The organism is Paraliobacillus sediminis (genome assembly GCF_003426055.1).
Genome location: NZ_QJSI01000001.1, coordinates 288,356 through 346,026 on the forward strand (window position 1 = coordinate 288,356; position 57,671 = coordinate 346,026).

Annotated in this window: 51 protein-coding genes and 1 pseudogene (1 of these 52 cut by a window edge); 39 read left to right on the forward strand and 13 right to left on the reverse strand. The window is 36.7% G+C overall.

The window, feature by feature from the left end; all coding sequences use genetic code 11:
• The first annotated feature begins 217 nt into the window (after positions 1-217).
• From D2K60_RS01275 to D2K60_RS01330, 12 genes are all read left to right on the forward strand, one after another.
• Positions 218-766, forward strand: coding sequence for an NAD(P)H-dependent oxidoreductase (locus tag D2K60_RS01275; RefSeq protein ID WP_117168188.1), 549 nt, complete (start codon positions 218-220; stop codon positions 764-766).
• A 202-nt stretch (positions 767-968) separates the two neighbouring features.
• On the forward strand, positions 969-2,135 hold the full coding sequence (locus D2K60_RS01280; protein ID WP_117168189.1) for a TraB/GumN family protein: 1,167 nt from the start codon (positions 969-971) through the stop codon (positions 2,133-2,135).
• A 91-nt stretch (positions 2,136-2,226) separates the two neighbouring features.
• Positions 2,227-2,757, forward strand: a complete 531-nt coding sequence (locus D2K60_RS01285; protein WP_240335209.1) for a hypothetical protein — start codon at positions 2,227-2,229, stop codon at positions 2,755-2,757.
• Between the two features lie 73 nt (positions 2,758-2,830).
• On the forward strand, positions 2,831-4,129 hold the full coding sequence (locus D2K60_RS01290; RefSeq protein ID WP_117168191.1) for an APC family permease: 1,299 nt from the start codon (positions 2,831-2,833) through the stop codon (positions 4,127-4,129).
• Positions 4,130-4,205: 76 nt separating this feature from the next.
• Positions 4,206-5,018, forward strand: coding sequence for an ATP-grasp domain-containing protein (locus D2K60_RS01295; RefSeq protein ID WP_117168192.1), 813 nt, complete (start codon positions 4,206-4,208; stop codon positions 5,016-5,018).
• Positions 5,019-5,294: 276 nt separating this feature from the next.
• The gene (locus D2K60_RS01300; protein WP_117168193.1) at positions 5,295-6,407 is read left to right on the forward strand and encodes an ABC transporter ATP-binding protein; all 1,113 of its coding nucleotides are present in this window, start codon (positions 5,295-5,297) and stop codon (positions 6,405-6,407) included.
• Entirely contained in the window at positions 6,404-7,342 is a 939-nt protein-coding gene (locus D2K60_RS01305; RefSeq protein ID WP_117168194.1) for a carbohydrate ABC transporter permease, read from the forward strand. Before D2K60_RS01300 ends, D2K60_RS01305 begins: the two co-directional genes overlap by 4 nt.
• On the forward strand, positions 7,339-8,157 hold the full coding sequence (locus D2K60_RS01310) for a carbohydrate ABC transporter permease (RefSeq protein ID WP_117168195.1): 819 nt from the start codon (positions 7,339-7,341) through the stop codon (positions 8,155-8,157). The genes D2K60_RS01305 and D2K60_RS01310 overlap by 4 nt, the downstream gene beginning before the upstream one ends.
• Before the next feature lie 74 nt (positions 8,158-8,231).
• Positions 8,232-9,614, forward strand: coding sequence for an ABC transporter substrate-binding protein (locus tag D2K60_RS01315; RefSeq protein WP_117168196.1), 1,383 nt, complete (start codon positions 8,232-8,234; stop codon positions 9,612-9,614).
• Positions 9,615-9,692: 78 nt separating this feature from the next.
• Positions 9,693-10,454: a glycerophosphodiester phosphodiesterase gene (locus D2K60_RS01320; RefSeq protein ID WP_117168197.1), complete on the forward strand. Its 762-nt coding sequence runs from the start codon at positions 9,693-9,695 to the stop codon at positions 10,452-10,454.
• Positions 10,447-11,289, forward strand: a complete 843-nt coding sequence (locus D2K60_RS01325; protein WP_162880665.1) for a glycerophosphodiester phosphodiesterase — start codon at positions 10,447-10,449, stop codon at positions 11,287-11,289. The genes D2K60_RS01320 and D2K60_RS01325 overlap by 8 nt, the downstream gene beginning before the upstream one ends.
• A gap of 105 nt (positions 11,290-11,394) precedes the next feature.
• A complete protein-coding gene (locus D2K60_RS01330; protein ID WP_117168199.1) occupies positions 11,395-12,858 on the forward strand; it encodes a cryptochrome/photolyase family protein in 1,464 nt (487 codons plus the stop codon).
• 222 nt (positions 12,859-13,080) lie between these two features.
• Here D2K60_RS01330 and D2K60_RS21065 read toward each other — a convergent pair whose 3' ends face one another.
• Positions 13,081-14,199, reverse strand: coding sequence for a pectate lyase (locus D2K60_RS21065; RefSeq protein WP_338048324.1), 1,119 nt, complete (start codon positions 14,197-14,199; stop codon positions 13,081-13,083).
• Between the two features lie 202 nt (positions 14,200-14,401).
• Between D2K60_RS21065 and D2K60_RS01340 the strand changes: the two genes are divergently transcribed.
• The 6 genes and pseudogenes from D2K60_RS01340 to D2K60_RS01370 all read left to right on the forward strand — a co-directional run bounded on the left by D2K60_RS01340 (position 14,402) and on the right by D2K60_RS01370 (position 22,026).
• Entirely contained in the window at positions 14,402-15,376 is a 975-nt protein-coding gene (locus tag D2K60_RS01340) for an AraC family transcriptional regulator (protein WP_117168201.1), read from the forward strand.
• Positions 15,377-15,500: 124 nt separating this feature from the next.
• A complete protein-coding gene (gene rhaB / locus D2K60_RS01345; RefSeq protein ID WP_117168202.1) occupies positions 15,501-16,919 on the forward strand; it encodes a rhamnulokinase in 1,419 nt (472 codons plus the stop codon).
• The gene (gene rhaA / locus D2K60_RS01350) at positions 16,916-18,169 is read left to right on the forward strand and encodes an L-rhamnose isomerase (protein WP_117168203.1); all 1,254 of its coding nucleotides are present in this window, start codon (positions 16,916-16,918) and stop codon (positions 18,167-18,169) included. The genes rhaB and rhaA overlap by 4 nt, the downstream gene beginning before the upstream one ends.
• Before the next feature lie 245 nt (positions 18,170-18,414).
• A pseudogene (locus D2K60_RS01355) lies at positions 18,415-19,560 on the forward strand (iron-containing alcohol dehydrogenase).
• Between the two features lie 738 nt (positions 19,561-20,298).
• Positions 20,299-21,138 carry a rhamnulose-1-phosphate aldolase gene (gene rhaD, locus D2K60_RS01365; RefSeq protein ID WP_117168204.1) on the forward strand — a complete coding sequence of 280 codons (840 nt, stop codon included), beginning with the start codon at positions 20,299-20,301 and terminating at the stop codon, positions 21,136-21,138.
• A gap of 123 nt (positions 21,139-21,261) precedes the next feature.
• Positions 21,262-22,026, forward strand: coding sequence for a DeoR/GlpR family DNA-binding transcription regulator (locus D2K60_RS01370; protein ID WP_117168205.1), 765 nt, complete (start codon positions 21,262-21,264; stop codon positions 22,024-22,026).
• A gap of 19 nt (positions 22,027-22,045) precedes the next feature.
• Here the strand turns inward: D2K60_RS01370 and D2K60_RS01375 are convergent, their stop codons facing one another.
• Both D2K60_RS01375 and D2K60_RS01380 read right to left on the reverse strand, forming a co-directional pair.
• A complete protein-coding gene (locus tag D2K60_RS01375) occupies positions 22,046-23,557 on the reverse strand; it encodes an aminotransferase class V-fold PLP-dependent enzyme (RefSeq protein ID WP_117168206.1) in 1,512 nt (503 codons plus the stop codon).
• A gap of 112 nt (positions 23,558-23,669) precedes the next feature.
• Positions 23,670-24,146 (reverse strand): DsrE/DsrF/DrsH-like family protein, encoded by a 477-nt coding sequence (locus D2K60_RS01380; RefSeq protein WP_117168207.1) that lies wholly within the window; start codon positions 24,144-24,146, stop codon positions 23,670-23,672.
• 169 nt (positions 24,147-24,315) lie between these two features.
• On the opposite strand from D2K60_RS01380, the gene D2K60_RS01385 reads away from it, so the two are divergent.
• On the forward strand, positions 24,316-24,921 hold the full coding sequence (locus D2K60_RS01385; RefSeq protein ID WP_117169066.1) for a YpjP family protein: 606 nt from the start codon (positions 24,316-24,318) through the stop codon (positions 24,919-24,921).
• 32 nt (positions 24,922-24,953) lie between these two features.
• On the opposite strand, the gene D2K60_RS01390 is transcribed toward D2K60_RS01385, so the two are convergent.
• The gene (locus D2K60_RS01390; protein ID WP_117168208.1) at positions 24,954-25,973 is read right to left on the reverse strand and encodes an LLM class flavin-dependent oxidoreductase; all 1,020 of its coding nucleotides are present in this window, start codon (positions 25,971-25,973) and stop codon (positions 24,954-24,956) included.
• 174 nt (positions 25,974-26,147) lie between these two features.
• On the opposite strand from D2K60_RS01390, the gene D2K60_RS01395 reads away from it, so the two are divergent.
• Positions 26,148-27,845 (forward strand): bifunctional diguanylate cyclase/phosphodiesterase, encoded by a 1,698-nt coding sequence (locus tag D2K60_RS01395; protein WP_240335210.1) that lies wholly within the window; start codon positions 26,148-26,150, stop codon positions 27,843-27,845.
• Between the two features lie 626 nt (positions 27,846-28,471).
• On the opposite strand, the gene D2K60_RS01400 is transcribed toward D2K60_RS01395, so the two are convergent.
• Positions 28,472-29,770, reverse strand: coding sequence for an MFS transporter (locus tag D2K60_RS01400; RefSeq protein ID WP_117168209.1), 1,299 nt, complete (start codon positions 29,768-29,770; stop codon positions 28,472-28,474).
• Between the two features lie 217 nt (positions 29,771-29,987).
• Here D2K60_RS01400 and D2K60_RS01405 point away from each other — a divergent pair, with 217 nt between their 5' ends.
• From D2K60_RS01405 to treR, 5 genes are all read left to right on the forward strand, one after another.
• Entirely contained in the window at positions 29,988-30,335 is a 348-nt protein-coding gene (locus tag D2K60_RS01405) for a hypothetical protein (RefSeq protein ID WP_117168210.1), read from the forward strand.
• Positions 30,336-30,558: 223 nt separating this feature from the next.
• Positions 30,559-31,248, forward strand: coding sequence for an iron-sulfur cluster repair di-iron protein (gene ric / locus D2K60_RS01410; protein WP_117168211.1), 690 nt, complete (start codon positions 30,559-30,561; stop codon positions 31,246-31,248).
• A 303-nt stretch (positions 31,249-31,551) separates the two neighbouring features.
• Positions 31,552-32,997 carry a PTS system trehalose-specific EIIBC component gene (treP, locus tag D2K60_RS01415; protein ID WP_117168212.1) on the forward strand — a complete coding sequence of 482 codons (1,446 nt, stop codon included), beginning with the start codon at positions 31,552-31,554 and terminating at the stop codon, positions 32,995-32,997.
• 73 nt (positions 32,998-33,070) lie between these two features.
• On the forward strand, positions 33,071-34,753 hold the full coding sequence (gene treC / locus D2K60_RS01420; RefSeq protein ID WP_117168213.1) for an alpha,alpha-phosphotrehalase: 1,683 nt from the start codon (positions 33,071-33,073) through the stop codon (positions 34,751-34,753).
• A 21-nt stretch (positions 34,754-34,774) separates the two neighbouring features.
• Entirely contained in the window at positions 34,775-35,488 is a 714-nt protein-coding gene (gene treR / locus D2K60_RS01425) for a trehalose operon repressor (protein ID WP_117168214.1), read from the forward strand.
• Positions 35,489-35,550: 62 nt separating this feature from the next.
• On the opposite strand, the gene D2K60_RS01430 is transcribed toward treR, so the two are convergent.
• Positions 35,551-36,636: a mechanosensitive ion channel family protein gene (locus tag D2K60_RS01430; RefSeq protein WP_117168215.1), complete on the reverse strand. Its 1,086-nt coding sequence runs from the start codon at positions 36,634-36,636 to the stop codon at positions 35,551-35,553.
• 136 nt (positions 36,637-36,772) lie between these two features.
• Between D2K60_RS01430 and D2K60_RS01435 the strand changes: the two genes are divergently transcribed.
• A complete protein-coding gene (locus D2K60_RS01435) occupies positions 36,773-37,186 on the forward strand; it encodes a NusG domain II-containing protein (protein WP_117168216.1) in 414 nt (137 codons plus the stop codon).
• A 645-nt stretch (positions 37,187-37,831) separates the two neighbouring features.
• Here the strand turns inward: D2K60_RS01435 and trhA are convergent.
• Positions 37,832-38,479, reverse strand: a complete 648-nt coding sequence (gene trhA / locus D2K60_RS01440) for a PAQR family membrane homeostasis protein TrhA (RefSeq protein ID WP_117168217.1) — start codon at positions 38,477-38,479, stop codon at positions 37,832-37,834.
• A 142-nt stretch (positions 38,480-38,621) separates the two neighbouring features.
• On the opposite strand from trhA, the gene D2K60_RS01445 reads away from it, so the two are divergent.
• From D2K60_RS01445 to D2K60_RS01485, 9 genes are all read left to right on the forward strand, one after another.
• Positions 38,622-39,212 (forward strand): DUF1836 domain-containing protein, encoded by a 591-nt coding sequence (locus tag D2K60_RS01445; RefSeq protein ID WP_117168218.1) that lies wholly within the window; start codon positions 38,622-38,624, stop codon positions 39,210-39,212.
• 166 nt (positions 39,213-39,378) lie between these two features.
• Complete coding sequence (gene map, locus D2K60_RS01450) at positions 39,379-40,119, forward strand: type I methionyl aminopeptidase (RefSeq protein ID WP_117168219.1); 741 nt, start codon at positions 39,379-39,381, stop codon at positions 40,117-40,119.
• A gap of 515 nt (positions 40,120-40,634) precedes the next feature.
• On the forward strand, positions 40,635-41,666 hold the full coding sequence (locus D2K60_RS01455) for an XdhC family protein (RefSeq protein ID WP_117168220.1): 1,032 nt from the start codon (positions 40,635-40,637) through the stop codon (positions 41,664-41,666).
• The gene (locus tag D2K60_RS01460; protein WP_117168221.1) at positions 41,663-42,283 is read left to right on the forward strand and encodes a nucleotidyltransferase family protein; all 621 of its coding nucleotides are present in this window, start codon (positions 41,663-41,665) and stop codon (positions 42,281-42,283) included. Before D2K60_RS01455 ends, D2K60_RS01460 begins: the two co-directional genes overlap by 4 nt.
• A complete protein-coding gene (locus tag D2K60_RS01465; protein ID WP_117168222.1) occupies positions 42,259-43,182 on the forward strand; it encodes an FAD binding domain-containing protein in 924 nt (307 codons plus the stop codon). Before D2K60_RS01460 ends, D2K60_RS01465 begins: the two co-directional genes overlap by 25 nt.
• The gene (gene pucD / locus D2K60_RS01470; protein WP_117168223.1) at positions 43,182-45,461 is read left to right on the forward strand and encodes a xanthine dehydrogenase subunit D; all 2,280 of its coding nucleotides are present in this window, start codon (positions 43,182-43,184) and stop codon (positions 45,459-45,461) included. The genes D2K60_RS01465 and pucD overlap by 1 nt, the downstream gene beginning before the upstream one ends.
• Positions 45,440-45,940: a (2Fe-2S)-binding protein gene (locus D2K60_RS01475; protein WP_117169068.1), complete on the forward strand. Its 501-nt coding sequence runs from the start codon at positions 45,440-45,442 to the stop codon at positions 45,938-45,940. The genes pucD and D2K60_RS01475 overlap by 22 nt, the downstream gene beginning before the upstream one ends.
• Before the next feature lie 28 nt (positions 45,941-45,968).
• The gene (locus D2K60_RS01480; protein ID WP_117168224.1) at positions 45,969-47,171 is read left to right on the forward strand and encodes an amidase; all 1,203 of its coding nucleotides are present in this window, start codon (positions 45,969-45,971) and stop codon (positions 47,169-47,171) included.
• Between the two features lie 2 nt (positions 47,172-47,173).
• Positions 47,174-48,058, forward strand: coding sequence for a fumarylacetoacetate hydrolase family protein (locus tag D2K60_RS01485; RefSeq protein ID WP_117168225.1), 885 nt, complete (start codon positions 47,174-47,176; stop codon positions 48,056-48,058).
• A 593-nt stretch (positions 48,059-48,651) separates the two neighbouring features.
• Here the strand turns inward: D2K60_RS01485 and D2K60_RS01490 are convergent.
• Genes D2K60_RS01490 through allC form a run of 3 tightly spaced genes read right to left on the reverse strand, consistent with a single transcriptional unit; the run spans position 48,652 to position 52,501 of the window.
• A complete protein-coding gene (locus tag D2K60_RS01490) occupies positions 48,652-49,971 on the reverse strand; it encodes an allantoinase (protein WP_117168226.1) in 1,320 nt (439 codons plus the stop codon).
• Positions 49,972-49,990: 19 nt separating this feature from the next.
• A complete protein-coding gene (locus D2K60_RS01495) occupies positions 49,991-51,241 on the reverse strand; it encodes a pyridoxal-phosphate-dependent aminotransferase family protein (protein WP_117168227.1) in 1,251 nt (416 codons plus the stop codon).
• 15 nt (positions 51,242-51,256) lie between these two features.
• Complete coding sequence (gene allC / locus D2K60_RS01500; protein ID WP_338048325.1) at positions 51,257-52,501, reverse strand: allantoate deiminase; 1,245 nt, start codon at positions 52,499-52,501, stop codon at positions 51,257-51,259.
• A 190-nt stretch (positions 52,502-52,691) separates the two neighbouring features.
• On the opposite strand from allC, the gene D2K60_RS01505 reads away from it, so the two are divergent.
• From D2K60_RS01505 to uraH, 3 genes are all read left to right on the forward strand, one after another.
• Positions 52,692-54,308, forward strand: coding sequence for a PucR family transcriptional regulator (locus D2K60_RS01505; RefSeq protein WP_117168228.1), 1,617 nt, complete (start codon positions 52,692-52,694; stop codon positions 54,306-54,308).
• A gap of 125 nt (positions 54,309-54,433) precedes the next feature.
• On the forward strand, positions 54,434-54,937 hold the full coding sequence (gene uraD / locus D2K60_RS01510) for a 2-oxo-4-hydroxy-4-carboxy-5-ureidoimidazoline decarboxylase (RefSeq protein WP_117168229.1): 504 nt from the start codon (positions 54,434-54,436) through the stop codon (positions 54,935-54,937).
• 12 nt (positions 54,938-54,949) lie between these two features.
• Positions 54,950-55,306, forward strand: a complete 357-nt coding sequence (gene uraH / locus D2K60_RS01515) for a hydroxyisourate hydrolase (RefSeq protein ID WP_117168230.1) — start codon at positions 54,950-54,952, stop codon at positions 55,304-55,306.
• Positions 55,307-55,363: 57 nt separating this feature from the next.
• Here the strand turns inward: uraH and D2K60_RS01520 are convergent, their stop codons facing one another.
• From D2K60_RS01520 to D2K60_RS01530, 3 genes are all read right to left on the reverse strand, one after another.
• Positions 55,364-55,612 (reverse strand): hypothetical protein, encoded by a 249-nt coding sequence (locus tag D2K60_RS01520; RefSeq protein ID WP_420818800.1) that lies wholly within the window; start codon positions 55,610-55,612, stop codon positions 55,364-55,366.
• Positions 55,613-55,689: 77 nt separating this feature from the next.
• The gene (locus D2K60_RS01525; RefSeq protein WP_117168232.1) at positions 55,690-56,517 is read right to left on the reverse strand and encodes a DUF2268 domain-containing putative Zn-dependent protease; all 828 of its coding nucleotides are present in this window, start codon (positions 56,515-56,517) and stop codon (positions 55,690-55,692) included.
• A 35-nt stretch (positions 56,518-56,552) separates the two neighbouring features.
• Positions 56,553-57,248, reverse strand: a complete 696-nt coding sequence (locus tag D2K60_RS01530) for a methyltransferase domain-containing protein (RefSeq protein WP_117168233.1) — start codon at positions 57,246-57,248, stop codon at positions 56,553-56,555.
• Positions 57,249-57,416: 168 nt separating this feature from the next.
• On the opposite strand from D2K60_RS01530, the gene D2K60_RS01535 reads away from it, so the two are divergent.
• Positions 57,417-57,671, forward strand: the 5' portion of a protein-coding gene (locus D2K60_RS01535) for an Lrp/AsnC family transcriptional regulator (protein WP_117168234.1). 246 nt of this gene lie beyond the right edge of the window; the window shows 255 of its 501 coding nt (coding positions 1-255); the start codon lies at positions 57,417-57,419; its stop codon lies beyond the right edge, outside the window.

The window sequence follows — 57,671 nt, forward strand, 5'->3', positions numbered from 1 at the left end:
TGTCTAGTAGGTTTTGTGATTTTTTTGAATATTCTCTATAAAAAGTTAGTATCTGTTTATGTACATACTAAGTATTATCAGCTATACGCCAAACATAAAATAGCCAACGATTAGCATGTATTAATGATGAGAAAGTTGAGAAAGAAGGGTACTAAATTACAAAGTTGGAACATATACTAACTAAAAGTTCGCATAAATGTTAGGGGATGAGAATGTAGTGAAACATATATTAATCATCAACGGTCATCAGAAGTATCCACATAGTAAAGGTGATCTAAATCATACTGTCTTTCAAGCAATAACTAAAAAATTAGAAACGGTATATCAAATAGATACAACAATTGTCGATCAGGGCTATGAAGTAACAGAGGAACAGAGAAAGTTCATATGGGCAGATATTATTATTTTCCAAACACCAATTTATTGGTTTAGTGTACCAGGCAAATTCAAAACATATTTCGAACAGATCTATAAGCGAGATCTCTTTTTTACTGGCGGAAAAGGTTATGGCCGTGGAGGATTGTTGACGGATAAACAATATATGTTCTCTACAACATGGGGTGCACCGGAAGAAGCATTTTTAAATGAATCGGCGTTCTTTGATGGAAAAGCTATTGATGATGTTTTACTACCGCTTCATAAAACACAGGAATTCGTTGGGATGACGCAATTAAAAACTTTTTCTGTGCACAAAGTTAAAACACCTGATATAAAGGGATACCTGCAAAAACTAGATAAACATTTAGATGAAGTGTTTGATTTATAATAACGAAAACACTTTATAATTAATCGATTGAGGTAATAAATAATAAAGAGGCATCTGTCTTGTTATAAGACAGGTGCCTTTTTAGACTCGTGATATTATTCTGCTAATATTAAAACTTTATGATAAAATAACGGAGATACATATTTTAAAAATAAGATAATACATTGCATATAAAAAGTTTGAGTAAAAGGCAGGTTAATTCATGGCAGAAGAGAATATTACACGAATTGAACAAGATGGTAAAGAATTTATTTTGATTGGAACGGCTCATGTATCTAAAAATAGTGCGGAGCAAGTAAAAGAAGTAATAGCTGCTGAACAGCCAGATGCTGTTTGTATTGAATTAGATAAACAGCGTTATCAATCAATTATGGACGGAAATAAGTGGAAGGAAATGGACATTTTTAAGGTTATTAAAGAGAAGAAAGCATCACTCTTATTAATGAATCTTGCTATTTCCTCTTTCCAAAAAAGAATGGCAAAACAATTTGGTATAGAAGCAGGTCAAGAAATGATTCAGGGTATTGAATCTGCTAAAGAAACAGGAGCGAAGTTAGTATTAGCGGATCGTAATATTCAAATTACGTTCGCTCGTATTTGGTCTGGTGTTGGTTTTAAAGGGAAGATGATGCTTTTAACCCAGGTTGTTGCGGGTATTTTTAGTAAAGAATCAATCACTGAGGAAGACTTAGAGAAGATGAAGAGTCAAGACTCGATTAATGCAGTGCTAAGTGAGTTCACGGAATCTTTCCCTAAACTAAAAAAGCCTTTAATTGATGAACGAGATCAGTATTTAGCACAAAAAATCAAGAATGCTCCAGGAAATAAGATAGTTGCCGTTTTAGGTGCAGCACATATACCTGGAATTAAGGAAGAAATTAAGAAAGAACACGATTTAAAGGCGTTAAATCAGATTCCGCCAAAGTCAAAAATCCCTAAAATCATTGGGTGGACTATACCCGTGTTAATCATTGCGCTAATCGCCTATACATTTATTGCAAATCCAGCAGCAGGTCAACAGCAAATTTTAAGTTGGTTGTTATGGAATGGTGGATTTTCAGCTCTTGGAGTTATAATAGGTTTAGGGCATCCATTGGCGGTTATCACGGCCTTTGTCGCAGCACCAATAACGTCACTAAATCCATTAATAGCAGCCGGTTGGTTCGCTGGATTCGTACAAGCTTTTGTAAAACGACCACAAGTCTCGGATTTTGAAAGTTTAACAGAAGATGTTTTTAGTGTGAAAGGTTTTTGGCGTAATAAAGTAACACGTGTATTACTAATTGTCGTGCTTGCCAATTTAGGAAGTACAGTGGGTACGATTATTGGCGGAACAGACGTTATCAGATTGTTTATTGAAAATCTATAGGTCATTAAGGCTTCACACCATTTAATAGGGTTTTATTAAATGGTGTGAAGCCATTTTATTATACTGTTGATGAAAAAGGGGCGGAAATATGATGAATAATTTTGAAAAGATAGGATCAGATGATACGGAGGAACGATACGAGGCTTATAAAATACTGCTTCAATTGACAAATGAAAAAGTTGATTGGGCTTATCAAGTTTGGGATGAGTTGCTTGAATATCTAACGGATACGAATAATCATCGTAGAACTATTGCAGCGCAACTACTGTGTAATTTAGCAAAGAGTGATTCGGAAGAAAGGATACTAACTGATTTCTCAGCTATTTGGTCAGTCACAAAGGATGTTAAGTTTGTGACCGCAAGACACACATTACAAGCTATTTGGAAAATTGCACTTGTAGGAGATAAGCAAAAGTCTCTGGTACTTAAACACTTTGACGACCGATTCCGCAATTGTGAAAAGGAAAAAAACCACACGTTAATCCGGTATGATATTATCCAAGCAATGCATCAAATTTACCAAGAACAAGCGGATGAAAACGTTAAACAACTTGCATTCGTGTTGATTGCGATAGAACAAGATGTAAAGTATCAAAAGAAGTATGAAAAAGTATGGAAATAAAGCGCGTGTTTGTTTTTTGATAAAACAGGTAATAACATAACTATCAAGGAATTTATAGGAGTTGTTATGTTATATGTCAGAATATAAAGAGAATAGCATTACATTAAGTGGAGCTGTTGGATTAGGTACTGGTGTTATGATTAGCGCCGGTATTTTCGCGTTACTTGGACAAGTAGCCGCGATGTCTGGAGTTTGGTTCCCCATTATATTCATTATTGGTGGTATCGTGACTGGATTTAGTGCATATTCTTATACGAAAATGAGTCAGCAGTATCCATCTGCTGGCGGGATTGGGATGTATTTAGTCAAAGCTTATGGAAAAGGAACGGTTACTGCTGCAGCTGCAATGCTGATGGCTTTGTCGATGGTGATCAATCAAAGTTTGGTAGCACGTACATTTGGTGCGTACACGTTACAATTATTTGAAGTGGATTCTTCCAGTATCCTTGTACCAGTACTAGGTGTTGGTTTGCTAATCCTTGCTTTCATTGTCAACATTTCAGGAAATAGTTTTATTCAAACATTTACATCTTCTGCATCATTAATAAAGATTATTGGTTTGCTTATTTTTGCGATCGCTGGACTTTGGGTAGCTAACTTTGCAATCGAGCCAGCAGAACTGGGTGATAATCCGCCGAGTCCAGGAATGGTAAACTATATTGCAGCAGTTGCGCTTACAATTTTAGCTTTTAAGGGCTTTACCACGATAACAAATAGTGGCTCTGAAATTACGAAGCCAAAGAAAAATGTAGGGCGAGCGATTGTTATTTCAATTCTAATTAGTTTATTTGTTTACTTAGTTTTAGCATGGGCGGTATCTAGTAATTTATCAATAACTGAGATTATTAATGCGCAAGATTATGCTTTAGCAGAAGCGGCACGTCCAGCATTCGGTGATATCGGTGTTTGGTTTACCGTTGTCATTGCAATTATTGCAACGATAACTGGAATTATTGCTAGTGTATTCGCGGTGTCTCGCATGTTGGCTATGCTTACGAATATGGAGCTAATCCCACATAAACATTTTGGGATGTCTGGTGGAATACAAAAGCATACCCTTGTGTATACGATTGTAATTGCAATGGTACTAACTATATTCTTTGATTTAAGTCGAATAGCTTCCATGGGTGCTATTCTTTATCTGATTATGGATATGATTATTCATTGGGGCGTGTTTAAACATTTAAGAGAAAAGGTTGGTGCAAATCCGTATATTGTGATTAGTGCTTTTATATTTGATGGAATCATTCTGTTGGCATTTATTTGGGTGAAATGGATTTCAGATCCATTGATTATACTTGTCTCTTTCATTACAACTATACTTGTTTTTGTTGGTTTACATGTCTTTTTAAAAAAACAACAAATTGAATAAAAATAACGCTTGCTAATTTGAAAATAGGTGCTATGCTAAATCTGATTCTAGTCAGATGGAGTGTGAGAATAGCAACATGAAAATCGTATCTTTTAATGCTTTTCGCACAATTGGCATGCCAGGCGTGCATTATATAAAACCAGATCTTATGTTTAAAGAAATAGATGCGATTAGGAAAGCTGACATTATCCTTTTCCCAGAAACATGGCAAGTCCCAGCTCTTGTTTATGGTTGGAAGAAAAAGATATTTCCAAGTATTGAATCAATGCAGCTAGGTTTTAGTAAAACAGAAATGACACGAGCTCTTTGGGCCGTTGCACCAGAAAATGTGCCTTATACAGAGATTTTGGCAAGTACGCCAACGAATATCGCGATGATTTTAGATACATTTCCCTTTCCTTTTGTTGCAAAAGAAATCCGGAATTCAATGGGCAGAGGAACTTTTCTAATTGAAAGTGAACAGCAATTCATGGAGTATGCGAAGAAAAATGATGTGCTTTACGTGCAAGAACATCTTGAGAATGATGGGAAAGACATGCGGATCTGTGTTATTGGTGATGAAGTTTTCGCCTCTTATTGGCGTGTGGGGATGGAAGGAGAATTTCTTCATAATCTAGCGCAAGGTGGAAAGCTTTGTTATGATTTTGTCCCACCAGAAGCTAGTGAACTTGTGCTCCGAGTAGCGCGGGAGTTAAATATTAATCATGCTGGATTTGATGTTATGATCAGTGAAGGTAAGTTTTATATTCTGGAATTCAATATTTTATTCGGTAATCAAGGCTTACAAAAGGCTGGCGTTTCTCTTGAACAAACAATCTATCAATATGTTAGAAATACGTTTGATCATCCATTTCCAACAAAGCCATTGCCGACAAGAACAGTTTCATAACGTAATAGAAGATATACGAAAGTTTCTGTGCGAGTTGTGGACAGAAATTATAATAGAAATAGCGTTATCTGAAAAGAAGTTATCTGCAGTATTATGCGGATAACTTCTTTTTTTGTTCAAAAGTAAGATTTATAGGTTAATAGAATCATTATTTGTAAACGGAATTTAAAGTATATATGCATAGCGTTAAGTGTCTGTAAACATTTGGTAACTAAAGATTTTCAGCTAAGAATTTATGTTTAAATAAAATCAAATGAATCAAGGAGGGTCATGTTTGTGAAACAGGTTGAATTAATTAAGGCATCCAAGTCATATGAGAAGCAAAGGGATGTACTAAATGAAATAGATATTTCCATTGAGGAAGGAGAATTCTTCGTACTGGTAGGCCCCTCAGGATCTGGAAAAAGCACATTACTCCGAATGATTGCAGGACTTGAAGAAATTACAAGTGGGACCTTAAAAATAATGGATAAAACGGTTAATCATCTCCCGCCTAAGGATCGAAATCTCTCGATGGTTTTTCAAAATTATGCACTGTACCCACACCTAAGTGTAGAACAGAATATTTTATTTGGATTAAACGCTAAGAAAGTAGCAAAAGAAGAGCAGAAAAGAAGACTAAAAGATACAGCTGAAATGATGGGTTTAACAGAATTGTTAAAAAGAAAGCCGAAACAATTATCGGGTGGACAACGACAAAGGGTAGCTTTGGCAAGGTCCGTTGTAAGTGAATCACCATTATGTTTAATGGATGAGCCATTATCTAATCTAGATGCGAAATTACGCGCACACATGCGGATTGAAATTCGTCGATTGCAAAAGCGTCTTGGCTTAACAATGGTATATGTAACACATGATCAAGTTGAAGCAATGACAATGGGTGATCGAATCATGGTGTTAAATGACGGTGAAATTCAACAAGTTGGTAAACCTATTACGCTCTATAATGAGCCAGCCAATCTGTTTGTTGCGTCCTTTATCGGATCACCAAAAATGAATATGGGAAAAGCACACCTTTTGGATCAACAGATAGTAGTAGAAGGTGGTATGCGGATACCGGTGACTGATGCGGATTTCGATGAGATTCCACAAAGTAAAAACATGACGATTGGAATTAGAGCAGAACATATTTTACAAGGGGATCAGCAAAACAGTACGCATCAGCTTGAAGTAATCAATGTAGAACAGTTAGGGAATGAAACGTTGCTAACGTTTGAGATCGGCCCAGAACTTTGGACTGCTAAATGGCTTGGCCAATGGATGGTGAACGTTGGTGATAAGGTTCCTGTACATATTTCATCAAAAAATCTAAGTTTCTTTGATACTGATACAGGATTACTTATCAAATCTGCAACAATTAACAAAGGACAAGAGGTTGTTGTTATATGAGTGAAATTGCGATTGAATCCCAAGTCGGTCGTACAATAGATTTTGAAAAGGAAAGAAAGAAACAACGTAGAGTCAATTTCATTAAAGGAATCTTGTTCTTATTACCTTCTATTGTACTGTTCAGTGTTTTCTTGTTTTACCCACTAATTCGAACAATATATTTAAGCTTTTTCTTAACAGATAATAGTGGGGTGACGACAGTCTTTGTTGGTATTGATAATTATGCGAATATTTTCTCGTCCCCAATTTTTATGAAGAGTTTAACGTCAACTTTTATATTTGTTTTGTATACAGTGCCAGGTGCTATTATAATCAGCCTGTTTTTGGCGCTCATTGCTAATGAGAAATTAAGAGGAGTTGGCATATTTAGAACAATGTTTTCGTCAACAATGGGGATATCCGTAGCTGCTGCATCGGTTTTCTGGATGTTTTTATTTCATCCGACGATTGGTTGGTTAAACCAATTATTAGAAGTTATTGGATTAGAATCTATTGGTTGGCTAACAGATCCTAATTGGGCACTCTTTTCTGTATCCATTACAACGATATGGATGAATATAGGCTTTACCTTTTTAATATTGTTGGGCGGGCTTCAGTCTATTGATACATATTTATATGAAAGTGCAGATATTGATGGGGCGGGTTATTTTTACAAGCTGCGAAGAATTACAATTCCGATGTTATCACCGACTTTGTTCTTTGTTATTACGGTCACAATGATCAATGCTTTTCAGACATTTGGACAAATCGACATGCTGACACGAGGCGGACCACAAAATGAAACAAATTTAATTGTCTATTCGATTTACCAAGAGGCATTTATGAATTATCAATTTGGTCCTGCAAGTGCACAAGCAGTTATCTTGTTTGTCATCATATTGGTCTTGACCTTAGTCCAATTTAAACTTGGTGAAAGGAAGGTGCATTATCAATGATCTTACCAATTCAAAAAAAGATAATTTTCTACTTTTTATTGATCATATCGTCGGTATTGATATTTGCACCAACACTTATCGCTTTATTAATGAGTTTTATGTCAAGTCAGGAAATCATGACGGGAAAAATCATCCCGAGCTCCTTAACCTTTGATAACTATGTACAAGTATTTGAACGGTTTGACTTGTTCAAATTTTTATTAAATAGCTTTGTTGTATCTATTTTAATTATGGTAGGTCAACTTATATTGTCTAGTTTAGCCGCCTATGCATTTGTGTTTTTAAAGTTTAAAGGAAGGGACGTCTTGTTTTTCGTTTTTATTGCAACAATGATGGTTCCTTTTGAAGCTTCGATTATTCCGAATTTTCACACTATTCGTGACCTTGGTTGGATTGATAGCTATCAAGGGCTTGCTATTCCCTTTTTCGCGATGGCTTTTGGAACATTTTTATTAAGACAAAATTTCAAACAGATTCCCAAAGAATTAAAAGAGGCAAGTGAAATTGCTGGTATGGGTGATTTTAAATTCTTTTTGACTGTTGTCTTGCCAGTGGCACGAACGAGTCTTGTCACGTTAGGAGTATATGGCTTTTTAACGTCGTGGAATATGTATTTATGGCCATTACTTGCAACGACTAATGATGATTTTCGTACAGTACAAATTGGCTTGCGTCAGCTGCAATCACAAGAACAGCTAAATGAGTGGGGAATTATTATGGCTGGATCAATTATAGTGGTCATTCCAACTTTAATCCTTTTGTTCCTAGGTCAAAAGAAATTACAAAAAGGGTTGGCAGAAGGTGCCTTGAAGTAAAACATTCGGGCGAAATGCCTGATTGAGATAAAGTGTCTTCTATAAAAAAAAATGTGATAAGGGAGTGTCAAAGAATGAGAAAATTAGTAATGGGTTTACTATTAATCGGTTTGATTTTAATTATGGCGGCTTGTAATTCAACGGATGCAAATACAGGAGAAGAAACAGAAGCAGATGAAACAGGAACAACTGACGAAACGGACACAAGCACGGAATCAGATACAGCACCAACTACTGTAACTTTTTGGCACGCGATGGGTGGCGCGGCACAAGAGGCGCTTGATAAAATTGTAGCAGACTACAATTCTTCTCAGGATGAGGTAGTAGTTAATGCGGAATATCAAGGTACATATGATGAAGCATTAACAAAGTTTCACAGTGTAGCAGGAACAGATAGTGCACCAAATATGATGCAAGTCTTTGAAATTGGAACAAAATCAATGATAAATAGTGGCAGTGTGGAACCAATTCAGACTTATGTAGATCAGGATGACTATGATATGAGTGGCCTTGAAGAGAATATCATTAATTATTATAAAATAGATGATCAGTTCTATTCAATGCCTTTTAATTCATCAACACCTGTTATGTATTATAACAAGGACGCATTCGAAGCGGCTGGATTAGATTCAGAGACTCCGCCTGAAACATATGAAGAAGTGGAAACTGTTAGTAAAGCAATTGTTGAATCCAATCCTGAAATGAAAGGTTTTGCTCTACAGGCGTATGGTTGGTTATATGAGCAGCTATTAGCGAACCAAGGTGCTTTATTAATGAACAATGACAACGGTCGTAGCGATACACCAACAGAAATTGGTTTTACGGATGAACAAGGAAAATCAGTTTTTAATTGGGTCGATAATATGATCGCAGCTGATACCTTCGCGAATTATGGAACAAATGGTGATAATATGGTTGCTGGATTTTTAGCGGAAGACGTTGCGATGTTTATGCAGTCATCATCAAGTGCAAGAGACGTTATTGATAACGCACCATTTGAAGTAGGTGTAGCATTTATTCCGTATCCTGAAGAAACAGAACGGGAAGGTGTTGTCATTGGTGGTGCGAGTCTTTGGATGATGAACGAAAAGCCAGAAGAGGAACAATTAGCAGCTTGGGAATTTATGAAGTACTTACAAACACCTGAAATTCAAGCGGAATGGCATGTAGGTACAGGGTATTTTGCTATTAATCCTGCAGCGTATGATGAGCAAGTTGTACAAGATGCTTATGCAGAAATGCCGCAGTTAAAAGTAACTGTAGAACAGCTGCAGGCAACTAAGCCGTCAGCTGCAACAGAAGGCGCATTAATGGACATGATACCAGAAGCACGTCGTATTACAGAAACAGCACTCGAAACGGTATATAACGGTGGAGATGTTGATGAGACATACAATACAGCTGTTGAGCAATTGAATGCAGCAATTGAACAGGCTAATAAAGCTAGAGGCGAGTAGTAATAGGTCATTTATGGGATAAAAGCAGCACGCTGTTTTTATCCCATATTTACTTAATAACTTAAAGGATGTGATTTGATGTCAAAAACAAAAATATATGGTCATAGAGGAAGTAAAGGTGACTATCCCGAAAATACGTTGCTTAGTTTTGAACAGGCGATCGTACAAGGGGTTGATGGTATTGAGTTGGATGTTCATTTAACAAAAGATAACGAGGTGGTTGTTATTCATGATGAACGTATCGATCGTACGACTAATGGTGAAGGGTATATAAAAGACATTAGCCTTCAGCAATTGCAACAATACAGTGCGGGTAGTGGATTTTCTCACTATAAATATTATCGATCGGATTGGAACAGTGAAAAGATACCGACGTTACGAGAAGTATTGGCGTTACTAGGCCCTTATGAAACGGAATTAAATATTGAATTTAAAACATACCTAATAAATTATGATGGTATTGAAGAGAAGGTACTTAACTTGGTTCAAGAATTCGGAAACAAGAGGAAGGTAGTATATTCTTCGTTTCACTTACCAACCTTAATTCGGATCAAACAACTTGATCAAAGTGCTGAAATTGCTTGGTTGTTGCAGCAACCGATAACACAGCCGCAAGATTATCTAGCTAGTTTGGACTTAGAGTCACTACACATTAATAAAACAGTGTTGTTAGCAAATGAAGTATATTGGAAACGAAATTCGCCGTCCATTAGGGCATGGACTGCAAATGATCAAGACGATATAAAAAGGTTATTAACCTTAGAAGTAGAAGCGATCATTACAGATTTTCCAGAACTGGCTTTAACGCTTCGGAATGAGCGGGCAATTCCTTTTGGCTAAACAGATATTGCTGGCCGCTATTGTTTTTGGGTTTATAAATAGTTTAACAGGCGGTGTCGATAGTGAGATTATAACAGCTACATTAACAGCGGATAAACCAAAAATCATTGCACATCGTGGAGCAAATGATCGCTTTAATGAGAGTACAATAACTGCTTATAAGATCGCTTCAGAAAATGGTGTAGACTCTTTGGAAATGGATTTAAGAATGACAAAGGATGGTGAACTGGTTGTCATGCATGATCAAACCATCGACCGAACGACTAATGGTTCAGGAGCCGTATCAGATTTAACACTTAACGAGTTGAGAACAGTTGAAACTGTAGAAGTTTTTGGAGAAGAAACGTTAACAGAAGCAGTGCCTACCTTAGAAGAAGTGTTGCAAACATTCTTAGATACAGAACATTACTACATTGAGACTAGATTGGTAAACGGTCAGGCCGTGATGGAGAAGGACTTGCTAGAATTATTAAATGAGTATGAGTTGATAGAAAAGAAGTTAGTCACACTTCAATCTTTTTCAAAAGTTAGTTTAGAAAAAATAAAAAGCATTGCTCCAGATGTTCCGCTAACGTACCTGTTCAGTAAAGGGAAATTTAATTTGGAGGAGGCAAGTGAAGTTACATATTCCTTTATTGGTATAGAAGCGTCTGATATCACATCACATGTAGTAAAGGTATTACATGATCAAGGAAAGGAAGTACATGTTTATTTTACGGATAAAGAAAAACAAAAGCACCAACAAAAAGACATGTATTTGTATGGTGTAGATGGGTATTTTACGGATGACATTGCATTTACTAAAAGTCTGTTAAAAGAAGGAGAGGGGTTCTAATATAGAAGCCCTCTTTATTTTTTGCGTTATAAAGATTGGTTGTTTGTGCTTTAGGGAATAGATACTATAATAAAGCTATGACATGCGCCAAAAGAGGAGATAGTTATGCTAGAAAAAACAGTTATCGTATGGTTTCGTAAAGATTTACGGCTTCAAGATAATCTAGCCTTATACGAAGCCACTAAAGAAAATAATGTGATTTTAGTCTACATACATGCACCGGATGAAGAAGACATGGGGATGGGATCTGCTGAATTATGGTGGTTACATCATAGTCTAAAAGCTTTGCAAGAGGAATTACAGAACTATCATGTTCCTCTGATCCTAAGAAAAGGATCAAGTCAAGAAGTGTTACAACAGATAATAAAAGAAACGAATGCAGCAGCTTTATATTTTACGAAACGTTATGAACCACAAATAAGTGAGCGCGATCAACAAATTAGTAATCTACTCACAAAACAGGGAATAGATGTGCAATCCTTTCATTCCAACTTACTATTTACCCCTGGCACAGTAAGGAATAAACAAGGTAATGTTTATAAAGTATTCACGCCATTTTGGAAACAAGCTAGACAGCAAGTAGTAGAAAAGCCAGTTCCTAAACCGAAGCATATAACTTCTAAACTCCCTTCTGACTTTGCTGTTGGACAATTGGACGAGCTAGGTCTGTTATCAGCCTATCCTTGGTCAGATAAATTTAATAGATATTGGAATCCAGGGGAAAAGGGCGCATATACGAAATGGCGAGATTTTTCACAAGATGCAATTGAACACTATGATGACCAGCGAGATATTCCCTCCAAAGAGGGTGTTTCAAAATTATCACCACATCTTGCATGGGGTGAAATTAGTACGCGTAGCATGTGGTATCAAAGTAAAGAAAAGTTAGACCTGGTTAGTAATGAGGAAGGGGAAGGTGATCGTTATAAGCAAATCGAGTCTTATTTACGACAAGTTGTTTGGCGTGATTTTGCTTATCATCAATTAGTTAGTTATCCACATGTTATTAACCAACCGTTAAAAGATGCGTTTAGGGCGTTCCCTTGGTTGAAAAATACAGAGGCGTTAGAACGGTGGAAAAGTGGGATGACAGGTTATCCACTAATTGATGCAGGTATGAGAGAGCTGTGGGAAACAGGATGGATGCATAACCGAATTCGTATGATTACTGCATCATTTTTGGTGAAACATCTACTTATTCATTGGCTAGAAGGCGCAGCATGGTTCCGTGATACATTGGTTGACCATGACCTTGCAAATAATACGATGGGATGGCAATGGGTTGCTGGATCAGGTTATGATGCTTCTCCATATTTTCGAGTGTTTAACCCTATTCTGCAAGGAGAAAAGTTTGATAAAGATGGCGATTATGTACGAAAATGGGTGCCGGAAATTGCTGATTTACCAAATAAATATATCTTTTCCCCATGGACCGCTCCAGAAAAAGTATTAACACAGCTGGGGATAAAACTGGGACAAACGTATCCAGATCGCATCGTTGATCATAAAGCAGCGCGTGAACGTGCATTAATGGCCTATTATGAAATGAAAGAGATTAAAAATATGTAAATAACCTGTGGATGACTGAAACTAATCCGCAGTTTTTTTACAATAATTTTTCCCTTATCCCCTTAAATTAGCTGATGTGGATAGTATGTGGATAAGTGGAATCGATGAAATAAAAAGGAATTGGAGAACATTCATCCAATTCCTCTTCTAACTGAGTCAATTTCATAATTACCATATCAGTGGCTACTAAATTGGTATTATGAAATTGATTAAACTTTAAAATTAAAATTCTAAATTATTATTTTCAGATACGTTTTGCACGTTATACCACTTATTCCCGACATTTGAATAACGTGTGTTGACCATATTAACTTCACTCGTATTGCTATCTGTTCTAAAAATAGCTTCATCCATATTGGTAATGACACTGCCTTCAATATTAATACTTGTTTTGAAAGTAGTGCCACCATTTTGTCTTATCATTTTACCAGCATCATTTGCGGTAAAATTGATAATGTTAAATGTAGAAGGTGCGTTCACTTGAAACATCTTATCATCACCGTGTTGAGCCGATCCACCAAAAATCGTAACATTACCTTGATCTTTAATTGTTAAAGCGTCTTCACCAATATCCTCCCAGACAACATTTTGGACTAGAGCATCTCCATACGTATGCACACCATCAGCTGCAGGAGCACCTAACACAACGTTACGTAATGTTGCGCCATCTTCTAAACGAAATACTGGATCTTGATCCTCACCTTGGCTACCATCTCCAACTGTATTTGGATTAGCTACATATCTATTCCCGGAACCATCAAAGGTTTCTCCTTCTTCTACGACAATGGTTTGATTTACTGTAATCGTCTCAGCTGGTGTGACTTCAGTAATCCGCCATTGTTGATTGTCTCCACCTAAATCTGCCCATTGCACAACATTCGCACCATCAGCTCCGGACCACTCGTACACTTCGAGTGCTTTGCCACTGAACCTATTGATTATTTTGACATAGCCATTGCCTATGTCGACGATATTCCATTGTTGACTATCGCCATTCCAGTCAGACCACTGTGCAATATTAGCACCGTCCGCAGTCGACCAATCTTGGACTTCCATCGCCTTAATACTGAATGCGTTTACAATTTTATCGTAACCATCGCCAATATTAATAATTTTCCATTGTTGACTCAGACCGCCCCAATCATTATACTGTACAATATTTCCCCCATCTGCTGTAGACCAGTCATATACTTCAAGTGCTTTTCCACTAGATTTGTTAACAATCTTATAGGATTTACTTGCGTCATAGCTAGCTGCGTGCACTGAATCCGCTATCATAAATATACCGATAAATAGACTTAAAGCTAATAATAAATAGACCTTTCTTTTCATTCCGTACATCTCCTTCAGTTTAGTGAATTTTTGATGGGTAGGTATGTTAAGAAAAGCTCATGATGTTTTTCTATCGGCCGATAGATTACACATAGTAGTATACATATTCTGTTAAAATATTACAATGGTAAAATAGTAGGACATTACAGTTTAAATATAATAGTTTTATAATGGATTTATGATGTACAATGTGAAAAGAGGAGGGAAAGTAATGCCGATAGATTTATATAAGTACCTCATAGAAGAGACGGATGAAGAAAGTGCAATTTTAGAAAACAAACTAGAAGTAAATAAAGGACTCTATACGAATCAAGCTGATTTTGTTATTGAAAGTGATAAGTTCTTGCGTAAAGATAATATGATTATGGTGCGCAAGCATACAAGATACGTTGATTTTCCAAAACATAAACATAATTATGTGGAAATCAACTATGTCTACCATGGAGAATTAAAACAAAAAGTAGGGAATGAATTTCTGCATCTAAAGCAAGGTGAACTGCTGTTACTGAATCAACATATGGAACATGAAATAATAGCTTGTGGTAAAGAAGATATTGTAATCAATTTCATTATTCAACCTCACTTTTTTAACTATATCTTCAGTTATCTGTCAGCGGAATCAGATGATCATAATATTAGTGATTTCCTCGTGAATAGCTTATTTAATCATACACAGAATGGACAGTTTCTCTATTTTGCAGTTGCTAGTTTAGATGAGATTCAACTATTAGTAAAAGATATGATTCTAGAAATAATGGAACCTTCCTTTTTATCTGATGCAAAGATTAAGTTTCAAATGGGTCTGTTATTAATTGAATTAATGAAGCACTCAGATAAAATAGAAAAAAGTCAGCAACATGTTGTGGAGCATAATATCATTATAGACACACTTCAATATATTGAAGCAAATTATGTTGATGCATCACTTTATCAATTAGCTAGTCAACTCAAACAACCGCATTATGCATTAAGTAAAAAAATCAAAAAACTAACGGATAAAACGTTTAAAGAACTCGTTCAAGAAAAGCGCCTGCAAGAAGCAAAAGTATTATTACTACACACTGATCTGCCGATTACGGCAGTTGTTGAGCAAGTAGGTTATGATAATATTAGTTATTTTTATCGAATATTCAAAACGAAATATGGGTGTACACCAAAGAAATTCCGTGAACAGTTACCTAAGTAACTTGTTTTACGGAATTTTTTTATTGCAAATAAGGACAATAAAAAAGTAAGTAGCGTTATTACCAAATAAGAAAACAACTTGTAATATAGATAATAAGACAACGTTTACAAAAGAGGTGAGTAGTTTGAAAAAATGTAGTTTAGCTGTTGATATTGGTGCCTCGAGTGGTCGATTGATGGCGGGTTATCTAGACGAAAACAAATTGCAATTAGTTGAAGTGCATCGTTTTGAGAACAAATTAATTAAAAAGAATGGACATTATTGTTGGGATGTTGGGCAGTTATTTAAATCTATTAAAGTTGGTATTCATCAAGCGATTGATCAAGGATTAGAACCAATCAGTATTGGAATTGATACGTGGGCAGTAGATTTTGTTTTATTAGATAAAGACGATCAGTTGTTAACAGATGCGGTGTCATATCGCGACTCCCGTACGGACGGTGTGATGGAAGAAGTCTTTCAAACGATCAGTAAAGAGCGCTTATATTTAGAAACGGGCATACAATTTCAGAAATTCAACACAATCTATCAGCTATGTGCGTTAAATAAGACAAATCCAGACATTATTACAAAAGCAAAAACGTTTTTAATGATTCCAGATTATTTGAATTTCTTATTAACTGGTAAGAAAGCAAATGAGTATACAAATGCGACATCGACACAATTAGTTAACGCTTTTACGAAGACGTGGGATTGTGACCTTTTGGAACAACTAGGTTTACCGTCAGCGATGTTTCAAACCATCCAACCAGTGGGCACGAACTTAGGAGCAATAAAACCTGAACTGGTTGAAGCGTTTGGAGTGGATTTTGATGTGATATTACCAGCAACACATGATACTGGATCAGCAGTAATCGCAGTGCCTGAAAAAGAAAAAACGATCTATATTAGTTCAGGAACGTGGTCATTAATTGGCTTAGAAAATAACTTTCCTATTTGTGTTACCAAAGCATTTAATTATAACTTTACGAATGAAGGTGGTATCGATTATCGTTTTCGATTTTTAAAAAATATTATGGGGCTTTGGATGATTCAAGAAGTAAAACGCAATTACAAGAATCGCTACACTTTTTCTGAATTTGTTCAATTGGCGAAAGAAGTTGGTGACTTTAAGGCAACCGTTGATGTTAACCAAGACAGGTTTTTAAAGCCGGAGAATATGATTCATGCAATTCAAAGTTATTGTCAAGATACAGGTCAATCGATACCACAAACTGCTGGAGAAGTAGCAAAGTGTGTATTTGATAGTCTAGCTAATAGCTATCAAACTGCAATTAACCAAATAGAAGAAATTTATGAAAGGGAATTTGAACAAATTAATATCATTGGTGGCGGTTGTCAAAATGAAATGCTAAATCAATTGATCGCAGATACAAGCAAAAAAAGAGTGATAGCAGGTCCAATAGAAGCAACGGCGATTGGTAATTTAATTGCTCAATTGATTGCAACAGGTGATATTAAAAACATTGACGAGGCACGCGAAATTATTAGTAAGTCTTTTGAGATGAAACAATATCAAGCAAAAGAGGAGAAATTAATATGACAGTAAATGAAAATTTTAAGCAGGCTAAAGCGCAATATCAAAAATGGGGTATTGAAGTTGATCAAGTGTTAGATAGATTAAAAACAGTTCCGATTTCTATACATTGTTGGCAAGGAGATGATGTTGCTGGTTTTGAAGTGAATCAACAGGAATTATCGGGTGGAATTGATGTGACAGGAAACTACCCTGGCAAAGCAAAGACACCAGCAGAGCTCAGATCTGATATAGAAAAAGCATTAACGCTTATTCCAGGTAAACATCGAATTAATCTTCATGCAATCTATGCGGAAACAGATGGAGAAATAGTAGAAAGGGATCAGTTAGAGCCAAAACACTTTGAAAATTGGTTGAACTGGGCGAAAAAGCATGATCTAGGATTAGACTTTAATCCAACGTTATTTTCACACCCAAAGGCTGATGATGGTCTAACACTATCGCATCCTGACAAGAAAATTCGTGACTTCTGGATTCGACATTGCCAGGCAAGTCGTAAAATAGCAGCATACTTTGGAAAAGAGTTAGGTACACCGACATTAACAAACATATGGATTCCTGATGGTTATAAAGACACACCTACTGACCGTCTAACTCCTAGAAAACGACTGAAAGAGTCGCTAGATGAAATTTTCTCTCAAGAAATTGATGAGGCTTATAATATTGATGCTGTTGAGAGTAAATTATTTGGAATAGGTTCAGAAGCATACGTAGTAGGATCACATGAGTTTTATATGGGCTATGCACTGAAAAATAATAAACTATGCTTACTTGATACAGGGCACTATCATCCAACAGAAATGGTTTCAAATAAAATTTCGGCCATGCTCGTATACAGTGATAAACTAGCACTCCATGTTTCTCGTCCAGTACGTTGGGATAGTGATCATGTGGTTATATTTGATGATGAGCTGAAAGAAATCGGCTTGGAAATTGTTCGTAATGATGCACTTGATAAGGTTATGATTGGTTTAGATTTTTTTGATGCGAGTATTAACCGGGTAGCGGCTTGGACAATTGGTACACGTAACATGATAAAATCGTTACTTTATGCCATGCTGATGCCACATGAGCATTTAAAGAAGTTACAAGATGAGGGAGACTTCACGGAACGTTTAGTTTTACTCGAAGAATTCAAGACATATCCATTCGGGGCTATTTGGGATTATTATTGTGAACAAATGGGTGTTCCAGTAAGAGAAAATTGGCTTGAATCTGTTCGTGATTATGAAAAAGAAGTACTATCGCAAAGATAGGAAATACTTACATGAAATAGCGAACAAAATATTGTTCGTTATTTCATTCTCTTTCTCCTACATTTTATTACTAAATCTCTTATTATTAGAATATGAGATAAAGATAAAACAACACATATAAACAAAAAACGGAATTATAATGTATTTACTTTTATCTTTGTTTTTAATATAATTGGGTATAGATACAAATTGTTTCATATTAATATCATATGTGAATTATTGAGCAATTATAAGGAGGAGAAAAAATGCCAGTATTGTATGTACCAAGTACAAATTTAGTGGGAAGAGGCTGTTTAGCTGAACTGAACCCGTTTATAAAAGATTTGGAGCGTAAAAAGGCACTAGTTGTGACAGATGAATTCTTAAATGAAAATGGGATTGTAGGTAGAGTATTAGAACACTTGGAAATAGCAGCTGTTGATTATGTTATCTATGATAAAGTGAAGCCAAATCCAACAACGAAAAATGTAACAGATGGTGTCGGGGTTTTTAAAGATAATGGGTGTGATTTTATTGTATCGATAGGTGGTGGATCCCCACAAGATGCAGCGAAAGGGATTGGGTTAGTTGTAACAAATGGTGGGGATGTACGCGACTTTGAAGGAGTGAATAAAACAAGTAAGAAGTCGGTTCCGATAGTTGCCGTTAATACAACTGCTGGAACCTCAGCTGAATATACAATTAATTATGTAATCACGGATGAAGCACGTGAAGTTAAAATGGTGATGGTAGATAAAAATAGTTTAGTATCGATCTCAGTTAACGATCCAGAACTAATGCTTGGTAAACCAGCTGCTTTAACGGCAGCTACATGAATGGATGCATTGACACATGCGATTGAAGCAATTGTTACACCCGGTGCATATAAAATTACTGATGCGACAGCACTTGCTGCAGTTGAGACTATTTTCGAATACCTACCACGGGCAGTTGAAGATGGGCACGATATTGAGGCGCGTGAACAAATGGCTTATGTAATGTTTCTGGCGGGCCTTGCCTTTAATAATGCTGGTCTTGGTTATGTGCATGCGATGGCCCACCAACTCGGCGGTGTATACGACTTGCCTCACGGTGTGTGTAATGCAATGTTATTGCCGATTGTGGAACGTGAAAACGCGAAACGTGATCCGAAAAAATTCCCTGCAATTGCAAAAGCGATTGGTATTGAAACAAAAGATAAATCCGCTGCGAAATGTGCAGAAGAAGTCATTCAGGCTATTAAAAAATTAGCAACAGAAGTAGGGATTCCTACAAAGCTTTCAGAATTAGGTGTAGATCAAGTTGATTTAAATAAATTAGCAAATAATTCTATGAAAGATGCTTGTGCAGCTGGTAATCCATTCCGGCCGACAAAAGAAGAAGTTATTGTAATGTTTGAGGAGATTATTTAAAGATAGACAAAAAAACAAGTAAGCAACTCACCTGTTGTTTTACTTGCTTTTTTTATTGATTGAATAATGGTAACGTAAACATTGTTGTGTTTCGTTTTACGGACTTGATAGAAATTGCGATGTAACAGAAAACCCTTACCCGCTCCACAAGTGAAATGGGATCGCTTTCCGTGGGCACGGCTTCAGCTAACTCGGATAAGCAAAGACCGCTTTCCGAGTGGATCTTCAGCCCGTGCTGTTCCCACTGGGGTCTCACCCATTTCATTCGCTCCGCTGGATAGGTGTTAAAAGTAATACATCGTCTACTGGTCATAAAGTTTTATTGCGCTTATGACGAAAGCTGTGCACATTATGCTGGTTGATTGTAGCGTAGGACAGTCGACTCCTGCGGGAAAAGCAACAGCTGAAAATCCCGCAGGAAGTGTTTTTTGCTTCCGAGGAAGTTGAAGCGTTGCCCGCGGAAAGCGACTGACCGAAGCGAAAATCAACATGGATGTATGTCGCAGTTGATGGTAATTCCGATGCAAACCTGATAGAAAGCAGTTTTTTAAAAGACTATCAAGCAATATAACGGCTACACGCCGAACTTAAAACAGTCAACGATTCGTGGTTATTTATAAGTTGGAAAGTTAAGTTTATAATTAATCTTTATTTATGTTGATTTATATTGTTTTAAAAGATAAAATAAAGATATAACAAATAAAATGTGTAATAACGCAGAAGAGAGGATGTTTCATAATGACAGTTATACAAAAAACAAAAGAGGATCCTATTATAAAAGCGCCATTCGTACAAGAAATGATGGAGGCTACAACTAATATGTGGCGCAATGGATGGGATGAGCGTAATGGCGGAAATGTTAGCTACCTTTTAAAAGAAGAAGAGATTCAACCATATTTAGACAAAAACCAAATTTTGCGTACGATTGCGCTAGATTTCCCGGTAGTAGAACTTGCAAATCAGTATTTTATTGTAACTGGTTCAGGTAAATATTTTAAGAATGTTATTAAAAGTCCGAATGATTGCTTAGGAATTCTGTGTGTAACAGAAGATGGAAATAGCGTAGATCTTTTATGGGGACTTGAAGGTGATGCGAAGCCCACTAGTGAATTGCCATCACACTTTATGAGTCATATCTCCCGTTTGAAACAAGATCCTAATCACCGGGTAATTATGCACACGCATACAACAAATGTGATTGCAATGACGTTTACGCATGAACTGAACGCGAAATCTTTCACAAAAACATTATGGAAAATGTGTACCGAATGTATTGTTGTTTTTCCGGAAGGTGTAGCAATTTTACCATGGATGGTACCAGGTACAGATTTGATTGGAACACAAACGGCAGCAGAAATGGCGGAGCATCGTTTAGTTATTTGGCCACATCATGGAATTTTTGGTGCAGGTGAATCAATTGATGATGCGTTTGGATTAATAGAAACAGCAGAGAAAGCAGCACAAGTATACATGTTAGTTAATAGTCATCAAAGCGGCATGCAGCAAGCGATCACAGATCAAGAATTAATAGACTTAGCGAATGCATTCGGTGTTATTCCTAATCCGAGTTATATTTAAACACTTATAATACGATGATAATTAGTTTATCTGTTGTTTTTCTTTTAGGTTGCGCTTAAACAACTACAATAATACAATAGAACAAAAGCGAGTAAAGGAATTTACTAGAAAGTAGGGGACGTTGTGTTAGTTGTAGAAAGACAACAGAAGATAATTGAAGTCATTAATGAAAAAAAGAGTGTACGTGTCTCAGAGTTAAGTAAACTATTTTCTGTTACAGAAGAAACGATTCGTCGAGACTTAGAAAAATTAGAAGCGGAACAAAAGCTAACAAGAAGTCATGGTGGTGCAGTAAGTGTTCAAATGAGCGATGCAGAAGAACTGCCATTCGAAAAAAGAGAGATCACCAATGTTGCGGAGAAAAGTGAGATAGCGCGACTTGCGGTAGAACAGGTAGAAGAAGGCGATACAATTGTTCTAGATGCTAGCTCGACCGCTTGGTACATGGCGAAGACACTTCCGGATATGAAACTAACCGTAGTTACGAATTCATTAAAGGTCGCTATGGAACTAAGTGCTAAAAAGTTAATCACCGTTATCTCTACTGGAGGAACTTTGTTAGATGGATCATTGTCATTTGTTGGCCCTTTAGCGACATCCTCATTGGATACTTATTACGTCAACAAAGCGTTTATATCATGTAAAGGATTCCATTTTGAAAGAGGTTTAAGTGAATCGGATGAAAGACAGGCGCTCGTCAAAAAGAAGATGATGGATATAGCACATACAGTATATATCATGTTAGATCATACAAAGTTTGACGTGCAAGCTTTTTCAAAACTGGGTGAGATTCAAGATGCTAACCATTTAATAATAGATAAAAAGCTAGATCTTGCAAGTAGAAAAAGATTGCAAGATCAGGGTTTGTGTTTAATTTCTTCTGAATAAGTTTGGTTTAGTTTTGTACTTATAAAGAAAACAATTGTTTCATATTTATTGCTGGTACTTCAGCTAAACGAATGTGCTCAAAGGTATCTTTTTGGGGGTTGTACTGGTAGTCTTTACGCCACTCATCTTTATGTTCGAGGATTTCTTTAATCGCCATGATGATAAATGCTATTTCTTTATTTGACATGACAGGATGTAAAGAAATCCTTACCCAACCAGGTTTTAATGACATATCACCAGCTTCCGCATTATTAGCCATTTTCTTAGAATAGGAATGATCAATATTAAATAGATAATGCCCATAGGGTCCAGCGCAAGAACAGCCGCCGCGTGCTTGAATTCCAAATCGATCATTTAATAACTTCACAAACAGGTGATGATGCATATCCTTTGCATAAAATGCAATAATACTCAAACGTTGATGTAACGGCGAATTATCTAAAATAGTAATCTCTTTTATCTTTTCTAATTGTGGTAGAAAAAAAGCTGTCAATTCTTTTTCTCGATAGAGCATCTCTTCAATGCCCATCTGTTCTTTGAGTTGAAGGGTTAGTGCAGTTTTTATCATTTGCAAAAAACCTGGTGTACCCCCATCTTCTCGTTCTTCTTCATTAGATGCGTATTTATAATCCCCCCATTTATCTGTCCATATAACTGTTCCGCCACCAGGGTTGTCGGGGATAGCATTTTTAAGTAACGTCTTCGATAGAATTAGAATGCCGCTTGTACCTGGCCCACCTAAAAATTTGTGAGGTGAAAATAGAATACCATCTAATTTTTTTAAGGAATCTTTAGGATGCATATCAATGTCAACATAAGGAGCGCAAGCTGCAAAGTCAATGAAACACAAACCCCCATGCTGATGCATGATTTTTGCTAATTGATAGTAGTCTGTTTGAATACCGGTCACATTGGAACATGCTGTAAAGGCGCCAATCTTAACTTTTCTATTTTTGTATTGGTAGAGAAGTGATTGCAGTTCATCTATGTCGATTGAGCCGTCTGATCCTGGTGGTAACATCACTACGTCACCAATTGTTTCCTGCCAAGAAAGATAATTTGAATGATGTTCCATATGGCTAACAAAGATTATTGGGCGATCTTCTTCCTTTAAATGAATTTGATTTTGTATATTTTGTGGTGCGCGAATCCCTAGTAACCTTTGTAATTTGGTTACTGCAGCGGTCATACCTGTTCCAGCTGAGATTAATATGTCGGAATCATGTGCATGGACATGACTTTTAATGATTTCTTTCGCATAGTGATAGGCCTCTGTTGTTGTTGTTCCTGTAACCGTTGATTCAGTGTGCGTATTTCCGATAAATGGACCGAATAAGTTTGTAAGTTTTGTTTCAATTGGACGATATAACCTACCGCTAGCTGTCCAATCTGCATAGATTATTTTTTTCATTCCATAAGGAGAATGAAATAAGTGATGATGGCCAATTATATGTCTGCTAAACGTTTGAAAGTGTTGCTCTAATTCGCCAGTTGGATAGTTTATGCTATTACCTATTTTTGCTTTAAACATCTTCAATCCGCCCTTCTAATCAAAAAACATCTACCATCAGCCTATGTTTAAATGATAAAAGTGTTATGAATAGAAGGGAAAAGACATGATTTTGTCACGGTTAAAGATTTTTTTAGATGAATAATTGCATGTTTGATTGTAATGCACTTTTTAAATATGTTTTTGCATCTACTATTTCTAGTTCGGGTAAGAGTTCTTCTTCTTTAAAGCCCATAATATCTACAGAAAGTTTACAGCCATAAAACTTCACATTTTTCTTTCGTGCACCTTTTAAGAAATGTATAAGGTGAGGTGCATGGTTATCATCAATCATATCAACTAATAGTTTTTTTCCTAAACCGTTAAAATTCATTTTTGATAAAGGTAAGTCTTCTATGCCTTTAGGTGAAAAGGAACTGAACATTTTTTCGTAAATCGTTTTGTCTTCGTTTGAAATTTTTTCGGGATCTCGAACTAACCATAAGCCCCAAAAGGAAAAAAACATGGTTACTTCGACATCAAGTTCACGAGCTGCATTTGCTAAGATTAGACCTGCCATTGCTTTGTCATATTCACCACTAAACATTAATAAATTCATTTCTTCTGGCATGATTGCACTCCTTTTTTTATTGTAGGTGATAGTATGTGTCATGTGCGATGGAAAATGTACAAAAGAAATATTTCAATTTGATTAAAAAGCATATAAAAGATAGACTTTCTAAATAATCATGCTAAAATTTAACGTAACAGTAGTAATTAAAAAAGGGGATGCTTACGTGATGAAGAATATTTGGTTGAAAAAAATATTTGTTGTAATGGTTTCAATCATGACTTTAGGCATGTATGTTCCTCCAGTCCAATTACAGACAAATGCGGAAGCAAGTAATAAAGAAATGGAGTCGTCCAAAGAAGACTCGCAGGTAGATGATAGCGCTGTTTTTATAAAAGAAACAACGGAACTAGTTAATGCGTTTATTCCCGAAACAGATCCGATCTATAACTTAACCGAGCAAGCAAAAATGCGAGCTTTAATGAAATTAGGTCCGAAAATTTCAAATCGAATTGAAGATAACTTCACTTCTGAAATTTTACCTGGAATAGAAGAAGTAGTTGCGACAATTTTACGTGATATAGAAAGTGATGAAGTTCCATATATGAAGATATCAGAAGAACAATATGCTGGTTATGGAGAAAAAATATTTGACTTATATGATGAACGAACAAATCAAGATATTGCACGCTTCCATGTTCGTAGGGATAATCGCCCGCAAGAAGGCTACTGGTTCAATTTTCACTATCATATAGAACAAGATGGATATGAAACGCATCACACTATTGGTGAAATATACTGGAGTAAAGATACACCACCAAAATGGATGGCATAATAAAAGTAACGCAAAAAAACGACTGATACCAATCAGTCGTTTTTTTCTAACATTTCTCCTACTATTTCATATGATCGTAGACGATCTTTCTGATGATAAATCTGTGAACTAATAATTACTTCGTCAGCATTTGTTTCGGTTAAAAAGGCTGCTAGCTGCTCTTGAACTTGTTTAGCGTTTCCAATGATAGTTGAGCGAGAATCAAGCGTCTTTTCAACAGCTGCTTTTTCTTGTGCTGACCAGAATGTGTTCATGTCATCGATCGGTGGTTGTAGTTTTGTTGGTCTACCACGAATGATACCTAAGAATTGTTGCTGCTGTGAAGTAGCCAGCCACTCTGCTCTTTCAGTTGTGTCAGCTGCAACGATATTAACGCCAACCATGGCATACGGTTTCGTTAAATTTTGAGAAGGTTTGAAGCGCTCACGATAAATATTTAATGCTGGGATCGTGTAATCTGGTGAAAAATGACTTGCAAATGCAAAAGGTAAACCTTTCTCGGCGGCTAGTTGAGCGCTAAATCCACTAGAACCTAATAACCAAGTTGGAATATCCAAACCTTGTCCTGGTACTGCACGAACACCTCTATTGCCCTCTTCAGTAAAATAAGCCTGTAACTCTTCTAATTGTGCTGGAAATTCTTCGGCTGAACTGTTTAACGTTCTTCTTAGAGCGTAAGCTGTACCTTGATCACTTCCGGGTGCACGTCCAAGGCCAAGATCAATGCGGCCTGGATATAGGGACTCTAATGTGCCAAATTGTTCCGCAATAACAAGTGATGCATGATTTGGAAGCATAACCCCTCCAGAACCAACTCGGATTGATTTTGTTGCTCCAGCGATGTGTCCGATCACAACGGATGTTGCAGAGCTTGCTATTCCGGGCATGTTATGGTGTTCGGCAAACCAATAACGGTGAAAACCCAATTTTTCAGCCTCTTTTGCTAATGTAACACTATGTTTAAATGATTCAGTCGGATTACTTCCTTCATTTACAGGTGCAAGGTCTAAAACAGATAGTGGTACGCCATTGAAATATTTATGTGTAGTCAATTTAAAAGCTCCTCTTTAGTAAAGTACTCTTAGAATACGCTGATTTTAACTTTTTCTCCAATTATCTGTTTCAAATGGAACGCCTTTTAATTCTAACTCTTTTCACTAAACAACATGGAAGATCTCGTGGTATAGTTATTTAAAAGACGACAAGGTAAAGGAGTTCTAGATGTAATGAAACGAACTGATATTTTAAATCAATTTGAATCTACAATGACACTTCCAGATTTTTCAGCTGCTATTAATACGATGGGTGTAGGTTTAACTGTTGTTGACGCTACTAATGAGGAACTACCACTTATCTATGTTAATCAAGGATTTGTAGAAATGACTGGATACAGTAAAACAGAGGTTTTAAATAAAAATTGCCGATTCTTACAAGGGAATAGTACAGACCAAAAAGAAGTAGATAAAGTAAGAAAGGCTATTAATAGAGCAAATTCAACTGCTGTGGTTTTAAAAAATTATCGGAAGGATGGTAGCTATTTCTGGAATCAATTTATTATCAGTCCTGTCCATGATACGGAAGGTGAATTAGCTTATTTTATTGGATTACAATTTGATGTTACCGAAGAGATCGAAGAAAAGAATTACTCCAATAAGAAAATGAAAGAATTATCGAACTTTGATCGGGTAACGGGATTAATGAATTTAGATTTTTTTAAGAAGCACCTGCAAGAAGCCATTGATCAAGAAGAACAAGGAACCGTTTTACGTATCAATTTAAAGCGATTTCGTAATGTAAATAATACATACGGTGAAGCACTGAGTGATAAAATTTTAGTTCAAGTAGCAGAACGACTACGCCAAGTATGTTCAAGCCCAATATGTCGTAGTTTTGCCGATGATTTTATTATTCTTTACTCAAATAACCAATCTTTAGAAGATATATTGACGGTATTAGAACATAAATTAAGTCGCTCCTATTTATTACAGGGAGAAGAGATACAACTAGATTATAGTATTGGAATAAGCAAGTTTCCAGAAAACGGACTGGATGTAGAAAGTTTGCTCGCATTTGCATCTCTTGCAATGAAACAAGCTAAACAGTTCACAACGCGTCAATATGCTTATTTCGATCTGACATTATCAGAACAGCTAACGGAACGGATGCGAATAGAAAAAAGATTTCAACATGCATTAGAATTGAATGAGTTTTCGCTTCATTACCAACCGAAATATACAGTGGAATCGGAATTAAGAGGAATGGAAGCGTTGATTAGGTGGAACGATCCAGTAGTTGGTATGATTAGCCCTGCGAACTTCATTCCGATTGCAGAAGAAACAGGCTTTATTATTGAGCTAGGTGAATGGGTAATGCGTACAGCGTGTGCTCAAAATAAAAGATGGCAAGAAGAAGGTCTTGCGGCTATTCCTGTATCAGTTAACGTATCTGCAGTACAGTTTGTTCATCCGAATTTTGTTGATAAAGTAGAACAAGTTTTAATTGAAACAGGCTTATCACCTGCTTTATTAGAACTTGAAATTACTGAAAGTCTATTAATTGATCCAGATCATATCATTACGAAACTTCATAAATTAAAGGGATTAGGAATCTCGATCTCTATTGATGACTTCGGTACAGGGTATTCATCGATCAATTATTTAAAAGATTTTCCTGTTGATACACTGAAGATTGACCGTTCTTTTATTGTTAATGTCCCAGGGGATAAACGAGATGCCGCTTTACTACATTCAATCATGCAACTGGGCAAATCATTAGGGTTAATCGTGTTAATTGAAGGTGTTGAAACGAAAGAACAACTACAATTTTTTAAAGAACATGACGGTGATCTAATTCAAGGGTATTACTTTAGTAAACCATTGGCAGTAGATGCTATGATGAAAAAGTTAATCGGTAATAAGAAGTAATATATTAGTTACTCAACTTTCTGACCAAAAAATAAGTGCTAATCGGTGGCTTTCTAATAGACTTTTGTTTAGTGTGAACGTTCCTTGCGTCGAAATTTATATCAACTACGACGTAACAGAATTTTTTGACCCGCTTCTCAAGTGAAATTGACTCCCTTTCCGCAGGCACGGCTTCAGCTAACTTTGGAAAGCAAAAAGCGCTTTCCAAAGTGGATCATCAGCCCGTGCTGTTCCTGCAGGAGTGTCGTCAATTTCACTTGATACGCTAGTTTAGTACACTGCAATATTAGAAGAGCATAAATTAATTACAAGTCGAAAAGATACGCCATCAAGCGAAGGAAGAAAATGGTTGAGACTCAAGTGGGAACAGCACAAACCGAAGATCCTCTATAGAAGCGATCTTTGCTTCTATAGATAGCTGAGGTTGTGCCCACGGAAAGCGAGACCATTTACTGACGCAGCGAGGACAAGCATAACTTATAACTATGTCGCAGTTTCTCTCAATTTAGCAAGATGAAAGGTAATGATGCTTACGAAATTGGTCCGAAGTTAGCTTTAATTTTGGATTGTGAGACTTTCTAGTTGTACCAAGATTTAAATGCCATCACTCGCTAAAGTTGAGTTAGTTATAAAGGATTAATGTCATCTGATTGAATGATAGCATTATTAGTAGTAAGGTTTTGATCTGGATTTGGTACAAATCTTAATATAATCATACCTACAATGAATAATAAGATTAGACTAAACACACCAAAATTTGAACGACCGGTTATTTGTGTCGTGATACCAACTAACAGCGGTCCAGTTATTGCAGCAAATTTACCGAAAATATTATAAAAACCAAAGAATTCATTCGCGCGATGTTTTGGAACAAGTTTGGCAAAATATGCGCGACTTAGAGCCTGAATGCCGCCTTGTGATGTTGCGACAAGCATTGCCAAAATCCAAAAGTCAACAATTGTTTCTAAAAAGAATGCATAGATGCAAACAACCATGTATACGCCGATTCCAACATATAACATCTTTTTACCTTTAAAGATTTCAGATAATCTTCCATATAAAATAGAAAATGGTGCTGCAACTACCTGGGTAACAAATAATACAATTAATAGACTTGTGGTGTTCAATCCTAGATCAGTTCCATATGCAGTCGACATAGAAATAATCGTACCAACCCCGTCAATATAAAAGAAGTATGCGATTAAGAATAAAAATACAGCACGGTATTTCTTAATCTCCTTGAAGGTACCACCAAGCCTCTTAAAACTATTCTTAATAATATTTGGTTCAGGTTTGATCGCATAGCGTTGCTTTACATGTCGCAATAGCGGGATTGAAAATAGTCCCCACCAAGCTGCGGTGATTAAAAATGCCATTCTACTTGCCGTAATACTAGATATCGGTAAAATTTCTTGTTGTGCCAACATAATGATCACGATACTTAATAAAAATGGTATGGCACTACCGATGTAACCTAATCCATAACCTCGAGCAGAAACGCGATTCATACGCTTATTCGTTGTTACATCAACTAAAAAAGCATCATAAAATATGTTTGCACCTGTTGATCCAATCGAAGCAACTAGAAAACAAATCAATAACAATAACCAATTATCACTGGGGATAAAGGCGAGTGTTGCGGTGGCTGTAATACCCAAACCAAAAAAGAAAGCAAAAAAACGTTTTTTATATCCTTGATAATCGGCTATTGTCCCTAAAATCGGGGCAATCATAGCTAAAATGAATGTAAAAATGGAAATGGTATAGCCTAGATAAGCAGTTGAATTTGCCCCTGAAATACCAGCTTCAGTCGCAGCCGCTTTATAGAAAATAGGGAAAACAGCTGTTGTTATAATAATAGAGTAAGCAGAATTAGCCCAATCATAAAATACCCAGCTTGTTTCTCTTTTAGAAAACTTCTTCATGTATACCTTCTCCTTTGTCTTTCTGTCTACGTCTACTTTACTAAAAAAACGAAATGAAATAGGTAATGTTGGAGAAACTTTACGCATACTTTACAATGTATTCCTTTTACGTGTTTCGATTATTTCAGATTGGGTATGGTATATATAACACTTTAGAATATGCTAAATCATTGATTGTAAAACACATCTCATTCTAAAAAAAGAAAGGGTGTATAACATGTTTAAGAAATTAGAAGCTTATTTCAAGTCAGAGAACGATGCCGAGGCTGTTCGAGCTAAATTAAATAATAAAGTTAATGTACGCAATGTAATGATTGATCAAGTCTCAGATGGATTGGCAAATAAGTTTGTTGTCCCATTAGTGGCAGGAGGTGGCGGTACATCAGCTACCATGCCAGGAAATTCACCATATCCAATCCCATCATCGGGTGAAGGGTTTTTCAAAGAAGATGAAGGTGAGCGTAAAACCGTATTAGAGTGTGAAGTTTCCGAGGAAGATTTTAATGAGGCATTAGTGATTTTACAAGAGAATGATGCACATGTGAACAAAAATAGCTTTGAATAGATTAATCAATTTCATAATACCTATTTAGTCACCACCCCTAATAATATATAGTTGGATAAAAACGTTTCCAAACTATATATTACTAGGAGTGGCTTGATAAGGTAATTATGAAATTGACTCAGATACTAAAATTACTTGTTAAAATATATAGTGATTTAACTCACTTCCTCCTAAACAAAAGTGCGCTATGTTCTTTATAGACACTTTATTAGGAGGCATTTTTATGCAAACATTTGATATAGATAATACACCCGCGGAAATCGTTAAGACTTTTCCGAAAGCAAGTGACTTTTTTAAGAAAGAAAAGATTAACTTTTGTTGTGATGGAGATAAATCACTTAAAGAGACAGTAGTGAATAAACCGGTTGATGTCGAGAGCCTTCTTCAGACTATAAACGAAGCGTATTCAAGTTGGAAAGAAGCGGGAAACGAAGTGATAGATTGGGACCAAGTATCAAGCACAGCGTTAATTAATCATATTCTAGAACGTCACCATGATTACTTACATGATGAATTAGAACCACTCAGTCAATTTGTAACAAAAATATTTCGTGTTCATGGTCAAAATCACGCACATTTAAAGGAACTTCATATTTTATATCACACATTTATGTCTGATGTAGAGTCACATCTATTTGAAGAAGAGAACACGTTATTTCCACTCATACGTCAATATGAAGAAACGAAAGATCTGGAAACGGCAATGCGTATTCAAGAACTTTCGCAGCGTATGGAAGAAGAACATCAACTGATTGGTGATCTATTAAAAGAAATGAGCGATGCTACGAACGGGTTTGTTTTGCCTGTTGGGGCATGTAATTCATATCGAATTACATATGCACGCCTAGCAGAATTAGAGGCGAATACAGTCGAACATATTCATTTGGAAAACAATATATTATTTAGAAGATAAACAGAGGACATCAACGCAAATTGTTGATGTCCTTTTTTAAAAGTAATATTCTCTCCGTTGTCAGCTTCGAAGAAAAATTAAACTCCTCATAGAAAACGCACGTAAAAGTGGCCTCTTTTAATGTTGTAAAGGACCGGGAGAAAGTTTTCCTATTTTTTTAGTTGACTAACATGTATATACAAGATATAATGAAAGCGTAATCAGATAACATGTATATACAAGTTGTCGTGTCCTTATTGTATAAGTCATTTATTTCGATATAAACTAAAATTAATCTTCGTAAAGAAGAAAGGGGTCAAAACAATGGGTAAATATGCAGATTCAGCTAAGGATCTACTAGAGTACGTTGGTGGTAGTGATAATATTTCGGTTGTTACACACTGTGCAACACGTATGCGTTTTGTCTTAAATGATAATGCGAAAGCGGATACAGATAAAATTGAAGAAATAGATTTAGTTAAAGGTACATTTACGAATGCGGGTCAATTCCAAGTAATAATCGGAAATGAGGTCTCCACTTTTTATCAAGAATTCACTGAAATTTCTGGTACAGGTGATACGTCAAAAGATGATGCGAAAGTTGCAGCAAAACAAAATATGAATTTTATTCAACGAATGATTTCGCACCTAGCAGATATCTTTACACCATTAATTCCGGCTTTGGTAGTTGGTGGTTTAATATTAGGTTTTCGTAATATTATTGGTGATATTCCGAATTTCGGACCAAATGGTGATCAAGCACTTATCGAACTATCGCAATTTTGGGCAGGGACACATTCCTTTTTATGGCTAATAGGAGAAGCTATTTTTCACTTTTTACCTGTTGGTATTGTTTGGGCCGTTACACGCAAAATGGGGACAACGCAAATTTTGGGTATTGTTCTTGGACTTACACTTGTATCGCCTCAGCTATTAAACGCTTATGGTGTAGCTGGAGCAGGAACAGGCGATATTCCGTTTTGGGATTTTGGCTTCGCTACAGTTAATATGATTGGTTATCAGGCACAGGTTATTCCGGCAATTTTAGCTGGTTTTGTATTAGCATATCTTGAAATTGGTTTGAGAAAGGTTATTCCAAATGTTATTTCGATGATATTTGTTCCATTCTTTGCATTATTACCAGCGGTTCTAATCGCACATGTCGTGCTTGGACCTATTGGTTGGGAAATCGGTTCATGGATTTCAGATATCGTTTATAGTGGATTAACGTCAGCGTTTGGTTGGTTATTTGCTGCAGTCTTTGGTTTCGCTTATGCACCACTGGTCATAACGGGTTTACACCATATGACAAATGCAATAGACTTACAACTTATGAGTGAATTTGATGGAACGAATTTATGGCCAATGATCGCTTTATCTAATATTGCGCAAGGTTCAGCAGTATTGGCGATGATCTTTATTAATCGTAAGGATGAGAAAGAAAAGCAAGTTTCGATCCCGGCGGCTATCTCCTGTTACTTAGGGGTTACGGAACCTGCGATGTTCGGTATTAATTTAAAATATGGATTCCCATTTTTAGCAGCGATGATTGGTTCGGCGCTAGCAGCAATTATTTCTGTTGGTAGTGGCGTAATGGCGAACTCGATTGGTGTTGGTGGTATACCAGGATTTCTATCGATCCAAGCTGCGCATTGGGTAATGTTTTTTGTAGCAATGGCAGTAGCGGTTGTCGTTCCGTTATTCTTGACAATGCTTTTCTCGAAAATGAAAATGGGTCAAAATGCATTTCAACGTTTAGGAAAAAAATAAAAATAAAGTAGCAAAGCGACTATGAATGTATAGTTGCTTTGCTCTTCTATAAATAAAAGAAGGTGAGCACTAAATGACGCAACCATGGTGGAAAAAATCGGTGGTTTATCAAATTTATCCAAAGAGTTTTAATGATACAACAGCTAATGGTAAAGGTGATCTACAAGGGATAATTGAGAAGTTAGATTACTTGAACAAATTAGGGGTCGATGTACTGTGGCTCACTCCAATTTATGATTCCCCACAGAATGATAATGGCTATGATATAAGTGATTACTATACTGTCTATAAAGAATATGGAACAATGCATGATTTTGATCAGTTATTAGAAGAAGCGCACAAACGTGATATGAAGATCATTATGGATATTGTGGTCAATCATACTTCTACAGAACATCAATGGTTTAAACAAGCAGCTTCCTCAAAAACTAATCCGTATCGAGACTTTTATATATGGAAGGATGCAATAGATAATAAAGAACCAACAAATTGGCAATCTAAATTTGGTGGTCCAGCCTGGGAGTATGATGCAACAACAGATCAATACTTTTTGCATTTATTCGATAAAACACAAGCGGATTTGAATTGGGAAAATGTAACAGTGCGCGATACAATCTATGAAATGATGGATTTTTGGTTAGAAAAAGGTGTGGATGGCTTCCGGTTAGATGTTATAAATTTAATTTCAAAGAATCAAGTATTTCCTGATGATGATGGATCAGTTGCGCCTGGTGATGGTAGAAAGTTCTATACCGATGGACCTAAGATTCATGACTATTTACGTGAAATGAACGAGCAAGCTTTTTCAAAATATAACATAATGACAGTTGGAGAAATGTCATCAACTTCTATAGATAATTGTATTAAATATACGAACCCTAATCGTCAAGAACTTGATATGACCTTTAACTTTCATCATCTAAAAGTGGATTATCCTAATGGGGAGAAATGGGCAAAAGCTCGATTTGATTTTCAGGAACTGAAACAAATTCTATCTGAGTGGCAGACGAAGATGCATCAAGGTGGTGGATGGAATGCGTTGTTTTGGTGCAATCATGACCAGCCGAGAGTCGTCTCGCGTTTTGGAGATGATGGGAAGTATCATAAAGAGTCAGCCAAGATGTTAGCAACAACAATCCATATGATGCAAGGTACACCCTATATTTATCAAGGTGAAGAATTTGGTATGACGAATCCGGGGTTTGATCGAATAGAAGATTATCGAGATGTAGAATCGCTAAATATGTATAAGATGAAGAAAGAAGAGGGCTTTAAAGACTCTGAGATTATTGCTATTCTCAAACAAAAATCACGCGATAATGCAAGAACGCCTGTGCAGTGGAGTGATAAGTCACATGCTGGCTTTACCACAGATGTACCTTGGATTGATGTAGCGGATAACTATCCAAACATCAATGCACAAACGGCACTTGAGGATGTAGATTCTATTTTTTATCATTACCAAAAGCTCATTCAGCTTCGAAAAGAATATGATATCGTTGTTGAAGGAGATTATCAGTTGATTTTAGATGATCATCATGCTATTTTTGCTTATATACGTAATAATGGAAATGAAAAGTTATTAGTGCTTAATAATTTTTATGGAATAGAAGCTGACTTTGAATTAACAAGTGATTTAGAACTGGATAAGATGGATTCTACCATTTTGATCTCAAATTATCTTGATGCCTCAGAGAACTTTCGATCTGGCAGACTTCGTCCATATGAGTCCATTGTATATTATTTAAATAAGTAGGCAGATGAGGACGTAGGTAGTATGACGAATAAATATTTAGTGATTTATAATGAGATTGTAAACCAAATTGACAATGGTACGTGGCAAGATGATCAGTTGTTGCCATCAGAACATGAATTAAAAGAACAATATCAAACATCACGAGAAACAATTCGAAAAGCGCTCAATTTATTGTCGCAAAATGGTTATATACAAAAGGTAAGAGGAAAGGGTTCAGTCGTGATTCCGCGGAATAAATATGATTTCCCTGTCTCTGGATTAGTTAGTTTTAAAGAATTGGCTAATAAAATGGATAATAAAGTAAAAACAATTGTTCATGATGTTTCACTATCAACGCCCGATGCATATTTAAAACAACAATTACACGTGTCAAGTAAAGATCAGGTTTGGCAAGTAATCCGTGTTAGAGATCTTGCGGGTGACAAAGTGATTTTAGATAAGGATTATTTTAATGAAAAGTATGTCCCGCACTTATCAAAGGAAATTTGTGAGGATTCGATCTATTCTTATCTAGAAGGAGAAGTGGGTTTGACGATTAGTTTTGCTAAAAAGGAAATAACAGTCGATGAGCCGACTGAAGAAGATCGTCAATTGCTTGATTTAGAAGGGTTTCATAATATTGTCGTAATTAAGAATTATGTTTATTTGGATGATGCGAGTTTGTTCCAATATACAGAATCACGACATCGTCCAGACCGCTTTCGTTTTGTTGATTTTGCGAGAAGGAGTCACTAATCATGTGAAAATATCAAGTAAAAGAACCGACGTCTTACGGTGTCGGTTCTTTTACTTGAAGATTATTGCTGCCATTTTTCAGCGATGGTTGGATCAACTGAACGTAAATGTAGATCGCGTTGCGGAAATGGAATTTCGATTTGATGTGCTTTTAGAATGTGATGGATTCGGAAATTAATGTTAGTTTTGACTCGGACAATGTCGTTTGGGTTAGAAATCCAAATGAACAATTCAAAATCTAATGACGAGTCACCAAATCCTTTAAAATAAACATATGGTAAAGGATCTAATAAGACGGATTCTGTTGAATCTGATTCATCATTTGCAACCTGGATGAGTAAATCACGAACTAGCTCTGGATCTGAACTATAAGAGACACCAATTGGAATCACAAGACGCATCGTTGGATCGCTATAAGAGCGGTTAATAACATGTTCTTCTAAAAAGTAGGAGTTTGGCACAATAATATGCTCGTTATCAATTGATTTAATTATGGTGGCGCGCATGTTTATTTGCTCAATATCACCAATAATATCATTTACAATGACGCGATCTCCAACTTTAATCGGGCGCTCAAATAATAAGATAATACCAGAAATAAAATTAGATGTAATATTCTGAAGTCCAAAACCAATACCAACACCTAAAACACTTGCGAAAACAGTTAAGGCGCTTAGATTGATGCCAACTGTAGAGATGCTTATCATAACAGCGATAATCATAATCATATAGTGAGAAACACGATTAAAAGTAAATTGAATACTTCGGTCAAGGTGATAACGATCATAAATACGTGGCATGAACAAACTGGTTAACACTCTCGAGCTTTGGTATGCGAACGATAAAATCAAGAATATTATTACTAATAAGGATAGCGTGATGTTAGTTGATCCTAGTTGGTAGAATGATTTTAGCATCCAACTGGCTTCACCGAAATAAAAGAAAAGAAACAATACCATAGAATAGAAAGTAATCCAGTTTAAAAAATAACGAATCGCTTGATTGCGTTCGGGATAGTCTGTAACTTTTTTTGTTGTGATTAACAAGATGAGAAAACGAATAAATAATATTAAAGCTAATATGGAAACAACAATAATAATTTGACCAATTATGTAATAGTTTTGGAAAAAGTCAATAAAACTTTGCATGTGCATCACCTAACCATTTATAAGAATAGATCAATTTTATCATAAATTTAGAAATGCCACCTATAATTTAGTTGTAAATGGTATAATACGTGTATATAGAGAAGTATAAGCTCTTATATTAGAAGGGGTTTTTAATATGCGCAATGTCTTGAAAATAATGAAGCCGTTCGATGTTGTAATCATCGTTGTATTAATAGCAATATCGTTTATACCGTTGACTGTTTTTTCAATGTCAAAAACAGTTAGTGAAGGAGATCAAGTGGTTGCTGCTATAATTCAAGATGGAGAGGTAATACAAGAAATAACATTAACTGGTCATGAAGGTAATGAACAATTTATTATAGAAGGTAAGGGAAATCAGTATAATTTAATGGAAGTAGATGGAGAACAGATTCGTATTAAAGAAGATAACAGTCCTGATCAAGTTGGTGTAAAGATGGGATGGAAAAGCGAACCTGGGGAAACGATTATTTGTCTTCCACACAAGTTGCTTGTAGAAATAAGGTCAGAAGGAACGGAAACAGAGAGTGAAGAAATTATTTCTTATTAACGCTTCTTTCATAAGCGTCATTGCGTTTCATCTTATGGACTAAAGAGAAACTGCGACGTAACATAAAACTCTTTATATAAAGTGCAGTACAATAGAGTTTATGCCCCGCTCCTCAAGCGAAATGGGCTCCCTTTCCGCAGGCACGGCTTCAGCTAACTCGGAAGCAAAGAACGCTTCCGAGTGGATCTTCAGCCCGTGCTGTTCCTGCAGGAGTCTCGCCCATTTCGCTTGATCCGCTGGTTTTAGTCTGTTAATTAAAATTGCGTAAAAGTTTCTATTTTTCGTAATTAATTGCTAACTAAAGCAAGAGTTAGAAACAATAGAAAGTGATTTTATTACCTGTATAAACAAAGATACGCTATCCAGCGAAGGTAGAAATCAGTAAATTATTTAGATAGCCAATAACAATGTTGTTTCGCAGTTGCTGGAAATTCCGACGCAAGGAACGTTACGTCAGAGTTTATGGACGTTTCGTACTAAACGACAGTCTTTTAGATAGTAGGCTTTTTAAAAAAACTGTCAAGCGATATAACAGCTGTACAAAAAAATTAGATAGTCAACGATTAGCTCTTATTTTTTGGTAAGAAAGTTTAGTTATTAAATAGTTGAATCTGTAAAAACCAAGAGAAATGATTCTCTTGGTTTTTATAATACATAGTAATATACGCTAAGAAAATGAGCTAATGTTCCAAGTAAAATAAAGATATGGAAAATCTCGTGAAAACCCATGTATTTTGACGCTAAAAACTTCGGTTCTGTCGCATAAATAACGCCGCCGATGGTGTAAATAATGCCACCCAAAATTAATAGAAACATGCCGATTGCTTCGATGTTAGACGATAGTGGTGCAGCAACAAAAATAATCATCCAACCCATCACAATATAAAGGCTGGTTGATAGCCATCTTGGACAATCAAACCAAACCATCTTAAAGATTACTCCACTCACTGCAATCGTTGCAACAACACCAAATAATAACCAACCTATTGTTCCGTTTAAAGCGATTAAGCAAAATGGTGTATATGTTCCAGCAATTAAAATAAATATCATCGCATGATCAAGTCTTCTTAACCAAGCTATCACACTCTCTTTCGCAATAACCATATGATAAGTTGCTGAAGTCGCATATAATAAGATCATACTAATGCCAAAAATTATTACTGCTGCAATAGCTATTGGGGATCCAGTTGTTGCGGTGGCTTTAATGATCATTGCGATTAAAGCTACAAAGGAAAGAACAGCACCTGCTAAATGGGTGAAGCCATTTATTGGTTCTCGAATATATTGATTCATAAGAAACACTCCTATTACGTTATATAGTTTTAAATACTACATACTATAATACTTATATATTTTAATCCCGTCAAGATTTACGTTTAAGGCATACTAAGCTATAATGGAACGAAATACCATTACTAAAAGTTGAGGTTTTGATGTGGAAAACATAAATAAAATTATCGAAGAACTTGAATTAAACAATAAAATAACGCGAGAAGATATCCCGTCGATTGATTTGTATATGGATCAAGTTACGCAGTTGTTTGATGATACCTTTTCTAAAAGTAAACGGAATGAAGAGGAAAAGGTATTAACTAAAACAATGATTAATAACTATGCAAAGGCCAAGTTACTATTCCCGATTAAAAATAAAAAATATAGTAAAGAACATATTATGTTGATTAATTTAATATACCAGTTAAAAGGAACACTCTCGATCAATGATATTAAAATCGTTTTATCAGATTTAAATGATAAAGTAGATCTAGATCAAACTGACTTGGAATTGATATATGATCACTATATTAATTTATATGATAAAAATGTTACCGACTTTAAACTAGATGCAGCAGCAATTACTGCTGATGTGGAGAAAGAAGCAGATGAATTTGATCAACAAGATCAAGCTTATATTGAACAAGTGCTGTTAATTGTGTCGCTTGTTAATAGAAGTAATATGTATCGGAAATTAGCCGAGAAACTGGTTGATCAAATATCGGATTCGTTCAATGAAGAGAAAAAAGAGTAATAATAGTGGTAGCAACAAAAGTGAATAAGGCAATATACTAACCGAACTATAATGGATGTCAATCCAATAATTCGGTTAGTATTTAGTAGAAAAAAGTCGTTCTTTTTATGATAAAATCTAAATGGAATGATAATTATAAAATATGTTTAAAAAGTGAGGATACACGATGATTGCAAAGACTGAAGAGGATTTTAATGGGTTAAAAGAAATTGGTAAAATTTGCGGAGCAATTCGAGATAAGTTAGTCGAATGTACTAAACCTGGAATTACTACAAAAGAACTCGATGAAATTGCGGGTGAGATGTTTGAAAAAGCAGGAGCACTGTCTGCTCCAAAAGGAGAATACGATTTTCCAGGGTATACGTGCATTAGTATAAATGAAGAAGTAGCGCACGGGATTCCAGGGCGACGAACGGTTCAAGAAGGAGACCTTATAAATATTGATGTTTCAGGTTCTAAAAACGGATATTTTGCTGATACTGGAATTTCCTTTGTTATTGGAAAGGGAGAGGTGATTTCACAGAAAATATGTGACGTAGTTAAAGAAGCGTTCGAGGTTGGACTTAAGAAGGCAAAACCCGGTTCGAAAAAAAGTGCACTCGGAAAAGCTGTCCACAATGTGGCGAAACAGCATGGCTTAACGGTGATAAAAAACCTTACTGGACACGGTGTTGGGCGCTCGATTCATGAGGCACCAGATCATATTTTCAATTACTTCTCTCGTTGGGATGATGAAATTTTAAGAGAGGGCATGGTAATTGCCTTTGAACCCTTTATTTCTACATATGAAGAGGAAGTTTACCAATCCGATGATGGTTGGACCTTCTTAACTGATGAAAGCCAAGTGGCGCAATACGAACATACGATTATTCTTACAAAGGAAGGACCGGTTATCACTACATTATAAGAGTATTAATACCACACAATAAGGCGCGTTTGTGATGATCAAAAGCCTAATTCCCTCATTAAAACATGAAGGAATTAGGCTTTTTTATCTTATGATTAGCTAGCTCGATCTATCATGGATCTTCGGGCTCATCTTTCTTCTTTCATTTAAACACATTAAAGATATGTCACATCTATATGTAAAAGGAATAATTGAAGAACTCTCCATTTTAATTAAAACAAATATGACAATGCCTCATGCTACAAAACAATTAAACTAGCATCTTACCAAAGTTAGTTAAATAAGCTAAAACGCTTTTTCTATATTAGATAAAATAGCTAGTGACAAAAGAATGGAAAAGTATTAGTATAACGTTAAGTTAAAAAACATAACAATTAATGTTAGATAATATAACGCAAAGGAAAAGTTAGCTGTAAAAAAAGAACGCCAACATATAAATGGCGTTTTTTCGTAGCCTTTATCATCTTTAATTTTCTGAATAATATAATAACGAGTACAGAAAGGAGATTGAAACGATGCGTGATATACATGAGGTATTAGACGTGATCACTTTAAAGCGAGAGCAATCGTCAGTTTTAGCAACAATTATTGACGTAAAAGGCTCAGCATATAAAAAAGAAGGCGCAATGATGTTGTTTACTGAAGATGGAAGGCAGGCAGGCATGCTTAGCGCTGGGTGTTTGGAAGAGGACTTAGCGGCTAGAATAGCGTTGCAACATTATCAAGTCAAAACTGAAGTTATCACGTATGATATGCGCAATGCCGATGAATGGAGTTGGGGTGAGGGGTCTGGTTGTAATGGCGTGATTACCATTCTAATAGAACCCGTAACTGCTAATATGAGGCATTACTTTATGGAATTAAACAGGGTAATGCAAGAAGGTTTCGCTGTCACTATGATTAAAACCATTCCTAGTAACGTGGCATGTGAGGAAACAGTATTTTTTCAAGTGGAAAATGGTCATGTGTTTGGAGATGATTCTAAAGAGAAACCAAATGAATTTGCTCGTTATATAAAGCAGTCTGATCGTAAAGGAAACGGTATAAAAGAGTCAGGTTGCTATGTGCAATATTTTCAAGCCAAACCACGCCTGATTATTTATGGTGCTGGGAGAGACGCTGAACCACTAGTTGAATTTGCGAGTAAAACTGGTTTTGCGGTAACAATTGCTGATTGGCGTCAGGCTCGTTGTCAACAAGAGGTCTTTCCGACAGCGGAACGGATAGTGCTGGGGTTTCCAGAAGAGGTTATCAAGGAAATAGAAGTTAATGAAAAGGACTATGTCGTTTTGATGTCACATAGTTTTAGAAAAGATAAAGAAATCATTCAACAACTTTCCGGTAAAAAAATGCGTTATTTTGGGATATTAGGGTCGCTCAAAAGGACGAAAAGATTATTTGCAGGAAAAGATATCCCTTCAACGATTACAAGTCCAATTGGATTATCAATTGATGCGGAAGGTCCAGAGGAAATCGCAATTAGTGTGGTCGCTGAATTAGTAAAGTTGTCAGAGAGGTCAAGGGATAGGAAGGTGAGAGCTTCATGACAGATGATATTTTCGGTGTTTTATTAGCTGCTGGAAAAAGCAGTCGAATGGGGAAGAACAAATTAAATCTGCCGTTTCGTGAAGATACGGTTGGAAGTCACGCATTAGATGCAGCAATTCATTCAGATTTAGATCACGTGTTAGTTATGACAAAGCCCGATGATTCATTGGAATGGATCGATGATCGTTTCTTCAGCGGTCGAGAGCAAATAAGATGGTCGCGCATTACGACGGATCAAGCTGAAAAGGGGCAAGCATTCACGATCCGAGCTGGAATCCAAGCGTGTCGGAAGTATGGTGCTCGTGCTGCAATGATTTTATTAGGTGATCAACCACTCGTATCAGTTGATATACTCAATCGATTAATTCGTAGTTATCGAGAAAAAAACATGCCGATCGTTGCTGCTTGTTATCAAGATCGACCGCAACCGCCGATTCTATTTGACGCTTCACAATATCAGGTATTAACGGATTTACAGGGTGACCAAGGCGCTAGGGCGATTCTTCGTGGTAAGGATAATTCACAAATGAAAATGATTGCGTGTCAAGAGAGAGCTTGGTTTCATGATATAGATACAGAAGGTGATTATGCATGGTTAATGCGAACGCAAATATAATTGGAGAACAATCAGATGAACTTGGCCCAACTAGTCGTATCTGGCAACCGGAAACGATAGAAGAGGCATGGAGAATCAAAAAAACGTATCAAGAAAAAGCGCAATATATCGCTGCAGGTACGTTAATTCAACTACAGCGAGAGCAAGGAACGCCATTAAAGTCTAATCTCATTCGTTTGGATCACTTTGGAAGTTTACAAGGATGTAAGTGGATTACGGAGAATAATATAGTGAAATTAGAAATCGGTGCGCTTACAACTCTAAAACACTTACAAATGAATAAGGATACGCTAGACTATTTTGGTATTTTGGTAGAGTCTGCAGGTGAAGTGGCATCACCTGCATTAAGAAATAGAGCAACGATTGGAGGCAATGTCTCTTATCGAGTTGGTGACACGATACCAGCCCTCTTAGTTTTAGGTGCACAAGTGCGCTGGTTTGATGATGGAGAGGTTTATGTAGATGATCTTGCTGTCTATTTAGATTCACAAACAGCACAAGATACTGCTTTGCTTATGGCGATTTTATTACCGCAACCGCAAGAGTCTACACATACGCACACATTTTATCAAAAAGTAGGAAGAAGGGAATCGTTTATTCCGTCGCTTGTAACAGCTGCCTTATCTGTTGGATTAAATTTAGAAGGTAGAGTGGAATACCTGTATATAGCAGTTGGTGGTGGTGCGACAACACCAATAAGATTACCTGCTGTCGAAGAAATAGTAACGCTTAATACGCTAGCTATCGAGTTGCTTGGTCCTGTTCATCAAAAAATACAAGACGTATTTCAGCCTGTCTCAGATCCATTTGTTTCACCGGAATATCGAAAAATTGTTGCGGCAAACTTGATTGTTTCGGAGCTGGAGAAGCTAATCGATCTGCAAAGGGAGGGGAAATAATGATTGAGGAAGAATCTTATAAAAGTAAAAAAAGAATTAGACCAGATGGTAAAGGAAAAGTCACTGGAAAATTACGATACTTAACGGATTTATCTTTTCCAGATATGTTATACGGAAAAATATTGCGCAGTAAGTATCCACATGCAAGAATACATGCTATTGACACAGAACGCGCAGAACAACTTCCTGGTGTGAAAGCGGTCGTAACATATAAAGATATTCAAGGATTAAATGGATATGGTATTGTAACCCCTGATCAGCCAGTATTATGCTCAGATGTTGTCCGTTATGTTGGGGATGCGGTAGCAACTGTAGCTGCTACATCTCTTGAAATTGCAGAACATGCGTTGACATTGATTGACGTAACCTATGAAGAGCTTGCTGTACTTGATGATCCAGAAAAGGCATTGTCTAAAGAAGCACCAACACTTCATCCTGATGGTAACGTCCTGCATCGTGCAGGTTATAAAAAAGGAGATGTAACAGCAAGATTCGAGAAGTGTGCCTTTATTGTTGAAGAGACTTATAACGTACCACGTCAAATGCATGCCTATATGGAAACAGAGGGTGGAGTTGTTGTTCCAGAAGAAGATGGTAAACTCAGTATTTATATGGGAACACAACATGGGTATAAAGACCGTTTTCAATTAGCACGTATTTTAGCGATGAAAGAAGAAGATATACGAGTTGTATCCAGTCCGATGGGTGGTTCCTTTGGTGGAAAAGATGAGTTGAATGTACAACCATACGGTGCGTTGTTAGCAATCGCAACAGGTTGCCCAGTAAAGATACATCAATCAAGAAAAGAATCGGTTATTTCTGGAATAAAAAGACACCCAATGCGAATTAAGATGAAAACGGGTGTCGATAAAGATGGAAAACTAATCGCTCATCAAGTCGATATTTTAGCTGATACAGGTGCCTATTCAACATTAGGACCCGCTATTTTGGATTTTGCAGTGGAACACGCAGCAGGACCGTATATGATAGATCACGTAGAAACAAGCGGATTATCTGTTTTCACAAATAACGGAGTAGCTGGTGAATTTAGAGGATTTGGTGGAAACCAGATTACCTTTGCGTTGGAAGGTCAACTTGATCGATTAGCAGACAAAATCGGCGTTGATCCACTAGAGATTCGACAACGTAATATTAGACAAAAAGCAGACCTCGGGCCAATGGGACATCGCATTGTGGAAAATAACGGTATGGATGATACCTTGCAATTGATAAAAAAACATATCGAGAATAAAAAAGCAGTTGAGTATTTGTCAACGGATAAGTGGAAAGTAAGAGGTATGGGAACAGCATTAGCAATGCATGGCGGCGGTCTGGGTTATGGGCGTTTGGATCCGGCTGGTGGGAGAATGCGATTAAATAAGGAAGGTAAAATTGAAATAGCATTTGGTTTTGAAGAAGCAGGGCAAGGGATCTTAAGTGTTATTGAAACAATCGTAACGGAAGAATTAGGCTGCAATGTTGCTGATTTAAAAATCGTAATTGGAGATACAAACTTAGTGCCATCTTCAGGATCGACTACAGCGTCACGAGGAACGAGTATGGTATGGACGGCAATACGTAAAATGAAGCCGGCATTCCAAGAAAAGATCTTGCGTTTAGCAAGTGAAATAAAAGGTGTAGACGGTGAGAATCTACGCTTAGGTCCTGGAGGTGTTTTTGATACGAGCGAAAATTGTATCCTAACGTATCAAGAAGCTGTTTTACAGGCACGAACAGAAGACTTTGTTGTTACGACTAATTTTGATTTTCCGACAACTCCTGATCCAGTAGATGGTGGACATTATCTATATACGTTTGGTGCAACTTTTGCTCAAGTTGAGATTGATCTTTTGACTGGAAAGGTTAAAATGATTGATTTAGACCAAGCAATTGCGGCGGGTCCAGTTGTTAGTCAAATGGGCTATGTCGGACAAATTGAGGGTGGAGGTGTAATGGCGTTAGGTTATGCATTAATGGAAGATGCGATTATTGATAAAGGATATTATGTCACGAAAAACCTTGATAGCTATTTAATTCCGAGTATTGAAGATGTTCCTTTTTCGATGCAAACAATAGCTATAGAAAACTTGGAAAAAGGTGATGTTTACGGTCCTCGAGGTGTTGGTGAAATAGGTACTGTTGCGGTTGCGCCAGCCATTGCACAGGCAATTTATAATGCAATCGGCTACTGGGTTAATCGGTTGCCAATATCTTCTGAAGAAATATTATTTGCAGCAAATAAAAGGAGTGAAGCCGAATGGGAACAAGTGAAGGTATAAGAACAAAGGAGAATAGCGCTATTTCTATTTCCGTGACAATAAACGGTGAATATAAACAGTTAGTTGTTGATCCAACCATTCGGTTAGTTGATATACTGCGTGATGAATGGAACTTAACTGGAACAAAAATTTCTTGTGGGATCGGACGTTGTGGTGCTTGTTCGGTCATGATAAATGGTGCATTAGTCAATTCGTGTTTAGTGATGGCTTATCAAGTCGACGAAGCAATCATTACGACAATTGAGGGTTTAAGTACGGAGGAAGATATTGATCCGATTCAACAAGCATTTCTGGAAGAAGGTGGCTACCAATGTGGCTATTGTACGCCAGGTATGGTAATGGCTGTTAAAGCACTATTACAGGAGACGTCTAATCCAACGGAAACGCAAATCAAAACAGCACTTTCTGGTAATTTATGTCGTTGTACAGGTTATGGCGGGATTATTCGTGCAGTACAAAGGGTGGTTGCTCAAACGTAACAATACCTTGGGAGGTGAGTTGATACTGATGAATGATATATATCAAGCATATGTAAAAAAGAATCTTGAATTAGTACCTAGCGGTAATGGTAATTTAGATAATTTAACTTTTTCTGTTAAAGATGTTTTTGCTGTTAAGAAATATTTAAATACAGCTGGAAATCCTGATTGGTATCGAACGCACAAGCCTGCTGAAGAACATGCCGCTGTCATTGAAAAGCTACTGTTTGAAGGTGCGGCATTAAAAGGTACAACACATACAGATGAATTGATGTACAGCCTAAATGGTGAAAATCATCATTATGGTACACCTGTTAATCCTAAAGCACCTAAGCGCATACCTGGCGGATCGTCTAGTGGGTCAGCGGTTACAGTGGCTGCTAATCTAGTTGATTTTGCTTTAGGAACAGATACTGGTGGTTCTGTTCGAATACCGTCATCCTATTGCGGGATATTCGGATTTCGGCCGACACATGGATCAGTTTCATTAAAGGGTGTCATCCCATTGGCAAAAAGCTTTGATACCATTGGTTGGATGGCTCGGGATCCTCTTCTGTTGCAGAAGGTAGGCGACGCGATCTTGCCTGCTGATAATGAGAAAGATTACACTACACCATTTAAAAAAGTGATTCTTGGTGTCGAACCTTGGAGTCTAGTAGATTCAACCATTGCGGCGTCATTTTCAAAAGGCTTAGACGTTTTGCATCAGGCTGTATCGAATATAGTGGAAGAAGAAATGCCTGTTGATGGCTTGGAAGTATGGGCGGATATCTTTAAAACGCTCCAAGGGAAAGAGATTTGGTGGGAACACGGTCCTTGGATAGAAAAAGAAAAACCGCATTTTGGCCCGGGGATTAAAGAACGCTTTGCTATGGCTAGTGAGATTACGCAGAATGCCTTCGATAAAGCGTTAGAAAGTCAATTGCAAATTCAAAAACAAATGAATGTCTTGTTAGGGAAAGATGGAATACTCGTTATCCCGACTGCACCAGGTCCAGCGCCGTTGAAAAACGAATTAAGTGAAGATGCAAATGATTATCGTGCAAAAGCGATGCAATTGACTTGTATTGCTGGATTATCGGGATTACCTCAAATAACAATTCCGATTGCCCAAGTAAAAGGGAATCCAGTGGGGTTATCATTAATTGCTAATCGTGGACAAGATCGACGATTATTACAGTTTGTTGCAAGCTATTTTCACATATCTGAAGCAGAAAATTTGGAGGTATAACTATGAAACTAGTTACAGTGGAGTATGACGGGATTGAACAAGCGGCAATTGCCGAAGATGAACAGTATTATTTAATTAAAACAATTGGTGAAGCTATTGATAAGAATTGGGAATATACAGTGGAAGCTATTTTAAAAGCTGATCAGTTGAAAGATATAAGTGAATGGTATCAATTTAATGGTAAAGAACAGCTTAATACGTTTGTATATAAAAGTGCAAGTGGAGCTAAACCAACAGCGTTATATCGTGCGCCAGGTAAAATTCTTGGTATTGGTATGAATTACGTTGCAAAAGCGATGGAGTTGTCTGGTGGTGCGCCTAAATTAAATCCGGTATTTTTCATGAAACCTACAAGCAGTCTCATTGGTCCAAATGAAGGGATTGAATTACCGTCTATATCAAACCATGTTACTGCAGAAGCTGAACTAGCAATTGTTATCGGCGAAACATGTAAGAATGTGAGTTATATAGATGCTTCCTCTTATGTAGCTGGTTTCACTACTACAATAGACATGACGGCGCAGGATATTCGTGCTGAAGATCCACTTTATTTGCAACGAGCCAAAAGTTTCGATACCTTTTTCAGTTTGGGAAGTGAATTGATCACTGGAGATGAATTCTCTGATATTAGTGAGATTGAAGTACAAACTTTATTGAATGAACATGTTGTTCATAAAAATACAATTTCAAATATGTTGTATTCCCCATGGTTTATCGTTTCTTTCTTCTCTAAAATAATGACACTTCACCCAGGAGACGTAATCATGACTGGGACTCCAGGATCAGTAACCATTCGTAAAGGAGATGTCCCTGGCTGTAAAGTAACAGGTTTTGATTTACTAGAAAACGCTGTATGTAATGTAGATAAAAAAGCAGCTTTAGTATAGTGGCTAGCTATATTGCTAAAAGGCTGCTCTTTCAAAAAAACTATTTATTGCGATGTAACAACATACCCGCTACGTCAGCAAATGGTCTCGCTTTCCGTGGGCACAACCTAAAGCTTATATAGAAGCAAAGAACGCTTCTATAGATGATCTTCGGTTTGTACTGTTCCCATTGGAGTCTCAACCATTTGCTTCCTTCGCTGGTTTGAGGATCAAATTGTTTAGATATAAACAATAGATAAACTTTTCTGTTGCAAAAAATATAATTAATTTCCACTCATAATTATTATCAAGTGTATTTGATTCAAATTAGCATATCAAATGAAATTGGCGACATCCTCGAAAATATAAAGCCATTTTCTCGTGCGAAGCGACGCTTTCGAAGCATTCCTTGTCCTGCAGGAACAGCACGGGCTGAAGATCCACTCGGAAGCGTTCTTTGCTTCCGAGTTAGCTGAAGCCGTGCCTGCGGAAAGGGAGTCAATTTCATTTGAGGAGCGGGTCAGAAATTTCTGTACGTAACAATTTCTATCATATGGGATGTTTTCAAGGCGACAAAGTTCACACAAAAGGTCAGCCCGTTTATAAAATCAAGCTTATTCTATTAAATCAGCTGAATAAACAGAATTTCCGTGGCTAAATGTCTCGATAACTTTACATGGAAAAACACGATCCATGTAAAGTGTTTCTTTATGTTTGGCCAAGAAATTATCGCGCTTTACAGTTGTCTCTTTGTTCATATCAATGATAGTTATATCTGCATCAAATCCTACTTCAATTGACCCTTTGTGTTGTTGCTTAAAACGTCTTGCAGGATTAAGGGCACACCATTTACCTACTTCTTCAAAAGGTATGTTATACAATTGAGCAAGTTCTATCATTGCTATTAGTGAAAACTGCCCACCGCTAATGCCACCCCATGCATGTAATAAATCATACTGAGAAGGATCTTTTAAATGAAAAGGCGCTGGAGAATGATCGGAACTAATCATATCAATTTTCCCTTTACGTAGTTTGTCTATTAAACGTAATCGCTCTGCTTCTTCTCGAAGTGGTGGAGCACATTTTGCAACTGCACCTTTTGTAGCTAAATCATCTTGGTTATATAACAAATAATGTGGACATGTCTCAACCGTGACGTCTAATCCATTGCGTTGTGCTTGCTCGATTTTATCGATTGCTGCAGCACTACTTATATGGACGAAATGGAGAGCGCAACCTGTCACCTTTGCGTATGAAAGTGCGCGCTCTACTGCTTCGACTTCAGCAATTATCGGTCTTGACGCAGCATAGTCGGCAGCAGTTGTGGCGTTTTTTTGTTTCATTTCCTTTGTTAAAAAATCAGTAATTGTTCTACTTTCCGCATGAAGTGCCAATACTTTATTTTGAGCAGCGATCTCCCACATGCCTTCTAATAATGTCCGATCGTCAGCTGCTTCAAATTCATCATTTCCAGATGCGGATAAAAAGGCTTTGAAACCAACTACACCCGCTTCACAGAGGGGTGCTATTTGATCTATATTACCTGGTACAAGTCCACCCCATAGTTCAAAGTCAATATGTGCTTTCTCATTTGCAATCGCAGCTTTTTCTTTAAAAGCTTTTAAAGTAACTGTTGAAGGTATACCGTTTAGAGGCATATCAAAAAAAGTCGTAATCCCACCAGCAGCAAGCATTTGTGAGCCAGTCTCAAAGCCTTCCCAATCTGTTCGACCAGGTTCGTTAAAGTGAACATGTACATCAATCATTCCGGGAAACACATATAAACCAGTAGCATCAATTGTTTTCATTGCTTCTTGATCAATTTTTTTTGCGATTTGAACAATCGTGCCATCTTTTACACCGATTGAAAGATTTTCAACGCGATCAGATAAAACAATCGTGCCATTTTTAATTAATAAGTCGAGTTTATCCATATTTATTATTCCCCCATGGTTAAGAAGTTACAATGCTTTCTGCTTGATAGATATCAAGTGCGGCTTGTAAACTTTTGCCGACTTGTATAGGTGCGCCATGACGAATTAAAACGGCTTCTAATGCGCTAAGTACAGCTAATATATTTTCTTTTCGACAGCTATAACCCATTGAACCGATGCGCCAAATCTTTCCTTCTAGTGGTCCGAATGATTTAGCGATTTCAATACCGAAGTGGTAAAGTAACATTTCTCGTACGGATTCAGGATCAATACCATTCGGTACATTAATACAAGTGACTGTTGGCAACTTACAAGTAGGATCCCCGTACAACTCTAATCCCATTGCTTTAATCCCTGTAATGAGCGCTTTTTCGTGTTCTTTGTGACGTGCAAATCGTGCCTCTAATCCTTCTTCTAGTACAATTCTTAGTCCTTCGTGAAGTGCGTAGACCATCGAGGTCGCTTCTGTGTGGTGATTTAACCGACGCGGTCCCCAGTAATCTTGTAACATGCTTACATCTAAGTAATTACTTTTAATAAAGCTGTTTGTGTTGCTAGCTTCTTGAAGTCGGTCTTCTTCTGTTGCTATGCCACTTTCTACTTTCTTTCGTTTGTTAAGAATAGCTTCAATTCGACTGTTATACGTTATCGGGGCCATACCTGAGGGGATGGATAGACACTTTTGTGTGCCACCTATTAATCCATCAATATACCATTCATCTACTTTAACCTCGGCACCACCAATTGTTGCGACGGCATCAACAACTAATAAAGCATCTAATTCTCGGCAAGCCTTTCCGATTTTATCAAGGGGTTGCATGCATCCGGTTGATGTTTCGCCATGCACAATCGCGACAATTTTTGGGTTGATATTTTTGATAGAATCGATGACATCAGCTTGACTGAAAACTTCTCCCCATGGACAGGTTATCGTATGGACTTGGGCGCCGTAGCGTTCACAAATCTCAGTAAGTAAGTGTCCGAATCTACCAAAAATCGGGACTAGTACTTTATCCCCTGGTTCGATAATGCTACATAGAAGCGCTTCGATACCGCTTCTAGATGTGCCGTCAACAGGAAAAGCCCATTGGTTTTCGGTCTGGAACACTTTGCGTAACATACCCATTACATCATTCATAGCAGATGTAAAGGAAGGATCAAACTGACCTACAATAGGTGTTGCCATTGCGCGAAGTACACGCGGATCAACTTCAACAGGTCCAGGGGTCATAATTGTGCGTAGTGGCATATTTAATTCGTGATAGGTCATTTACTTTTCCTCCTATTAATAGGCTAGCCGATACAAAAGTTCAGTTAGTATATCAACACCATTTTCTAAATCTTTTTTACTTGTAAACTCCTTTGGTGAATGACTAATTCCACCTTCACTCGGAACGAAAATTAAAGCGGTAGGATACTTTTCGCCGAATATTTGTGCATCGTGTCCAGCGCCACTAATCATGGGTTTATACGAAATAGACTGCTCTGTTGCAATTTCCTCCACCAATTTTGTCATTTTTTTGTCCATTGCAACAGGTTTTGCGTTTAACCACTGGGTACAGTTTATTTCCATGTCATGAAGCGTTGTTAACTCTCCCATAAACAAGGTTAACTTTTGATAAAATTGATCTAAAATTGCTTCATCAAAGTGCCTGACATCAAGACTGAAATCTACCTTTCCAGCAATTACGTTTGACGTGTTCGGTTTTACATTCACTTGTCCTACTGTAGCAACAAGATCAGGATCGAGTGCTTTTGCTTCGACTGTAATAAAATGAATGAGTTCAGCAGATAGAGCCATTGCATCTTTTCTAAGTGGCATTGGTGTTGTACCTGCATGATTACTTTCACCGATAACTTGAATAGCAAAACGATGTTGGCCGACGATATGACTTACCGCACCAATTGATTTATTCATACTTTCTAAAACCATTCCTTGTTCAATGTGTAATTCGATAAAACAAGCGATATCGTTACGATAAGCTGATTTTTGGTTTTTATGTTGCACACCTGCTTTGTTCATTGCGTCTAATAGAAAGGTATCTTCGTTATCCTTAATGCTCTCGCCATCTTCTATTTGATATTTTCCGGTGATATTACCGGATCCCCAAAATGTAATAGGAAAACGACTTCCTTCTTCTTCACATAAGGAAAGGACCTCAATGGTTTTCTTTGGTGATCCGTAGCGTTGGTATAAACGTTGCGTTGCTAGTAGACTGGCGATAATGCCGTAAACACCATCGTAAACACCGCCGTTTGAAACTGTATCAATATGTGAACCTGTTATAATTGCCTTTTCATCTTTATTAGTCCCAGTTAATTTTCCATATAAATTACCGACCGCATCAACGTTTGTTTCTAATCCAAAATCTTGCATTTTTTGTTCCAATTCTTGTTGTGCCTCGGTCCATGCTGCATCATATAATAAACGATTCGTACCACCTTCAGCTGATTGTCCAAAAGAAGCTAGCCATTTAACCATTTGTTCCACATCTATACTTTTTATTGCGGGACTTGATTTGATAACCACTTATATGGCCTCCTATCTATTCATCTAACGATTAAAGTCTTACGTATATAGTTTACCAATAGGTAACGTTATGTTCATTAGCAATAACGTGCTAATAAGACTGTTTTATTATGCAAAATAAACAAAAATTCAAATTATTATGATAGAATAGATAATTATACCTATAAGTCCTATACGAGGAGATGTTGATATGAACGTAGCTGAAGCTTTAAATATTCCGGCCTTAGCTGGTTGTGGTATCATTGCAGGAATAGATGGGAAAGAAAATGAAATTCTGCATGTTAATATGATGGATGCTCCAGATATAAGTAATTATTTGAAACCGAATGAGTTATTGGTTACGACAGCTTATCATGTCAAAGATGATCCACAGCTTTTGTTAGATTTAATTGTAGCAATGGATGAAAAAGGTTGTGCTGCTTTAGGGATTAAAACGCAGCGGTTTTTAATGGAAGTCCCAAAAGAAGTGAAAGCGCTTGCTGATAAATTGAAGTTTCCGGTTATAGAATTGCCAATAGAGACTTCGCTTGGAGATATTGTTAATCAAACATTGAGTAGTATTTTAGACAAACGAACAGATGAGTTACGGTTTGCGTTAGATACACATAAGCAATTTTCTGATCATATTATGAGTGGAAAAGGTATTCAAAAGTTATTGTTGCATTTGACAGAATTAATTCGATATCCAGTTGTTCTCGTCGATCCTTATGGAAAAGCAATTGCTAGTTCAGAAAAAAGTGATGCAATAAGTGAAGTGATCAACAACTTTTACTCTAATAGTCTAAGTGCATACTTTCCAAAAACATCTTTCTTTACCTTCTCAACAATAGTAGCAAGACAAACATATACGGTCTCTTCCGTCTATACCTATGAAAAAATAGCTGGTTATTTAATTATATTTGGACATGTTCGTCCAGATTACCATGCAGAAATGTTGACTTTAGAACAAGCTGCTAATGTTATTTCTTTTGAGTTAATGAAGGAAAATGCGTTAAAACAGTATGAGCGTAGAATTCGCAATGAATTTTTCTTTCATTTTACAGAAGATCGTTTTTCTTCAGATCAAGAAGCATTAAATCGTGCAAAGGAATTTGCGTTACCAAGTGATAGTTACTATCTATGTGCGATAGGGAAAGTTGATAAATTAGGTTCTACAAAGAGTTTTACAAGTAATCAACGTAAAATGGATACAATTTATGAGTTCATGGAAGAAGAATTAGACAGTTCATCGTTATCGACACACTTGTTTACAAGGGGAGATTTGGTAGTCCTGTTATTTGAAGCTGATTCTGTGAATATCGAAATGAATACGGTAAGTACAGAAGCATTAGCAATACTTCAAACGAAGATATCAGATCGATTTGATCATTTACTTTCCTTTGGTATTAGTAACTTAGCGCGAGGGTTTATTCAAGTGAAAGCAAGTGTCACGGAGGCACAAGACGCATTAAAGGCTGGTCAATTAGCTGGTAAAAAAGGATTTATGCAATATTATCAAACGAAGGATGTACTTGAGCTTTTGCGTATGTTGCCTAAAAATGATCTAAAAGACTTTTATCATCATACGTTAAAAGATTTGGCTAAACCAACACAACATGATCGCCAAACATTATTACAAACATTATTTGTTTATTTAGAATCGCATTGCCAAATTTCTGAGACGGCTAAACAATTATATGTACATCGTAATACGGTTGTTTACCGTTTAGAAAAATGCGAAGAAATTATAGGTCATCCTCTAACGGACCCGGATTTTTCTTTACGTGTTCGATTGGCGTTGCGCATGCAAACAATATTAGAGTTATGATAAAATGCTTAATCTCATTGTATGATACGATCAATAAAAAATATTATATTGTATGCAATAGACAATGACTATTTTTAGAATTCTCTATAAGCTAGTAGTAATAGAACTGGTAGGGAGATGAGCGAATGCTGCGAATAGAGGAAGTTAATCAATTATCAAAAGAAGATTTTATTAAAATGTTAGGTGGTATCTTTGAAAATTCACCATGGGTTGCAAAAAAAGTGGAAGTGTTTCGTCCGTTTGCATCGCTTGATCAATTATATGAAAGCATGACGGAAGTAGTAGGAAATGTCCCAAAACAAGAAAAACTTGAATTAATGCGCGCACATCCGAATCTAGGAAATAGAATAAAAATGAGTGATGCATCAACAAAAGAACAGCAAGGGGCTGGTCTGCAGGATTTGTCGGAGCCTGAATTAGCGACATTTTTAAAATTAAACAACGACTATATGGATAAATTCGGATTTCCATTTATTATTGCTGTTAAGGGTATGGACAAGTCGCTTATTTATCAAACGATGGAAAAACGTTTTTTGCAATCAGAAGAGGAAGAATTTGAAGTTGCATTAACAGAAATAAATAAGATTGCCTACTTACGGTTACAAGATAAAATAACGCAACCACAGTAAAGGAGATTACCAATGGCAGGATTAACGACACATATATTAGATTTAACGCTTGGAAAACCCGCTAATAATGTAAAAATTGAATTATATCAGATCCTAACTAATAATAAGAAAGAGCTATGCAAAAGTGTTGTTACAAATACTGATGGTCGTTTAGATAGTCCGTTGTTAACTAAAGAAGAACTCCAGCAAGCGCAGTATGAATTGGTCTATTATATTGGTTCCTATTTTAGAAAGAATGGAATGGATATAGAAGAACCACATTTTCTTGAACAAATTCCAGTTCGATTTGTAGTTAATAATAAGCGAGAAGATTATCATGTACCGTTATTGTTATCCCCATGGGGTTATCAAATTTACCGCGGTAGTTAAAACGCAACAAAAAACGAGGCGGGACAAATAGTCCTGCCTCGTTATATGAAAAGGGTGTTACCAGAAGAATAATGGTAGTACTGCTAACGTTGCAATTGTTCCAAGGGCAACGCCCCATCCGAATCCAGCACCTGGTCCCCAAAATCCATAACCATATCCACCGAGATTCTTAGAAGGTAGAGGTTGTAAATAAACGTGAGTAGCATTAACACGATGGATAACACCGCGGTGTTCTCTTCCATCTCTCGTCCGAATACAAACTGGGCGACCAATATTTTTATTACAAAGACTGTGATAATGAGACATAAGCAAACTCCTTTCCTGCCGAGTTAGTATACTATATGACAGGAGTATAGTATTTGTGGAGGATAGATGACGGGTGGCTAGCGCACATTTTGGGGGAATCCTGATTTCTCGATGATCGTATCTGTGGGAGTCTGCAATAGTTCTAACAAAGATATTTTATTTATTTCCATATAATTTTCAACAAGATGAAATCCTACGTTATAACCAGCCCATTTAGGTATCTCTTCTCCACCGTACATTAATCGGTCATGTTGCGCATTAGTTTTAACGAGATGCTGATTTGGTTTTATCCATTCGTTCCAATAGAATTGCGCTTCTTCTTTCGTATGAAGACTGCCAGCTTTTGATAAATAGGTATTGCCAACTATTTTCTTAACTGCTATTTCTGCAATACCCTCTAGCACGATGGCATCAGATAAGGTAAGGGTTTTATCTTTTGAGTGATTATATTGCAAACGATAAACATGGCTATATTCATGTGTCAGTAAAGCTTCTAACTTTTTTAAAGGAGTATCGTCTGTAATAAATAAAAACACTTTATCTGGATAACTTAATCCCGAAAGGCCACTAAATTCTTCTTGTAATCGATTGTTGGTAAAGTCGGACGGAAAAAGGAGAACCGGAACCTCAGGGCCTTTCCATTTCAGTTTTAGTGAAGCAAATTGCTCTTCAACTTTTCTCCAATAATTACGTTTTATCATGGTAAGGATAATCTGCTTATCGTGGGGATCAGGAAAAAATAGGCCATGTTGCAGCAGGTGCCATTGAATGGTTTGTGCATCTGTATCTGTAAAATAAGAAACTAACGGTTCACATAATGTGTCCATATGAACAACGACGTTTTCGTGTATTTTGTCTGTTTTATTTGCTACATAATTTTGTAACCAATTATCAGTTTGGATCACGCCAATGGTATGCTACCTCCTTTTTAATTAATTTGTTATTTTCGACAATAATATAACCGTGCACTTAAATCATCTTTATACTTTTCAGTTAAGTTGTAATGATTAGCCATTAAATCAAAGTATGCTGGATCAATGGATTGATTTAGATCAAAATCAATCACGGCTTCTAAGGAATCAGGGATTTGCTCCACTTCAATTGAGTGAAAACCTGTTTCTTTTAACATATCAATCCAACCTTCTTTGGTTAGCAATGCGGTAACGCCATAAAATTGTTTGATTTCATCTTGAACAGCAGGAGTTAATTGGCGATTAGACGTCATTTCGAGTAACGTTAGCATGCCATTATCTTTCAAAACACGGTGGTATTCTTTTAATGCAAGCTTGATTTTGGTGAAAGCTGTAACAGATTCAGAAATGATGCAATCAATAGATAGAGAAGAAAAGGGTAATTCCTCGGCGTCTGCTTGTATGATGTCTACACGTGGATGGTTTTTTAATCGTTGGGAAGCTTTTTCTAGCATCACTACATTTTGGTCAATTCCAATAATCTGGCTTGATGTATTCTCGGCGAGGTAAAGTAGACTTTGTCCAGTACCACATCCAATATCTAATATTTTTTGGTGAGGCTTTGGGTTTACCTTTTTGATCCATTGTTTTGTAATCCCTAGACCACCGGGGTGGGCACCGCCAATGCCAAACATTGCAACCATATCAGTATAGGAAAGTTTCATTTAATTTGCTCCTCCTGAGTAATTATTCTCTGTTAGAATATGCAGAAGCATAGTAAAATGGAATCGTAGCTAATTGGTTATTTACCTCTTTGAACTTTTGTAGTACGATTAGCTATAATTATCAAAATAATCTTAATATTGAAAAGCATAGAAAAGTAGGTGGATAGTATGGAAGAGAAGGAAATAGAATTATTGAAACTCTTAGAAAAAAACGGCCGTTTAGAAGTGGAAACGATTGCGAGCATGATTGATTTGGATGCGGATAAAACGAAAGAAATGATGGAGAAACTTGAAAAAGAAAGTGCGATTTTAGGCTATTCAACCTTAGTTAATTGGGCGAAAGTACTGAAGTATGATGGTGTGACAGCGATGATAGATGTCAAAGTGACACCAACACGTGGAACCGGATTTGATAAAGTGGCT

Bases quoted from the DNA above. Each gene is read 5' to 3' on its own strand.
- treP (WP_117168212.1), top strand. From the start codon at position 31,552: ATGGGTAAATATGCAGATTCAGCTAAGGATCTACTAGAGTACGTTGGT.
- D2K60_RS01495 (WP_117168227.1), bottom strand. From the start codon at position 51,241: ATGACCTATCACGAATTAAATATGCCACTACGCACAATTATGACCCCT.
- D2K60_RS01405 (WP_117168210.1), top strand. From the start codon at position 29,988: ATGTTTAAGAAATTAGAAGCTTATTTCAAGTCAGAGAACGATGCCGAG.
- D2K60_RS01430 (WP_117168215.1), bottom strand. From the start codon at position 36,636: ATGCAAAGTTTTATTGACTTTTTCCAAAACTATTACATAATTGGTCAA.
- D2K60_RS01330 (WP_117168199.1), top strand. From the start codon at position 11,395: ATGCTAGAAAAAACAGTTATCGTATGGTTTCGTAAAGATTTACGGCTT.
- map (WP_117168219.1), top strand. From the start codon at position 39,379: ATGATTGCAAAGACTGAAGAGGATTTTAATGGGTTAAAAGAAATTGGT.
- D2K60_RS01315 (WP_117168196.1), top strand. From the start codon at position 8,232: ATGAGAAAATTAGTAATGGGTTTACTATTAATCGGTTTGATTTTAATT.
- trhA (WP_117168217.1), bottom strand. From the start codon at position 38,479: ATGAATCAATATATTCGAGAACCAATAAATGGCTTCACCCATTTAGCA.
- D2K60_RS01385 (WP_117169066.1), top strand. From the start codon at position 24,316: ATGAAGAATATTTGGTTGAAAAAAATATTTGTTGTAATGGTTTCAATC.
- D2K60_RS01310 (WP_117168195.1), top strand. From the start codon at position 7,339: ATGATCTTACCAATTCAAAAAAAGATAATTTTCTACTTTTTATTGATC.
- D2K60_RS01490 (WP_117168226.1), bottom strand. From the start codon at position 49,971: ATGGATAAACTCGACTTATTAATTAAAAATGGCACGATTGTTTTATCT.
- rhaD (WP_117168204.1), top strand. From the start codon at position 20,299: ATGACAGTTATACAAAAAACAAAAGAGGATCCTATTATAAAAGCGCCA.
- D2K60_RS01455 (WP_117168220.1), top strand. From the start codon at position 40,635: ATGCGTGATATACATGAGGTATTAGACGTGATCACTTTAAAGCGAGAG.
- ric (WP_117168211.1), top strand. From the start codon at position 30,559: ATGCAAACATTTGATATAGATAATACACCCGCGGAAATCGTTAAGACT.
- D2K60_RS01520 (WP_420818800.1), bottom strand. From the start codon at position 55,612: ATGTCTCATTATCACAGTCTTTGTAATAAAAATATTGGTCGCCCAGTT.
- D2K60_RS01320 (WP_117168197.1), top strand. From the start codon at position 9,693: ATGTCAAAAACAAAAATATATGGTCATAGAGGAAGTAAAGGTGACTAT.
- D2K60_RS01395 (WP_240335210.1), top strand. From the start codon at position 26,148: ATGAAACGAACTGATATTTTAAATCAATTTGAATCTACAATGACACTT.
- D2K60_RS01285 (WP_240335209.1), top strand. From the start codon at position 2,227: ATGAATAATTTTGAAAAGATAGGATCAGATGATACGGAGGAACGATAC.
- D2K60_RS01480 (WP_117168224.1), top strand. From the start codon at position 45,969: ATGAATGATATATATCAAGCATATGTAAAAAAGAATCTTGAATTAGTA.
- D2K60_RS01380 (WP_117168207.1), bottom strand. From the start codon at position 24,146: ATGCCAGAAGAAATGAATTTATTAATGTTTAGTGGTGAATATGACAAA.
- treR (WP_117168214.1), top strand. From the start codon at position 34,775: ATGACGAATAAATATTTAGTGATTTATAATGAGATTGTAAACCAAATT.
- D2K60_RS01475 (WP_117169068.1), top strand. From the start codon at position 45,440: ATGGGAACAAGTGAAGGTATAAGAACAAAGGAGAATAGCGCTATTTCT.
- pucD (WP_117168223.1), top strand. From the start codon at position 43,182: ATGATTGAGGAAGAATCTTATAAAAGTAAAAAAAGAATTAGACCAGAT.
- D2K60_RS01295 (WP_117168192.1), top strand. From the start codon at position 4,206: ATGAAAATCGTATCTTTTAATGCTTTTCGCACAATTGGCATGCCAGGC.
- D2K60_RS01290 (WP_117168191.1), top strand. From the start codon at position 2,831: ATGTCAGAATATAAAGAGAATAGCATTACATTAAGTGGAGCTGTTGGA.
- D2K60_RS01460 (WP_117168221.1), top strand. From the start codon at position 41,663: ATGACAGATGATATTTTCGGTGTTTTATTAGCTGCTGGAAAAAGCAGT.
- D2K60_RS01400 (WP_117168209.1), bottom strand. From the start codon at position 29,770: ATGAAGAAGTTTTCTAAAAGAGAAACAAGCTGGGTATTTTATGATTGG.
- D2K60_RS01340 (WP_117168201.1), top strand. From the start codon at position 14,402: ATGCCGATAGATTTATATAAGTACCTCATAGAAGAGACGGATGAAGAA.
- treC (WP_117168213.1), top strand. From the start codon at position 33,071: ATGACGCAACCATGGTGGAAAAAATCGGTGGTTTATCAAATTTATCCA.
- D2K60_RS21065 (WP_338048324.1), bottom strand. From the start codon at position 14,199: ATGTACGGAATGAAAAGAAAGGTCTATTTATTATTAGCTTTAAGTCTA.
- rhaA (WP_117168203.1), top strand. From the start codon at position 16,916: ATGACAGTAAATGAAAATTTTAAGCAGGCTAAAGCGCAATATCAAAAA.
- uraH (WP_117168230.1), top strand. From the start codon at position 54,950: ATGGCAGGATTAACGACACATATATTAGATTTAACGCTTGGAAAACCC.
- D2K60_RS01465 (WP_117168222.1), top strand. From the start codon at position 42,259: ATGGTTAATGCGAACGCAAATATAATTGGAGAACAATCAGATGAACTT.
- D2K60_RS01305 (WP_117168194.1), top strand. From the start codon at position 6,404: ATGAGTGAAATTGCGATTGAATCCCAAGTCGGTCGTACAATAGATTTT.
- D2K60_RS01375 (WP_117168206.1), bottom strand. From the start codon at position 23,557: ATGTTTAAAGCAAAAATAGGTAATAGCATAAACTATCCAACTGGCGAA.
- D2K60_RS01435 (WP_117168216.1), top strand. From the start codon at position 36,773: ATGCGCAATGTCTTGAAAATAATGAAGCCGTTCGATGTTGTAATCATC.
- D2K60_RS01485 (WP_117168225.1), top strand. From the start codon at position 47,174: ATGAAACTAGTTACAGTGGAGTATGACGGGATTGAACAAGCGGCAATT.
- D2K60_RS01505 (WP_117168228.1), top strand. From the start codon at position 52,692: ATGAACGTAGCTGAAGCTTTAAATATTCCGGCCTTAGCTGGTTGTGGT.
- uraD (WP_117168229.1), top strand. From the start codon at position 54,434: ATGCTGCGAATAGAGGAAGTTAATCAATTATCAAAAGAAGATTTTATT.
- D2K60_RS01280 (WP_117168189.1), top strand. From the start codon at position 969: ATGGCAGAAGAGAATATTACACGAATTGAACAAGATGGTAAAGAATTT.
- D2K60_RS01530 (WP_117168233.1), bottom strand. From the start codon at position 57,248: ATGAAACTTTCCTATACTGATATGGTTGCAATGTTTGGCATTGGCGGT.